This is a genomic window from Flavobacterium sp. AJR, from assembly GCF_002156885.1.
GTDB lineage: Bacteria > Bacteroidota > Bacteroidia > Flavobacteriales > Flavobacteriaceae > Flavobacterium.
This window is the reverse complement of record NZ_NCWQ01000021.1, coordinates 1-57,671: the sequence shown is the minus strand read 5'-3', so window position 1 is coordinate 57,671 and position 57,671 is coordinate 1. Positions and strand designations below refer to the sequence as shown.

56 protein-coding genes (1 of these 56 running past the window's edge) are annotated in these 57,671 nt (G+C 30.2%); 1 reads left to right on the top strand and 55 read right to left on the bottom strand.

All coding sequences use genetic code 11. The features are described from left to right. From B8T70_RS07195 to B8T70_RS06945, 51 genes are all read right to left on the bottom strand, one after another. On the bottom strand, positions 1–432 hold the 5' portion of the coding sequence (locus B8T70_RS07195) for a CDP-glycerol glycerophosphotransferase family protein (protein WP_086894434.1). Its footprint begins 966 nt before the window's first position; the window shows 432 of its 1,398 coding nt (coding positions 1–432); its start codon is at positions 430–432; its stop codon lies beyond the left edge, outside the window. Between the two features lie 16 nt (positions 433–448). Further along, positions 449–1,573, bottom strand: a complete 1,125-nt coding sequence (neuC, locus tag B8T70_RS07190) for a UDP-N-acetylglucosamine 2-epimerase (protein WP_086894433.1) — start codon at positions 1,571–1,573, stop codon at positions 449–451. Positions 1,574–1,583: 10 nt separating this feature from the next. Beyond that, positions 1,584–2,624: an N-acetylneuraminate synthase gene (neuB, locus tag B8T70_RS07185; protein WP_086894432.1), complete on the bottom strand. Its 1,041-nt coding sequence runs from the start codon at positions 2,622–2,624 to the stop codon at positions 1,584–1,586. Positions 2,625–2,639: 15 nt separating this feature from the next. After that, positions 2,640–3,308, bottom strand: coding sequence for a cytidylyltransferase domain-containing protein (locus B8T70_RS07180; RefSeq protein ID WP_086894431.1), 669 nt, complete (start codon positions 3,306–3,308; stop codon positions 2,640–2,642). 9 nt (positions 3,309–3,317) lie between these two features. Further along, positions 3,318–4,235: a glycosyltransferase family 2 protein gene (locus B8T70_RS07175; protein WP_086894430.1), complete on the bottom strand. Its 918-nt coding sequence runs from the start codon at positions 4,233–4,235 to the stop codon at positions 3,318–3,320. Positions 4,236–4,238: 3 nt separating this feature from the next. After that, positions 4,239–5,249: a glycosyltransferase family A protein gene (locus tag B8T70_RS07170; protein WP_086894429.1), complete on the bottom strand. Its 1,011-nt coding sequence runs from the start codon at positions 5,247–5,249 to the stop codon at positions 4,239–4,241. Position 5,250: 1 nt separating this feature from the next. Next, complete coding sequence (locus B8T70_RS07165) at positions 5,251–6,195, bottom strand: glycosyltransferase family 2 protein (protein WP_086894428.1); 945 nt, start codon at positions 6,193–6,195, stop codon at positions 5,251–5,253. Beyond that, entirely contained in the window at positions 6,196–7,329 is a 1,134-nt protein-coding gene (locus tag B8T70_RS07160) for a glycosyltransferase family 4 protein (RefSeq protein WP_086894427.1), read from the bottom strand. Between the two features lie 57 nt (positions 7,330–7,386). Beyond that, positions 7,387–8,289: a glycosyltransferase family A protein gene (locus tag B8T70_RS07155; RefSeq protein ID WP_086894426.1), complete on the bottom strand. Its 903-nt coding sequence runs from the start codon at positions 8,287–8,289 to the stop codon at positions 7,387–7,389. Further along, positions 8,290–9,132, bottom strand: coding sequence for a glycosyltransferase family A protein (locus B8T70_RS07150; RefSeq protein WP_086894425.1), 843 nt, complete (start codon positions 9,130–9,132; stop codon positions 8,290–8,292). Further along, entirely contained in the window at positions 9,129–10,160 is a 1,032-nt protein-coding gene (locus B8T70_RS07145; protein ID WP_086894424.1) for a glycosyltransferase, read from the bottom strand. The genes B8T70_RS07150 and B8T70_RS07145 overlap by 4 nt, the downstream gene beginning before the upstream one ends. Further along, complete coding sequence (locus B8T70_RS07140; RefSeq protein ID WP_086894423.1) at positions 10,160–11,320, bottom strand: glycosyltransferase family 1 protein; 1,161 nt, start codon at positions 11,318–11,320, stop codon at positions 10,160–10,162. The genes B8T70_RS07145 and B8T70_RS07140 overlap by 1 nt, the downstream gene beginning before the upstream one ends. Further along, a complete protein-coding gene (gene rffA / locus B8T70_RS07135) occupies positions 11,313–12,446 on the bottom strand; it encodes a dTDP-4-amino-4,6-dideoxygalactose transaminase (RefSeq protein ID WP_086894422.1) in 1,134 nt (377 codons plus the stop codon). Before rffA ends, B8T70_RS07140 begins: the two co-directional genes overlap by 8 nt. A 16-nt stretch (positions 12,447–12,462) precedes the next feature. Continuing rightward, positions 12,463–13,119 (bottom strand): acetyltransferase, encoded by a 657-nt coding sequence (locus B8T70_RS07130; RefSeq protein WP_086894421.1) that lies wholly within the window; start codon positions 13,117–13,119, stop codon positions 12,463–12,465. Between the two features lie 4 nt (positions 13,120–13,123). Continuing rightward, complete coding sequence (locus B8T70_RS07125) at positions 13,124–13,819, bottom strand: WbqC family protein (RefSeq protein WP_086894420.1); 696 nt, start codon at positions 13,817–13,819, stop codon at positions 13,124–13,126. Next, on the bottom strand, positions 13,816–15,099 hold the full coding sequence (locus tag B8T70_RS07120) for an ABC transporter ATP-binding protein (RefSeq protein WP_086894419.1): 1,284 nt from the start codon (positions 15,097–15,099) through the stop codon (positions 13,816–13,818). The genes B8T70_RS07125 and B8T70_RS07120 overlap by 4 nt, the downstream gene beginning before the upstream one ends. A gap of 56 nt (positions 15,100–15,155) precedes the next feature. Then, entirely contained in the window at positions 15,156–16,025 is an 870-nt protein-coding gene (locus B8T70_RS07115; RefSeq protein ID WP_369827384.1) for an ABC transporter permease, read from the bottom strand. 219 nt (positions 16,026–16,244) lie between these two features. Next, a complete protein-coding gene (locus tag B8T70_RS07110; protein ID WP_086894417.1) occupies positions 16,245–18,149 on the bottom strand; it encodes a nucleoside-diphosphate sugar epimerase/dehydratase in 1,905 nt (634 codons plus the stop codon). Between the two features lie 128 nt (positions 18,150–18,277). Then, positions 18,278–19,162 carry a glucose-1-phosphate thymidylyltransferase RfbA gene (gene rfbA, locus B8T70_RS07105; protein WP_086894416.1) on the bottom strand — a complete coding sequence of 295 codons (885 nt, stop codon included), beginning with the start codon at positions 19,160–19,162 and terminating at the stop codon, positions 18,278–18,280. Positions 19,163–19,247: 85 nt separating this feature from the next. Further along, positions 19,248–20,093, bottom strand: coding sequence for a dTDP-4-dehydrorhamnose reductase (gene rfbD, locus B8T70_RS07100; protein WP_086894415.1), 846 nt, complete (start codon positions 20,091–20,093; stop codon positions 19,248–19,250). Continuing rightward, positions 20,093–20,641, bottom strand: a complete 549-nt coding sequence (rfbC, locus tag B8T70_RS07095) for a dTDP-4-dehydrorhamnose 3,5-epimerase (protein ID WP_086894414.1) — start codon at positions 20,639–20,641, stop codon at positions 20,093–20,095. Before rfbC ends, rfbD begins: the two co-directional genes overlap by 1 nt. A 24-nt stretch (positions 20,642–20,665) precedes the next feature. Beyond that, positions 20,666–21,805 (bottom strand): DegT/DnrJ/EryC1/StrS aminotransferase family protein, encoded by a 1,140-nt coding sequence (locus tag B8T70_RS07090; protein WP_086894462.1) that lies wholly within the window; start codon positions 21,803–21,805, stop codon positions 20,666–20,668. Beyond that, a complete protein-coding gene (locus B8T70_RS07085; RefSeq protein ID WP_086894413.1) occupies positions 21,798–22,223 on the bottom strand; it encodes a dTDP-4-dehydrorhamnose 3,5-epimerase family protein in 426 nt (141 codons plus the stop codon). Before B8T70_RS07085 ends, B8T70_RS07090 begins: the two co-directional genes overlap by 8 nt. Then, on the bottom strand, positions 22,220–23,185 hold the full coding sequence (locus B8T70_RS07080) for a glycosyltransferase family 4 protein (RefSeq protein WP_086894412.1): 966 nt from the start codon (positions 23,183–23,185) through the stop codon (positions 22,220–22,222). Before B8T70_RS07080 ends, B8T70_RS07085 begins: the two co-directional genes overlap by 4 nt. Before the next feature lie 146 nt (positions 23,186–23,331). After that, positions 23,332–24,402 carry an EpsG family protein gene (locus tag B8T70_RS24450; RefSeq protein ID WP_086894411.1) on the bottom strand — a complete coding sequence of 357 codons (1,071 nt, stop codon included), beginning with the start codon at positions 24,400–24,402 and terminating at the stop codon, positions 23,332–23,334. 269 nt (positions 24,403–24,671) lie between these two features. Continuing rightward, a complete protein-coding gene (locus B8T70_RS07070) occupies positions 24,672–25,574 on the bottom strand; it encodes an NAD-dependent epimerase/dehydratase family protein (protein WP_086894410.1) in 903 nt (300 codons plus the stop codon). Beyond that, a complete protein-coding gene (locus B8T70_RS07065) occupies positions 25,571–26,392 on the bottom strand; it encodes a glycosyltransferase (RefSeq protein WP_242667435.1) in 822 nt (273 codons plus the stop codon). Before B8T70_RS07065 ends, B8T70_RS07070 begins: the two co-directional genes overlap by 4 nt. A gap of 12 nt (positions 26,393–26,404) precedes the next feature. Continuing rightward, entirely contained in the window at positions 26,405–27,442 is a 1,038-nt protein-coding gene (locus B8T70_RS07060) for a glycosyltransferase family 1 protein (RefSeq protein WP_086894409.1), read from the bottom strand. Continuing rightward, positions 27,439–28,461, bottom strand: a complete 1,023-nt coding sequence (locus B8T70_RS07055; protein ID WP_086894408.1) for a hypothetical protein — start codon at positions 28,459–28,461, stop codon at positions 27,439–27,441. The genes B8T70_RS07060 and B8T70_RS07055 overlap by 4 nt, the downstream gene beginning before the upstream one ends. 7 nt (positions 28,462–28,468) lie before the next feature. Next, positions 28,469–29,611, bottom strand: coding sequence for an EpsG family protein (locus B8T70_RS07050; RefSeq protein ID WP_086894407.1), 1,143 nt, complete (start codon positions 29,609–29,611; stop codon positions 28,469–28,471). Positions 29,612–29,671: 60 nt separating this feature from the next. Beyond that, positions 29,672–30,742, bottom strand: coding sequence for a glycosyltransferase (locus B8T70_RS07045; RefSeq protein ID WP_086894406.1), 1,071 nt, complete (start codon positions 30,740–30,742; stop codon positions 29,672–29,674). A 37-nt stretch (positions 30,743–30,779) separates the two neighbouring features. Continuing rightward, positions 30,780–31,754 (bottom strand): glycosyltransferase family 2 protein, encoded by a 975-nt coding sequence (locus B8T70_RS07040; RefSeq protein WP_086894405.1) that lies wholly within the window; start codon positions 31,752–31,754, stop codon positions 30,780–30,782. A gap of 1 nt (position 31,755) precedes the next feature. Then, positions 31,756–33,237, bottom strand: coding sequence for an O-antigen translocase (locus B8T70_RS07035; protein ID WP_086894404.1), 1,482 nt, complete (start codon positions 33,235–33,237; stop codon positions 31,756–31,758). Beyond that, the gene (locus B8T70_RS07030) at positions 33,227–34,249 is read right to left on the bottom strand and encodes a glycosyltransferase (protein WP_086894403.1); all 1,023 of its coding nucleotides are present in this window, start codon (positions 34,247–34,249) and stop codon (positions 33,227–33,229) included. Before B8T70_RS07030 ends, B8T70_RS07035 begins: the two co-directional genes overlap by 11 nt. A gap of 10 nt (positions 34,250–34,259) precedes the next feature. Then, positions 34,260–34,760 carry an acyltransferase gene (locus B8T70_RS24410; RefSeq protein WP_123912081.1) on the bottom strand — a complete coding sequence of 167 codons (501 nt, stop codon included), beginning with the start codon at positions 34,758–34,760 and terminating at the stop codon, positions 34,260–34,262. Positions 34,761–34,839: 79 nt separating this feature from the next. Further along, positions 34,840–35,949 (bottom strand): DegT/DnrJ/EryC1/StrS aminotransferase family protein, encoded by a 1,110-nt coding sequence (locus tag B8T70_RS07020; protein ID WP_086894401.1) that lies wholly within the window; start codon positions 35,947–35,949, stop codon positions 34,840–34,842. After that, the gene (locus B8T70_RS07015; protein ID WP_086894400.1) at positions 35,946–36,500 is read right to left on the bottom strand and encodes an acyltransferase; all 555 of its coding nucleotides are present in this window, start codon (positions 36,498–36,500) and stop codon (positions 35,946–35,948) included. The genes B8T70_RS07020 and B8T70_RS07015 overlap by 4 nt, the downstream gene beginning before the upstream one ends. Continuing rightward, positions 36,493–36,912 (bottom strand): FdtA/QdtA family cupin domain-containing protein, encoded by a 420-nt coding sequence (locus B8T70_RS07010; protein ID WP_086894399.1) that lies wholly within the window; start codon positions 36,910–36,912, stop codon positions 36,493–36,495. Before B8T70_RS07010 ends, B8T70_RS07015 begins: the two co-directional genes overlap by 8 nt. After that, a complete protein-coding gene (locus B8T70_RS07005) occupies positions 36,902–37,309 on the bottom strand; it encodes an FdtA/QdtA family cupin domain-containing protein (protein ID WP_086894398.1) in 408 nt (135 codons plus the stop codon). The genes B8T70_RS07010 and B8T70_RS07005 overlap by 11 nt, the downstream gene beginning before the upstream one ends. A 15-nt stretch (positions 37,310–37,324) precedes the next feature. After that, positions 37,325–38,398, bottom strand: a complete 1,074-nt coding sequence (locus B8T70_RS07000; RefSeq protein ID WP_086894397.1) for a Wzz/FepE/Etk N-terminal domain-containing protein — start codon at positions 38,396–38,398, stop codon at positions 37,325–37,327. A 15-nt stretch (positions 38,399–38,413) separates the two neighbouring features. Then, a complete protein-coding gene (locus tag B8T70_RS06995) occupies positions 38,414–40,858 on the bottom strand; it encodes an SLBB domain-containing protein (protein WP_086894396.1) in 2,445 nt (814 codons plus the stop codon). Positions 40,859–40,928: 70 nt separating this feature from the next. Beyond that, a complete protein-coding gene (gene rfbB / locus B8T70_RS06990) occupies positions 40,929–41,975 on the bottom strand; it encodes a dTDP-glucose 4,6-dehydratase (protein WP_086894395.1) in 1,047 nt (348 codons plus the stop codon). Positions 41,976–41,984: 9 nt separating this feature from the next. Further along, positions 41,985–42,992: a mannose-1-phosphate guanylyltransferase gene (locus tag B8T70_RS06985; RefSeq protein ID WP_086894394.1), complete on the bottom strand. Its 1,008-nt coding sequence runs from the start codon at positions 42,990–42,992 to the stop codon at positions 41,985–41,987. A gap of 29 nt (positions 42,993–43,021) precedes the next feature. Continuing rightward, complete coding sequence (locus B8T70_RS06980; RefSeq protein WP_086894393.1) at positions 43,022–44,305, bottom strand: nucleotide sugar dehydrogenase; 1,284 nt, start codon at positions 44,303–44,305, stop codon at positions 43,022–43,024. A 307-nt stretch (positions 44,306–44,612) separates the two neighbouring features. After that, positions 44,613–45,077, bottom strand: a complete 465-nt coding sequence (locus B8T70_RS06975; RefSeq protein ID WP_039111721.1) for a UpxY family transcription antiterminator — start codon at positions 45,075–45,077, stop codon at positions 44,613–44,615. 72 nt (positions 45,078–45,149) lie between these two features. Continuing rightward, on the bottom strand, positions 45,150–46,541 hold the full coding sequence (locus B8T70_RS06970) for a UDP-glucose 6-dehydrogenase (protein WP_086894392.1): 1,392 nt from the start codon (positions 46,539–46,541) through the stop codon (positions 45,150–45,152). Between the two features lie 58 nt (positions 46,542–46,599). Continuing rightward, positions 46,600–47,577 carry an SDR family oxidoreductase gene (locus tag B8T70_RS06965; RefSeq protein WP_165763197.1) on the bottom strand — a complete coding sequence of 326 codons (978 nt, stop codon included), beginning with the start codon at positions 47,575–47,577 and terminating at the stop codon, positions 46,600–46,602. A gap of 26 nt (positions 47,578–47,603) precedes the next feature. Continuing rightward, positions 47,604–50,039 carry an exopolysaccharide transport family protein gene (locus B8T70_RS06960; RefSeq protein ID WP_039117289.1) on the bottom strand — a complete coding sequence of 812 codons (2,436 nt, stop codon included), beginning with the start codon at positions 50,037–50,039 and terminating at the stop codon, positions 47,604–47,606. Positions 50,040–50,054: 15 nt separating this feature from the next. Then, entirely contained in the window at positions 50,055–50,852 is a 798-nt protein-coding gene (locus B8T70_RS06955; RefSeq protein ID WP_086894390.1) for a polysaccharide biosynthesis/export family protein, read from the bottom strand. A gap of 73 nt (positions 50,853–50,925) precedes the next feature. Beyond that, the gene (recR, locus tag B8T70_RS06950) at positions 50,926–51,546 is read right to left on the bottom strand and encodes a recombination mediator RecR (RefSeq protein ID WP_039111726.1); all 621 of its coding nucleotides are present in this window, start codon (positions 51,544–51,546) and stop codon (positions 50,926–50,928) included. Between the two features lie 225 nt (positions 51,547–51,771). Then, a complete protein-coding gene (locus B8T70_RS06945) occupies positions 51,772–52,137 on the bottom strand; it encodes a CoA-binding protein (RefSeq protein WP_039111727.1) in 366 nt (121 codons plus the stop codon). Between the two features lie 154 nt (positions 52,138–52,291). Here B8T70_RS06945 and B8T70_RS06940 point away from each other — a divergent pair, with 154 nt between their 5' ends. Continuing rightward, complete coding sequence (locus tag B8T70_RS06940) at positions 52,292–52,921, top strand: MarC family NAAT transporter (protein WP_039111728.1); 630 nt, start codon at positions 52,292–52,294, stop codon at positions 52,919–52,921. Positions 52,922–52,995: 74 nt separating this feature from the next. Here B8T70_RS06940 and ctlX read toward each other — a convergent pair whose 3' ends face one another. The 4 genes from ctlX to eno all read right to left on the bottom strand — a co-directional run bounded on the left by ctlX (position 52,996) and on the right by eno (position 57,654). Further along, positions 52,996–53,931, bottom strand: coding sequence for a citrulline utilization hydrolase CtlX (gene ctlX / locus B8T70_RS06935; RefSeq protein WP_086894389.1), 936 nt, complete (start codon positions 53,929–53,931; stop codon positions 52,996–52,998). 15 nt (positions 53,932–53,946) lie between these two features. Then, positions 53,947–54,861: a dimethylarginine dimethylaminohydrolase family protein gene (locus B8T70_RS06930; protein ID WP_086894388.1), complete on the bottom strand. Its 915-nt coding sequence runs from the start codon at positions 54,859–54,861 to the stop codon at positions 53,947–53,949. A gap of 68 nt (positions 54,862–54,929) precedes the next feature. Next, positions 54,930–56,207 (bottom strand): citrate synthase, encoded by a 1,278-nt coding sequence (locus B8T70_RS06925; protein WP_039111731.1) that lies wholly within the window; start codon positions 56,205–56,207, stop codon positions 54,930–54,932. Between the two features lie 154 nt (positions 56,208–56,361). Then, positions 56,362–57,654, bottom strand: coding sequence for a phosphopyruvate hydratase (gene eno / locus B8T70_RS06920; RefSeq protein WP_039111732.1), 1,293 nt, complete (start codon positions 57,652–57,654; stop codon positions 56,362–56,364). Positions 57,655–57,671 lie beyond the last annotated feature (17 nt).

The following is a 57,671-nucleotide window of genomic DNA, read 5'->3' as shown; positions in this document are numbered from 1 at the left end:
TTCGATATATTCTTTTGTGATTTTATCTTTTGAGAAAGATGAAAATTGAATTTTTTCGGCTAATAAAATACTTGAATTTGAGTTTATAAAATTTGTAAAAGAATAAATGGTTTTTACAAATAATGAACGAACTGAATTATTTTTAGGATAACCTGAAACAAGATTATCATTCATCCCGTAAAAGGATTTGTTTTTTTGTAAATGGGCAATTTCTTTCCATTTTCTAAAAGCCCATGTTGCTTTTCCTTCTTTAAAAACAGCAAGCTCTTTTATTTCGAGTTTTGAATTATTAAAATTCTGATAACAACTTTCGGGCAAACCAGAATAGATAATGATTTTATCAAATTGTTTCACTGCTTCACTAATGAAATCACTCATGACAAAATTTCTAAATCCTACTCCGTCGGTTATTACTATTCCTAATTTTTTCATTTAATTTATAATCCGATTACTTAAAATCTCTAAATTGTTTTTGATGATTGAGTTGCCAAATATCAGCTTTTTGAATGCTTTGAAGAAATAATTCATTGCTGTTTCCTTCTCCAAAATCATCTTCAACAATTTGAACTTTGTGAGAATCAATAATTGAAAGTGCTTCTTTTATTCCTTTTTCTGAATAATCAGTGTTGATAATATCAGCATGAACTGCTCTGTTCTGCTGACGGGTTCCGATATTAATAATTGGAATTCCGTAATATGGAGCTTCTCGAATTCCTGCACTACTATTACCGATAATGAACTGACTGTTTTTTAATAAGGTCAGGAAATATTCGAAACGCAATGATGGGAAAATTCTAAATCTTGGATTCTCTTTCAGTTTTTGATAGGCTTCTATAATAAACTGACTTCCTAAATCATTGTTTGGGAAAATGACGACATAATTATGATTGTCTTGTAATAATGAAGTAACAAAGGTTTCTGCATATTTTTGTATTTCCTTAATTTCTGTAGTTACAGGATGAAACATTACAATGGCATATTTTTCAAAATCTATTTTATAATATGCTTTTGCAATTGCTAAATCAGGTAATTGATCTGAAAACATGATGTCAATATCGGGAGAACCAATTGTGAAAATAGATTCTTTAATTTCTCCCATTTGCAACAATCTCTTTTCGGCTTGTTTGTTTGACACAAAATGAATGTGGCTTAATTTACTAACGCTGTGACGAATTAATTCATCAACAGTTCCTGAAACTTCTCCGCCTTCTATATGAGAAACTAAAATATTGTTAAGCGATCCTACGATTGCGCCTGCAAGCGTTTCGACACGATCACCGTGCACGACAATCATATCGGGTTTTATCTCTTTGCAATAATTTGATAATCCTTCAATGGTTTTTGCCAATGTAAGATCCATTGTGGTTTCATGCGTATGGTTTTCGAATGTAAAAACATTTTTAAAATTACAGCGTTCGATCTCTATTAAAGTATAACCATATATTTCTTGTAAATGCATTCCGGTTACAAATACGAAAACTTCAAATTCCGACTGTTTTTCCAGAATCGAAATGAGTGACTTTATCTTGCCAAAATCGGCACGTGTTCCTGTTAGGAAAAGGATTTTTTTCATTTAAAATATTTTACTCAAAATCAGTAAAATCCAATTGTTCGTCGTTTTCAATATCTCTTGATGCAGTTTTTCCAATTAAATCATTAAAATGTTCTGCTAAGATTTTTCCGGTTCCGGGACGTTTTACCCAAATATTTTGTTTAGATAATTTTTCTCCTTTTTTAATTGATGCTATTGTACAAACGGTGGCAAATGCAAAATCTATTGTCACTTGTTCTTCTAATGCCGGTTTTTTTGTTCCGCCACGCATCAAGGCAATTTCTGCACTCGAAACAATTAATTCAGCGCAAGCTTTTTCATCCATACTGCATACAATATCCGGGCCTGTGCGCTGCATGTGATCTGTAAAATGTCTTTCGAGAATACTTGCACCAAGAGCAACAGCTCCTAAGCACGCATTGTTATTTAAGGTATGGTCACTTAAACCAAAAACTTTATCAGGAAAAGCATTGTGCAGTTCTGTCATTGCTCCAAAACGAACTAAATGAATTGGTGTTGGATACAAATTTGTTGTATGCAAGAGTGCAACGGGAATATTATGTTTGTCGAAAATAGCAACAGCTTTCCGGATACTTTCTATGGTATTCATTCCTGTACTTAAAATAACAGGTTTCCCAAATGAAGCAATATGTTCCAGTAATGGATAATTATTACATTCTCCTGAACCAATTTTATAGGCTGGAATATCAAATTCCTTCAGTCTTTCGGCCGCAGCTCTGGAAAATGGCGTCGAAATAAAAATCATGCCTTTGCTTTCTACATAATTTTTAAGTTCAAGTTCGTCAGCTTCATTAAGTGAGCAGCGTTCCATTATTTCATAAATAGAAACATCGGCATTTCCCGGAATTACTTTTTTGGCAGCTCCGCTCATTTCATCTTCAACAATATGAGTTTGGTGTTTTACGACCTCAACTCCTGCTCTTTTTGCAGCATCTACCATTTCTTTGGCAACCTGTAATGAGCCTTCGTGATTAATTCCGATTTCGGCAATAACCAAAGGAGGGAAATCTGGTCCGATTTTTCGTCCTGCAATTTCTATAAATGGGTTCATAAAGTAGGTTATGAATTAGGGTTTTATAAGTTTTGGGTATAGATATTCGGCGTAATCAAAATCTTCTTGGGTATCTATATCTACGTCGGCAAAAATAGAATCTATTTTGAAAGGAAATGCATTTTCGGCAATAATAATATTTTCCATAATCAGGGCGGCTTTTGTAATGTAAAGCAATCCATTTTCGAAAAAAAGCGGCTCTAAATCCTGACTTCGCTGACCTATTTCGTAATTGAACGGAATAAATTTCTGGTTTACTATTTTTCCGAATTTTTGATGATTTCGGGAAACGGTGAATAAACTATTACATTTTTCTTTTTGATAAATCTCAAACGCTTCTTTTAATAAATCGTGTGGTCGAAGCGGATTTGTGGCTTGTAATAAAACAACATTCTCAACGGTATCTGTAATTTGTTCCAACACGTTTTTTAATGCTGAAACAGTTGGTTCTAAATCTCCCGAAATACTTTCGGGCCTGCTGATTACTTTTGCTCCAAATTCTAACGCAATTTTTTTAATATCATCATCATTTGTAGAAACATATACTTCATCGATGATTTCATTATTTTCTTTGGCATATAGAATACTATGGGCAAGTAACGGAATTTCACCAAGTAACTTTATGTTTTTTTGAGGCAATCGTTTAGATCCTCCGCGAGCGGGAATTATAGCAATAGTTTTCATTTAGCTAAATTAGTTATCTTCCGGTTTCCAATAGATTTTTGTTTCTTCTAATTTTTGATAGTTCTGATATTCCTGTATGGATAATCTGTTTGCGTTTTTAATAATTTTTGGCATTGAAAACAACAAATCTAATATGGCTAATAACAATGCTTTTAAAGCTTTAAAATCGCCTTTAAAGACTTTTAATTTTAACTGCATCCAAATTGAATAGGATAATTTTCGTGGGATAATTTTAATCGGATAAAATAAAAAATACAAATACCAGCCAGCGCGTAATGAACGTTGTAATCGCAAAGCATAATCGGGATTTTTTTTACGAGATTTTATATCTACTCTATGATTGACTAAAACTTGGGGTAAATAATAAATCTCCCATTTTTTCTTCAATAACTGGTATGATGCAAAATCTTCTTCTCCATAAAAAATAAACCAAGCCGGATAATCTGGAATATCTCTCCAGGCACTCATTCGCCAAACATGTCCACAGCCAACAAAACTTTTCATACGATGCAAAACCTCATCAGAATTAATTATTTTGGGTTCCTGAAGATTCCAAAAAATTCTAAAACCGAGTAGCCCTATTTTTGGATTTTCATTAAAAGTGTTCTTAATAATTTCTAAAGGATTTTGAGTAATAAAATGCAAATCATCATCTATAGAAATTGCAAATTCGGTAGTAACCAAATCCATTAATCTGTTTCTGCTATAAATTAATCCTTTACTTTCCGTATTCCGGATGAGTTGAATATTTGGGTATTCTTTCTGAATAAATAAGTCTGTGCCGTCTGTTGATCCATCATCACAAATGATGAACACAACATCTTCCCGATCTAATAAATCCTGACTTTTACGCAATGTAAATGCCAAATCATCTTTTCGATTTTTGGTTGTAATTAATATTGTAAATTCTTTAGGAATAAATGTCATTTACTAATATTTTGAAATCATTTCTTTGGGTAGTTTTTTACATTTTAGAAATAACTTTATCAATACTTTTATGGAAATAAACTTTACGAAAAGCTTGTTTTTTATCCAGTATAAAAACGGGCTTATTGTTTTATTTTTCTTAAAACCGTACTTTAATTCTTCGATATCGTCTTTTAAAGTTTGAGGAACAATCATCCAATTTTCTAAAGTGTTTCCCATGTGACAGGCATAATTATCCTGTGTTGTTACACGCCAATAATCTTTTTTAAGTGGAGCTTTATCTAAATATGCTTCGCTTGTACCGCCCATTTTAAATTGAATATAACTTATTATTTCGTTAAAAATATCTTTTTTATAAGTTGCTACAAAATGTCCTGAACCTAAGAGAACATTTTGATTCTCATTAATTTTAAGTCCTAAATTGTATTTCAGATAGTCCTGATTGTAATCTCTTTTCCAACCTAAACTATCATAAAAATGTATTAGGGCTTCTTTATTTTTTACAGGAATAAATTGAAGTTTTGAACTTAGGATTGTATCAAATAATACGTTCCCGCAATTACTTTCGTACATTTTAAACTGAGGCACAATTCCAACAACTCCAGCTTTTGGAACTGATTTAAAAATATTGACTGTTTCTTTTTGCCAATTGTTTAAAAACAAAACATCTGAGTCTGAAATGGTAACCAATTCTATATTATTACCGGCTAATCCTTTTAGTATTGCATTAAGTTTTCCTATATTTTGGGTATGAATAAGTTCTTGAATTTTATTTTCTTTCAGTAGTAAATCTAAATAACTTACAACGCCTATATCACTCCCATTATTAACAATTGTTATAAAGGTTTGATTGTGTGTCGTGGCAAACAAGGAGTCTAAACATAGTTTTAAAATAGTAAGACTATCTTTAAAGTATCCTTCGTGATTAGGTATATATACGGGAATTATGATCTGGTGTAAATATCCGGAATCTTCTTGTTGTTTGTCTTTATGTGGATTATATCCTACCCGCATCTTATTTCGTAAATATAATTTTTAGTTTATGAAAAACTCTTTTCTTTAGTTTTTTGATTTTTAGGAAAACTGTGTCATTTTTAATCTGATGCTTAAAGAAAGTCTTATTCTGACAAATAATTTCAGGAAACTCCCTTTTTATTTCAAAGTAAACACTTTGTTTCTTTTTATTTAAGAAGGCTGAATCAGGATCATTGTACTTTGTATAATATAATGATTCTATTATTTTCCAGCTATTAATGAGACTTAAAGCTTTATCTGCTGTTTTTAGCAAACTTAAGTTCTCATTAGAAATATTATTTCTATATAAAACGTAAGTAGTATTGGCAAAAATTATTTTACTACAATTTAATAATATTCTGAAAAAAAACTCACCATCATCATTCATTGTTAAATTTTCATTCCAATAACCTGAAAACCTTATTAATTCTTTATTAATCAAAAAACTATGTGAAGGGAAGAAACCTCCATATAGTCCTGTTAAATCAAAATATTCCTTTATAGCATCGAAATTTCTGTAATCAAGACTGCTCTCATTTAAACTTAAAGGCTCATTAATTTGATCAAATCTTCCCCATTTGCATGTTGAAATAACAAAATCTTCCTCATTTAGCAATAATTGAATTTGCTCCTCAAGTTTATTGCTGGCCAGTATATCATCTGAATCAAGAAACTGGATATAATCGCCTTTCGCTATTTTCAATCCAATATTTCTGGAGGCACTTGCTCCTTTCTTATCTTCTTTTGACTTTACAACCAGTTTAAACCTTCCATCATTGTCCTGATACGATTTTATTTTTTCTTCTATTTGATCTGATGAATTATCATCGACTATAATACATTCCCAATTAGAATAAGTCTGTGCAATTAAACTGTCCAGTGTTTCACCAATTAAATGTGCCCTATTGTAAACAGGAACAATTATAGAGACCAGAGGTTTATTCATTTATGATAAATTATATACATTACAAATAGAATTTTTTATTTTTTCGTAATCATAATCCTCAATTGCAGTAAGATGGTTTTTTTTGGCAAATTGAATATTATTATCTTTATTATCTATCAGATTTACTATTTTTTGAGCTATTTCATCTGGGTTTTCAGGGTCATCAATCAGATCTCCAAAATATTTTTCTCCAATAAGCTCTTTTGTAGCATTACCCGGATTTGATTGTAAAGGAATAGCTCCAAATAATAAAGCCTCTAATAAAGAATTTGGCATTCCGTCTGAAAAATTATTGCCTATATACAAAAATGCTTTTCCAAAATAACTAAAAAGTTCACTTTGGTTTACCCTTTCTAGTATTTTAATTTTCATCTCTAGTTTTGAATCTGATTTAATGAATTCTCTGGTTTTTTCTCCTGCAGAAAAAACATAAATTTGAAAATCATCTAACAAATGAATTATTTTCTGAATAGCTTTTAAAGTATAGATTGCTCTGCCGGTTTCATTATGATTTCCTTTTATCAAAATTAACTTTCTGGACTCAACATCCTGAAAATTAACTTTAACATCATTTATCTTATATCCGCCACCTCCCGGTATAACTCCAAGAAAAGTTCCTTTAAAATTATATTTTTTTGCTAAATTATGATCTCTTTTACAATCTGTTATTAAATAATCGACCCTGCTTAAGACCGATTTAATTTTTTGAATATCATTTTTAAAGACCTGATGTCTGAAAATATCACTTCCCCAGCAAGAATAAATCCATTTAATATTGGGGTTTTTATTCATTGCTTTCAATATTGGATAAGAACCATAATGCAGTTCAAAACTATGAATGATGTCCGGTTGTATTTCTTGTATAATGGCCTCTAAAGCTTCGTTGGCAGAAATTTCTAGAAAAGGAATTACTTTATGATATAATGAAGGTATTTTCTTTTTTAAAAAATATTCTCCTTTTATGTATGGGTATTTTCTTTTTTTCCAGTCGGTAAATTGACGAATATCACCTGAATTCTCTAATTTTCCTCTGTGTAAAACATCAAACCAATAAAGCTCATAATCTTTTCCGTTTAAATTTTCGATCCAGCGAATAGCATGAATAGAAGGTATAGATACAAAAAGTATTTTCATTTCTTTTCTGTTTTTAACTTATTCTGTACACTCATCTATTACAAAAATTACAGCTTTTTAATGCTTAAAGCTTAAATAAAATCTTCTTAAACATTTAGAGAAACCGTTAATATCCATTACAGAAATATAAAAAAGAAGTAAATAACGCCATTCGTCCAGTCTTAATTTTCTATTTTTTTTTATTGAAATTTCATATTGTAATACAAGATCTATTTGTTGGGATCGACTAAATAAATCCATTTTTTTAATGATACATTCTTTATAAAAATTTTCGCTGGCGATATCTTTTAAGCCTTGGTTGTTTTGTGTTCCTGATATCGATATGGCAGAATATCTGATTAACAAATTATTATCGTTTATAGAATAAACAGGTTTATTGTCAGAAAAAAAAATCCAGGCCGCATCATCACTGTGCCATGCCAAAGGAAAATCGAAAAATCCGTATTTTTGAAAAATCTTTTTTGAAAACACATATTCGGATAAAGAGCTTCTTGTCAAACCTTTAAATCTTCTAAAGTAAGAATCAGATGCTTTCTCCCATACCGGATTTGTAAATGAATCACTTACTCTTCCGTTTAAATTCATATTTAAAGATTTTGATGCAAATCTTATCAGGTTCGATTTTGTATTAAAAATGTCGTAATGATTATACCAGGATGCTACAACTGTATTTTCCAAAATATCATCATCTCCTAAAATCATTATCCAGTCTTCATCATTAATAAGCGCAATACAACGTTCCCAATGTTTTACCAGTGATATACTTCCTAAATTATTATCAAACGATTGATAAACAAAATCGAAATTATCTTTATATTGTTCCAATAACAGAGATGGATCTTCAGGGCTGGCGTCATTTCCTATATAAACTTTGAATCTTTTATCTGTTTGGCCTGATAACGATTTTAAAGTTTCTTCAAAGAAAACTAGTTTGTAATAAGGGATAACTATAGCCAGCATTTATTTCTTATTTATTTTTCCGAATATTGTAAATCCAAAAAAAGTTTTACAAAACAAATCAAGTACAAATTTTTCGCTTTTTAGTTTTATAGAAAATGCTTCTCTTTCTTTTAGCAAATTATTATTTAATGCTCCAAAAGATCCTAAATGCTGTACAAAAAAATCGGCATGTTTTATGCTTAAATAATTAAAGAGTTTATCTTTTATAACAGTATCTAGTTTTTTTTGCCTTGACACTAATTTTATTCTATAGTAAAATCCTGTTATATCTAAACACAATACGTTGCCGCCATTTTTTAGAAAGGCTATCCAAAATTCCCAATCTTCTAGCCCTTCCTGCATATTATCATCGTAACCTCTAACTAATTCCCAATCTCTTTTTCGATACACAGCAGAGCAAAAAATCATATTGTCTAATGCTAATGCTTTAAGAGAGAATGGTGCTAAATTCCAGTTGCCGGTTTCATCTCCAAATTTCTCTGCTTTGCAATAAACGAGTTTTAGCGATTCGTCATTTTCAAATGCTTTTATAGCTTGTTGTATGTAATTTTGAGCAATTTTATCATCTCCGTCAAGCGGCAGAATATATTCGCCAATGCTATTTCTAATCCCTAAATTTCTTGCACTGCTAACTCCTGCATTTTGCTGATAATAGTACCTAAATCTTTTATCCTTTTTAACCCAATTTTCTGCTATTTCTTGTGTGTTGTCCAGACTACCATCACTGATGATAATACATTCCCAATTTTCATAGGTTTGATCCAATACAGATTGTAAAGCTTCGTTTAAATATTGAGCCTGATTATAGCACGGAACTATTATAGACACTATTGGATCTCTCATTTTTTGCTGTAAAAAATCATTGATTTTACAAATAATTTAATTTCATGCAATGCCTTTAATTTAATTTGCCAATTGTATTTAATTTTCAAATATTGAAAATAAATTATCGGTGAATATCTTTCTCTTTTTAAAAAGTAATCTTTAAATAGATTGTTCTGAATCTCAAACAGATATTTTTCAAAACCTTGTTGCTCAAAAAATGACTTTTGATTGGCTAAAAGTAATTTGCTTTTTAAATCTTCAAACTGATTCATTTCTATAAAAGAAAAGGATTCTCTTCGTGCTATTATTTTCTTTAAAAAATCGTATGTCTGATCGTTCTTTTCAAAACCGAGATTATTCAATAAATTAATTTTTATTTCTAATGCGATATTTCTTTGTTGTTCATTCCTTTTATGAGATACCTGCGAACTATGAACGCGATAATGAAGCAAAACTTCTTGTAAATTATGTAATTTTCCTACTGCTAATAATCTTGTCCAAAGATCATAATCTTCGGCTGGTTCTTTTTTTTCGTCATAAATTAAAGAGAATTTATCTAAACAACTTTTCCTAATTATTACCGTTGGGTGTGCTATGCAGCAATCCTTAAGCATTGCTAATTTTATAGCGTCATGATATTCCGGAACGGTAATAATTTTATCCCTGCCAATAATTTTAATGAATGTACCAATAAGCACTGTTTCAGGATTTGTGTCTAAAAAAGCAACTTGTTTTGCAAAACGTTCCGGCAAGCTTATATCATCACCATCCATTCTTGCAATATATTCTCCTTTTGCAATACTTAATCCGTGATTTAAACTATTAGTATAACCCGTATTTAATGGTTTTTTAATTAATTTAATTCTATTATCATCATAGCTTCTTATAATTGATAATGTTTCATCTGTAGAAGCGTCATCAATTATTATAAATTCAAAATCTGAAAAAGTTTGATTTAAAATACTATCAATTGATTCTTTTATATAAAGTTCGCAATTGTAGACAGGCATTAATACTGTAATTCTTGGATGATTAGAAATATTCATTATTCTAAAAGTATTTTTTCAATATTTCCAACATTTTTAAAAACATTTCTATTATTAAAAATATCTTGAAATTGTTTATCCGAAAGTGATTCTGCAATTTTATAATTATACAAAACTGCTTTGCTAGCCTCAACAAATGCTAATAAATCTTTATAATGTGGATAAATAAAGTCTAATTTATTTATATGTTCATTATCCCCAATAAAAAAATCCCAAAAAATTTGTGGGGTTCCTGTTAAACATACTTCTAATGCTGCGAAACCTGCTGGTAGATTATTATATCCTTGAAACCATACTAAATCTAATTTTTCTTCCAGAATAGTTTTTTTCATGTCTGACTGATGCCCTCTAAAATAAACCTTCCCGTTCAAATCTAAATTATTAACGTAACGATCATATTCGGCATGCTTATAATCCCCAACTCCAAAAACATGCAGCTCAATATTATAACCTTGACTTAACAAAACCTGATAGGCGTATAAAAATGGATCTAAAGGTTTGTCTTTATGCAATCTTGTAAATATTCCTATCTTTTTAGTTTTACATGTCTCATTAAATTGCCATTTATTATACTCATTTGTCACGGCTAAACAAAAAGGCATAAATTCAAATCTGTAATTACTAAAACCTTCAAATTCATGTTCAATTTGTTTTGCACTATCAAATCCCCCAATAAAGACAAATTGTTTTTTTTTATCAAAATCCCTATAACTTTCCGATTGGAATCTTGAACACATAATGAAGATAAAAATTTCTTTAAAATAATCTGATGGAATGTTATTTGATAAAGATTGATAAACATATTCTCCCATAAATATAACCTTGTCGAAATTATCGAATAAAGTAACAAGATTTTTAATGTTATTCTTTTTAAGTTTATTATTCGTTACGTTCCTCAATATTCTATTTAATATTCTAGATTCCAATCTATTTTTTGATTTTCTAATAAAATCTTTTAAAAAAAGAATCTCTGTACCTAAAGAAAGATGTCTTTCGTAAAAATAATCTGGCAAATCCAATCTAAGATTTAAGTCTGCTAAGCTAAGTATAGTCACCTTAAATTTATCTTTATCTAATGCATTATCAAATTCATACATCTCTCTTTGTGCTCCGTTATGATAAAAATCAGAGACAACAAATAATATCTTTTTCTTACTCATTCTTTATTGCAAATATGATTGAATCAATATCCTCTTTTGATAATTCATAATAAAATGGTAGTCGTAATAATCTATCTGAATACAAATCACTAAAGATCAATTCTCCTCCCGAATGTTGATTTGAATAAAATGGACTTTTATGTAAACTCAAATAATGAAATACAGCATGAATTTCATTATTTTTCAGTCGAGTAATACATCCATTTCTTTTTTCTAATGATTCAAAAACCAAATAAAACATATGTGCATTATTTGTTGCGTAATCTGGTATATGTGGTAATTTAAAATCACCTTTTTCTTCATTTTGTTTTAAGCTTTCATAATACTGATTCCAAATTTGTTTTCTTCTTTTTTGAATTTCATCTAAATGTTCAATTTGTGCCCAAAGAAAAGCAGCAATAACTTCGGATGGCAAAAAAGAAGAACCAATATCAACCCAATTATATTTGTCGACTTCACCTCTAAAAAAAGCTGACCGGTTGGTTCCTTTTTCCCAAATAATTTCCGCGCGATTTGCAAACTGCTTATCATTAATTGCCAACATCCCTCCTTCACCGGAAATGATATTTTTAGTTTCATGAAAAGAAAAAGCAGCTAAATGCCCTATCGATCCTAGCGCTCTTTTTACACCATCTTTTCCGATATAGAAACTATCTATTGCTTGTGCAGCATCTTCAATTACAAACAAATTATAGCGATTAGCAATTTCCATTATTACATCCATATCACAGGAAATTCCTGCATAATGTACAGGAACTATTGCCTTAGTTTTAGATGTAATTAAAGATTCTAATGTAGTAACATCTATATTAGGATTGAATGAATTAGAATCTGCAAAAATAATCTTTGCTCCACGTAATACAAACGCATTTGCAGTAGATACAAAAGTATAAGAAGGTATTATAACCTCATCTCCCGGCTGAATGTCAATAAGTATAGCAGCCATTTCTAATGCATCGGTACAAGATGTAGTCAATAAACACTTTTCGAACCCATACTTTTGTTCAAAAAACTTTTGACATAATTGAGTATATTTACCATTACCTGATATTTTTCCTGAAGCTACCGCATCGGTAATGTATAAAGTTTCTTTTCCTGTAAGGTAAGGTTTATTGAAATTTATCATCAAAATATAAATAGTTTTACAATTTTATCTCACTAGAATCAATTTCTAAAGCTTTAGCTGGATTCCCCATCATAACTTTATAATCATCTACATCCTTAACAACATTAGCAGCTGTACCTATTATTGCTCCTTGACCTATAACAATGTTGTTTCTTAAGGAAGCATTTAGTCCTATAAATGCTTTTTCTTCAATAATAACATTACCTCCTATTGCACAATGTGAAGTGATTGTAACATGATCTTTGATAACCATATGGTGTGCTATTATATTATTCACAAAGACTAAAATGTTATTTCCAATAACACAAAACGGCATTATCGTGTTATCTTCCATTATAAAAGTATTCTCTCCAACTACTAATCCTGGCCAAGAGGTTGATTTGGACGAAACATAACTAGCCAAAACGTAACCTTTGGTTTTAGCTTGATTATATTTATCAATCCTATTCTGGTTCAATTTAGAATAACCAATAGCAATAAACATTTTGTATTCATCTGGAGGATATATGTTTTCAATTTCTTCAAAAGGAATTAGAGGTAAACCTAAATAGTTTGGGGAATCAATATATGTAGAATCAAGTGTAAAGCCAAGAACATCATATTCACTATCATGACTAAAATAAAAATACGCCAATTGCGCTAACTCTCCTGTGCCAAAAATTATTAATTTCATTTAATTAATTAAAATCACTCTTAAAAAAAGTTTTCGCATTTTTTCCTTCATTAAAAATCAAATCTAAAATAGAAACTCCATGATCAAATCCTAAGTGTAATTGTTCATATTCAGTATAACCGGAATAATCCATCCATTCGAGTTTTATATTATTATCTGCAAATAAATTTTCATCAATATAACTTTTTGCTGAAGGTCCAGAAATATAGTGGGATGCATTAGTTTGTAAACATAAAGCAACTAATCTTTCTGTTTTTCCAACAACTAGCTCATAATCACTAGACAAGGTTATTTTAGTGTCTATTTGTAGATAATTACATAATGCTTTTATAAAAGTATAATTTATTTCAGATAACAATTCCGATTTAGAAATTTGGTCGTATAAATTAAAAATAAAATCCTTTGTTTCATCAAAACACTTTGCTTTACCATAATTAGTTTGTAAAGTTGCTTTGTGTTTTTTACTCCAGTTTTTATCAAAAACTGGAGTTTCATTTATTTTTTGATGTAAACTGTCAACTCTTACTGGAATTGTAAGCCATTGAATTCCATTATTAGTTTTAATTTTATTTCTATTCCTCCAATCATTTTTGGTGTACTGCATCTCATCATAAATAATAAATTCATCTACTTGATTTATCAAATCAAAATAACCTTTCCAAGGAATATAATTAGATTGTAAAATAGCTACTTTTTTCATACCGTGGAAACATCATTAATAGCCCAAACTAATGAAGGTCTAATCATTCCGTTTACTTTACCTAAATAACCCGATTCTCTCTTAACGTCTTTTATCTCAAAAGTTAATAGTTCTTCGTCATTAAACAAAACTCTCATATCGTTTGTGTGGAAATAAACATGTATTTGATACACATCATCATTTAAAAAATTAGCGGGAATTTGACAAGTAATTTCACTAACTTCATTCAGTTTGCAATCAAATTTACTACCAGATCCAAAAACAACATCTCCCTTAATGGTTCTTAAATCAAACCCTACAGAAATTAATTCACTATCTGTTTGGTTAATGATTTTAAGTTTAAAATCAACCGATGAGGTCACATCAATTACATCATTTTTATTTGTCGACGAAGTATTTTCAATAGCGGCATACATAATCAGAATATTTTCGTTCCCCTTAGCATTAGCAATAGAATCAAAATTAATCATTCGCTCAGAAAAAGTACTACTTTGCAAATAATCCGAGATAACTTTAGTTGGATTTCCATCCCTACAAATTCGTCCATACTCCATACATATAACACGTGTACAAAGTGTCTCTACTGCTGCCATATTATGGCTCACAAACAAAACAGTTCTACCCTCTCCTTTAGAAATATCCTGCATTTTACCAATAGCTTTTCTCTGAAACTCGGCATCCCCTACGGCTAAAACCTCATCAATAACTAAAATTTCAGGTTCTAGAAATGCTGCAACTGCAAAAGCTAAACGAACGGTCATTCCGCTACTATATCTTTTTACTGGTGTATCTATATAGCGCTCACAACCCGAAAAATCAATAATTTCATCAAGTTTAGAAGTAATCTCTTTTTTTGTCATTCCCAAAATAGCACCATTTAAGTAGATATTTTCCCGACCCGTTAGTTCTGGATTGAAACCCGTTCCAACTTCTAACAAAGATGCAATACGCCCGCGAGATTTAATGCTTCCTCTAGTGGGTGCCGTAACCTTTGATAATATTTTTAATAAAGTAGATTTTCCTGCTCCGTTTTTACCTATGATTCCTAAAACCTCACCACGTTCCACTTCAAAGTTAATATCTTGCAAAGCCCAAACATAATCACTAGTTCCTTTAGTACTGCGGTCATTAGAATCTCCAATTTTTAAATATGGATTTTCTTTTCCACGTATGCGATGCCACCATCGATTTAAATCATGGCTTAAAGTACCTGTTCCTACTTGTCCCAAACGATATTGTTTCGAGATATTTTCAGCTTTTAATATAATGTCTTGTTCCAATTAAAAATTATAAGTTGTAAATGATGAATTATAAAAAATATTCAAATCATTTTGAATTAAACCGTATCAATAAAACTCTTTTCCGTTTTATTAAAAACTAAAAGTCCAATCAAAAATATTGAAATAGTAACAACCAAAGTATATACTAATCCTGCAACTGAAACATCTCCAACATTTAAAAGCATATATCTAGATGTTTCAATAATATAAGCCAATGGGTTATATTGCACCAACCAGCCATAGTTAGGGATTTTATCTTTAATCAATGCCATAGGATATACAACAGCAGAAAGATACATAAGCAACTGAACCCCAAAACCAATTAAATGGCTAAAATCGCGATATTTAGTTACCAAAGAAGATATCATCATTCCTAATCCCAATCCCAAAATCCCCATGAGAATAATTAATAAAGGAAAAAATAATGATATAATATTTAGGCTAATAATTGCACCTTGACTATAATAATAAATATAAAAAACGATAAAAATTAAGAGTTGTATTCCAAACTTGATCAAGTTGGAAATTACGATGGAGAGAGGAGTAATAATTCTAGGAAAATAGACCTTTCCAAATATACTTGCATTGGCTCTAAAAGTATCTGAAGTTCCCGTAAGGCAAGCTGTAAAGTAATTCCAAACAGTAATTCCTGCTAAGTTAAATAAAAAGGGAGGCACAGAACCAGTATCGATTCCAGCTACATTATTAAATATTATAGTAAATGTTATCGAAGTAAACAAGGGTTGAATTAAGTACCAAAGCGGCCCTAAAACAGTTTGTTTATAAACTGTTACGATATCTCTCTTTACAAAAAGAAATAACAAATCTCGATATTGCCAAATTTCTTTTAAATTCAGCGAAAAAAAATTATTCTTAGGTGTTATTTCAAACAACCAAGGAGTTGAAGCATTTTCAGGTTTATTCATCGACATTTTAAAAATTCTACTTCTGAAATAAGTTACTATTACTTCATTTTACAGACTAAAAAAGTATGGTATTAATTAAGGCAAATGTAACAATTAAAATAAATTATCAACATTATGAATACATTTCTATTCTAAATAATAGAAACAAAAAAGGTGCTTTTATTAAAAAACACCTTATTGTAAGAAATTAAAGCTTGAATATCTTCACGCTCATTACATCTATTTATCAAGAATCTCAAAACTAGAATTCATGCTCTTAAATTCTGGCACAATTTTTTTCATTTTTGCAACAATATCGTCATTATCAAAAAATTTAGATATTCCTATCAACTCATCAATTTCTATATGTAAGCTTTCATATTCATCTTGAATTTCTTCAGCAATCATAATTTTATTATGATAAGTAGGCAATGTTTTCGAAGTATCGTTTAGTAATTCTTCAAATAGCTTTTCACCTGGTCTAAGTCCAACTATCTGAATTTTAATTTCCTTTTCTGGAATAAATCCTGCTAATTTTATCATTTTTCTGGCCAAATCAATAATTCGAACAGGTTTTCCCATGTCAAAAATATAGATTTCACCTCCATTACCCATTGCACCAGCTTCAAGAACCAATTGACATGCCTCTGGAATGGTCATAAAGTACCTAATAATATCAGGATGGGTTATAGTTAGTGGTCCTCCTTCTGCAATTTGTTTAGTAAATAAAGGAACGACTGATCCATTAGAGCCTAATACATTTCCAAAACGAGTTGTGATGAACTTTGTTGTATCATTCCCTTTTTCTTTTTGATTTTTTAAATGTAAAGACTGCACATATTTTTCAGCAATACGTTTACTAGCCCCCATAACATTACTAGGATTTACAGCTTTATCTGTAGATACCATTACAAATTTCTTTACTTTATATTTACAGGCTAAATCAGCTAGATTTTTAGTTCCCTCAATATTTGTTAAAATAGCTTGAGATGGATTTCCTTCCATCAAGGGTACATGCTTGTATGCGGCAGCATGGAAAACCACTTGTGGTCCATAAACTTTAAAAACTCTTTCCATTGCCTCTTTACTCTTCACATCTGCAATTACAGCATGAATTTTTGAATCAGAAACCATATTTTGAGTTTCTAAACAAAGACTATGTAATGGTGTTTCTGCCTGATCTAATAAAATTACATTTTTAGGATTAAATCCTATTACCTGTCTTACTATTTCACTACCAATTGACCCAGCAGCTCCAGTAATTAAAATCGTTTTATCTTTTAATTGCTTAGATATCGATTTACTATCTAATACTATTGGTTTTCTTTCCAGTAAATCTTCAATTTGAATATTTTTTACTTTTTGAGATATCTCTTTTTGATTTTCCCAATCTGAAATTAGTGGAACTGTATATACTCTATAATTAAACTCTAAACATTGATCAACAATAATTAATTGTTCATCTTTTGATAAACTTTTATCTGCAATAATAACTCCTTCGGCCGCAACGGAACGCATTAATGCAGGCAATCTTTTCTTTTGAATCAATATTGGTAAATCCAACATCCTCTTTGAAGCATTTTGATTATTTTTATCTACAAAGCCTACAATTTTAAAACGAGAAGGTGTTTCAAACTTTAATGCATTAGCAACAGAAATTGCATTAGCATCAGTTCCATAGATAATAGTTCTAATTAATTTAGTATTGTTTTTTTCAGCAAAATAAAGCTCAAATGTTTGCTTTACAACTACTCGATATAGAAACAATCCACAGAATGAAAGCACAATATTTATAAAAAGAGCAGTATTCAAAAATGCCTTATCGCCATGATATAATTCAAATACAAAATTGAAGAACAAGAAAACGACCAACACTGACATTTGCGAAAACAGTAATTTGATTGCGTCAATATACGATGAGTGCCTAATTATGCCTGAATATGTCCTAAACAACCAAAAGAAAAAAATATTAACTCCCAAAAGGGACCCAACAAAATAAAACTCATGGTGCGTTATAATATATCCTAAACCAGTACCCTTAAATAATAAATAAGTAAAAGTAAAAGAGAAAATCAATACCATAACATCCATTAAAACTATAATCCACCTAGGTAAATAACTTAGGTTATGAATATTAAGTCTCATGTTAGCTATCGAAAAATACTTAGCAAATAAAATTGCAAAAGTGATTGGTTTATTATTCAAATTAATTAGTCTTAGAATTATAGAGTCCGATAATAATTACAAAAATACGAAATAATGGATTCAAAAAATTAAATTTTAACGCCTGTCTTTTTTTGTTTCAAAAAATCTAGCAAATATGCCCCATAACCAGATTTAACTAATGGTAGAGCTAATTCTTCAAGTTGATTATCACTTATAAATCCTTGCCTCCAAGCAATTTCTTCTATACAACCTACTTTTAGTCCTTGACGTTCCTCTAATACCTGTACAAATTGACCCGCCTGCATCAAACTATTAAAAGTTCCAGTATCAAGCCAAGCTGTGCCTCTACTTAATATTCCTACTTTTAAAGCTTCTTTTGAAAGATATACTTTATTTACATCTGTGATTTCGTATTCTCCACGTGCACTAGGCTCTATATTTTTTGCTATTTCAACAACCGAATTATCATAAAAATATAACCCAGGAACAGCATAATGAGATTTAGGATTCTTTGGTTTTTCTTCTATCGAAATCGCTTTTAAATCCTGATCAAACTCTACTACTCCATAACGTTCTGGATCCGAAACATGATAAGCAAAAACCACTCCTCCATCTGGTTTTGTATTCGAACGCAAGAGTTCTTGCATATTGGCCCCAAAAAATATATTATCTCCTAAAATCAAAGCAACATCATCATCTCCTATGAACTCTTCTCCGATTACAAATGCTTGTGCCAATCCATTTGGAATAGCTTGTTCTGCATAACTAAACTTACAACCTAAATTTGCTCCATCTCCAAGTAATTTTTTAAAATTTGGCAAATCATGTGGAGTAGAAATAATTAATATTTCATTTATTCCTGCCATCATCAAAGTAGATAATGGATAATAAATCATTGGTTTATCATACACTGGCATCATTTGCTTGCTCATTGCAAGAGTTAATGGGTGCAATCTGGTACCTGAACCTCCTGCTAAAATAATTCCTTTCATAGATCTTAATTTTAGATTTTAGATTTTAAATTTTAGATTCCATATAACTGAAATAATAAAAGTCAAATCTACAAATCATGCTTATTTATGTAAATATATTTTTTAAACTCTCTTTATAATATGGTATATCCAGATTATAAGTATCCTTAATCTTTTTCTTATCTAACAATGAAAATTCTGGACGTTTTGCAGGAGTTGGGTAAGATGCAGATGGTATTCCTGTAACATCACAATTATATCCACCAAGTTCTTTTATCGCCAACGCAAATTCATACCAACTTATTTCACCTTCATTTGAATAATTGTAAATTCCAGGAATCCATTTTTCTGATGAAATAATCTTAATCATCGCTTGCGCTAAATCAGCAGCATAAGTTGGAGATCCAATTTGGTCATTTACCACATTAACAGCATCTCTTTCCTGCATCAAACGTTGCATGGTTTTCACAAAATTATTTCCGAATTTACTATATACCCAAGAAGTTCTTAAGATAATTGAATTTAGATTTTCTTTCAAACAAGCAATTTCTCCAGCTCTTTTACTAGCTCCATATACATTTATAGGCTTTGTAGGAGCTTCTTCGTTCAAAGCCGATGATGATGTTCCATCAAAAACATAATCTGTAGATACATGGATTAATTTTACTTTATTTTTAGCTGAATATTTTGCGATTACTTCTACTGCCAAATCATTAATTCTATTGGCCAAATCCTTTTCAGTTTCAGCTTTATCTACTGCTGTATAAGCACCACAATTTAAAATAATTGTTGGTTTTATATCGTTTAATTGAGTTTTAAGTAAATCTAGATTATCTAAAGTAATTTTAGTTCTATCAGCAAAAAACCATTCAAATTGAGGATAATTTGAAGATAAAGCCAATAATTCTGACCCCAGTTGTCCATTTGCTCCTGTTACAAGTATCTTATCCATTAAAATAAACTATTACAATTTTCTATGAAAGGAAGAATTTGATCTTTTTCAGAAACTATAGCGTCTTTTAAGTTCATTCCCCAATCGATATTTAATGATGGGGCATCAAATTTTATTCCGCCTTCAGAAGCTTTATTGTAAAATTGATCACATTTGTACATAACTGAGGCCGTTTTGCTAATAACCGAAAAGCCATGTGCAAAACCTTGTGGTACCAACAATTGTTTCTTGTTCTCTGCAGATAATAAGATGCTAAATGATTTCCCATAGGTAGGAGAATCTTTTCTTAAATCTACTGCTACATCAATTATTTCTCCTTCTAAAACACGTACTAGTTTTGTTTGTGCAAAAGGTGGGTTTTGATAATGTAGACCTCTCAGAGTTCCTCTTTTAGAAAAAGACTGATTGTCTTGTACAAAATCTATGTTAATTCCTAAATCTTCAAATTTAGTTTTACTATATGATTCAAAAAAATAACCTCTCTCATCACCAAAAACTGTTGGCACAACAATGATTAAATCTTTAATAAATGTTTCTTCAATCTTCATATTAAAATATAATTCATATTTTTCTTAATTAAAAAAAGTCTTGATTACTTCTTCAATTCTATTTTTATCTTCACTTGTTAAATTTGCCCCTGACGGCAAGCACAATCCTTTTTCAAATAAACCTTCACTAACTTTTTCTCCATAGTACAGATAGTTAGCAAACAATGGTTGCAAATGCATTGGTTTCCATAAAGGACGAGATTCAATATTTGCTTGTTCCAAAGCTAATCGTAAAGTTTCTCTATTAATCTTCTTGTCGCTATCATTTTTAAATAAAATGGTAGTTAACCAAAAATTTGAAAAATAATCCTCATTAGGCTCTTCAAAAACTGTCACGGCATTTATATTTTGAAATATATTTACATAAAAATCATGTATGGACCTGCGTGAAGTAATATTTTTATCCAATATTTTCATTTGTCCACATCCAATTCCTGCGCAAATATTACTCATTCTATAATTATAACCTATCTCACTGTGCTCATAATGCTGAGCATTATCTCTTGATTGAGTAGCGTAAAAAATAGCTTTTTCTTTTAATCCATTTGAATAGCTAATCAGAGCGCCTCCTGCTGAAGTTGTAATTATTTTATTTCCATTAAATGACAAGATTCCAAAATCACCAAACATCCCACACTTCTTCCCTTTATAGCTACTACCCAATGCTTCTGCACTATCTTCAATTATTGGAATCTCATAATGATTAGCAATAGTATGGATTTCATCTATTTTATAAGGCATTCCATATAAGTGAACAGTGATTATTGCTTTAGGTTTCTTTCCGTTTGCAATTCTATCCTTAATTGCTATTTCTAGAAATTCTGGAGAAATATTCCATGTATCTATTTCACTATCGACAAAAATAGGAGTAGCACCTTGATACATAATTGGATTTGCAGATGCAGAAAATGTCATACTCTGACAAATTACCTCATCACCCAATTTTACTCCTAATAAAATTAATGCTAAATGAATTGCAGCTGTTCCAGAATTTAAAGCTGCTATAGAAACTTTGTTACCAAAATAATCTTCTAACTTATTCTCAAAATCATCAACATTAGGTCCTCCAGATGTAATCCAAGAATTCTTAAATGCATCTTGAACATACTTTTCTTCAAATCCACTTTGTTGCGATAATGATAAAAAAATCCTTTTATTATCCATTAACTTTCCAATAATCAGAATCATAACGAACATCATCATCGCTTACTTTTGCTAATGGCAATGTAGAAAATGATATCAGTTTTGAGCCTTTTTCTAAAGATTGGATTGCGTTAGCATAGCCAGCAGGAATATAAACAATTTTACCATCTTCTGCTGATACAGATATCGTCTCCACAGGTAAATACTTTGAAGGATTCTCCCAATTATCAATTTTTACAAAATGAATTTTAAAAGCCCCACTCAGACAATAAAAATTTTTAAAATCTAATTTATGCCCCTGCCAAGCACGAATAGGGTTTTCTTCAGAATTACTAATAATGTAAAACCTTTCGATAGCCGCAAAACTAAAATCATTTACATACGAAATAGTCCCACGATGGTCTGAAAAATTGTCTCCTTGAATTATTTTTGGAATCATGTATTTAATTTTAAATTACTTTTCTTCATCAAATAAAACTTCAAAGTATAAATCAAAAGTAATGGTACAATAATTACTATGAATAATAATGAATCTTGAATTTTTTGATATAAAAATATAACTAGGACAGAAACTACTATCTGAGCAATTGCATAATACAAAGCAACCAATCTGTGCTGTATTTTATATTCATTACTTAAAATTTGATAAAAATGTAAGCGATGTGCTTCAAAAATATTTTGTTTTAAGTATAATCGATGTATAATAGTAAGTATTGCATCAACACCATAAACTGCCAAAAAAAGAAGCCAAATTACAGAACTAGTCACTAAAATAAGTTTCAAAATAAAATAAATTATCCAAAAAGCAATAGCTATACTACCAATATCTCCTGCAAAACATTTTGCTCTTTTTCTATAATTGAAAAATAAAAAGACAAAACAAGCTATCATCGCATACTTTATAAAAACTGCGTCGATAAATAATTGAATCTTAGTATTTACATATAACAACGAACCCATCACTACTAAAGTATACAAACCCGTTATCCCATTAATACCATCCATGAAATTATAAGCGTTAATTAATCCTATGGCTAAAATATAGGTAATAATGACTCCATATAATGGCATCAAATTAAAAACGTTTAGATTATAAAAAATTAATGTAATTGCTAAAAAATGAACTGAGATTCTTATTTTATTTGATAAACTTTGAATGTCATCCCAAAAACTAACCAAACTAACTAGAGTAATTCCAGTAAAGAAAAAGTAATTATCTTTAATATTTTGTACAAAATATAGCAAAGCAGAGAACCAAAAAATAATCCCACCACCTCTTAAAGTAATTTCAGTATGTGAACTTCTTTCATTCGGTTTGTCAATAATATTAAATCGATTAGCCACTTTAAAATAGAGTAACATTATAATCATCAAAAGAATTCCTAGGATTGTGTATTGCATTATTTATTTTTATATAGCTTTTATTTTTTTTATCTTTTAAGTTCTAATTGTTGTTATTACTTATTTTATATTAGTCTTCTCGCCAATTTCTAAATAGATGATTTAATTCATTATCTATAATAATCTAAATTATAATTATGACTGAATTATATCTTATCTGTTTTCAACAATAATGATTTATAAGGAATAAATTTAAATTCATCTTTTAGTACACTTTCACTGTTAATCTTAATAGCTCTATAATAAGGAAGCAAATAAAAACAGCATATAAAAATAATAAGCCAAAATCGCTTATTCAGCAAGCCATAACGTATGATATCTGCAACAAGAATAATTTCGAAAATTCTGAAATAGATATAAACCCTAGTTAATTCTATAGATTCAGAAAAAACATTTAAAAAAAAGATAGAACATACATAAAGTAACAATAAGTACTTTTGATGATTGTTTTGAAAACCTTTTTTTCTATAATAATTTATAACTAAAACCCCCATTGTATTAATAACCAATAACTTTAATAAAGGGACAGGAACTGCAAATTTACTGGAGACATAAAATAGATAATGAGAATTTTTAAAAAGTAAACTTAACCAATAAATAATTCCAATTTGTGATATGATAAATGAAACTCCCATTAGAATATACAAATGCTTATTTTTTACAGAGTCTCCCCATACATAGACTATAAAAAAAAACACAAATGGTATCAAACAACTGTAATGAAATGAAATACCCAATAGCATCAATAAAAAGTAAATAAAATATTTTTTATCTAGTAAGAAAGTAAAAGCATAAAAAGCTATTGTAACAGATAAGTATTGTCTGATATAAGTAAATGAATGCAAAAACAAAACTGGAATTAAAAAATAAAGAACTAAAGGAAGAGTACTTTTTTTAGTATATCTCCTGACTCCAAGATATGCAAAAAAATACGTAAAAAAAGAAAAAAAGAAAAAAAGAAATCTATAATCTAGATTAAAATACCGAAAGACTTTCATAATCGTTAAAAAACCAAACTCAAAATTTTCATCCCTAGTTCCTTTAACATACCAATTAATATAGTTACTATAATCCCAACCAATCCTATCTCTAAACCCTCCTATTAAAACCAAAATACCCAAAAGAATTAAACTAACAATCTTTTCTTTATTTGAATATCTATAACTAATAAAGAACAAGAATAATATTACTATCAGTAACAAAACATAAAACCCCATACTACTTATCTTTTATTATAGTAACATTAGTATATAATTACTTTCAAACAATTTTTTTATAATTAATCTAGTCTATTTACAATGGCAATCTTAATCATTTTTTTAATTAATATATAACAATACATTTTTATCTTATATTTCTGAATATATTTTATTTTTTTATACTAATCATCACTAAGAAACTAATATCCCATCAAGAACATTCGAGTTTCTTACTCTATTTATAGTGATTATTCCAAAAAACTAAAATTAAAAACGTATCATATATTCTAACGTTTACTGATGAAACTTTTTATAGTTTTTTCTAATCCTTGTTGTGTAGTATTAGGAAGTTTATCAACTCCTATTGCTAATTTAATTTTTTGATTTGAAACTCTGTAATTTTCCGTTAACTTTTGTAATACTTCAGAATTCAAAGGAAGTTTAATTGTATCTCCAATTTTAGCAATTCCATTAATTATACTCTTGGGAATTGCAACAGATAAATTTTTCTTATCTAAAACAGAAGATATTATTTGGACTAAATCGCTTGTAGACAAAACCTCATCATCTGCAAAATTATAAACTCCAGAAGCTACATTCTTATTCTCAAGAATTTCTTTAATCATGAAATTAAGATTATCAATTCCCAAAAATGACCTTTGATTCTTAAAAGCACTCAAAGGATAAGGTATTCTTTTTTTTACCAAATTGTAAAGTAAGTTTAGATTTCCTTTATTTCCTGGGCCATGAATCATGCAAGGCCTAATAATAAAAACTCTTTTGTTTTCTGAAATTTCTTTTGACAAAATATATCTTTCTGCCTGCAATTTAGATTGTCCGTAAGGAGATTTAGGCTCGGGATTAACATCTTCAAGCAAAATATCTTTAACATTATCAGCAACTGATTTAACGCTGCTAAAATAAATAAAATCAACACTTTCACTTTCTAAAAAAGCATCAAATAACTGTTTTGTCAATTCATAATTGGCATCAAAATAATCCTTAGGCACAGATATCTTTTTCAAATCATGGGCTTTACCTGCCAAATGAATTAAAGCATCTGTATTAATCTCAAATTTCTGATTAAATTCATATCGGACACTCATCGGTATTATTTCGTGCGAAGTTTTCAAGTAATCTTGCACATTTTTACCAACAAACCCTGTTATTCCTGTTATTGCGATTTTCATTTGTTGAATTGAGATAGTGCTTCCTTATTTATTTTTTTTCTTTCAGAATCAAAAAACCATCCCCATTTATTAAAATATATTATAGCTGAATTTACAAATATCTTGAAAAGTTTTTTACTCTTATTTGCTCCAGATTCATATTCATGGACAACCGAAACTTTTGGAAAGTAAATAGTTTTATAATATTGATGCACTCTTCTCGACAAATCCCAATCTTCAAAATACATAAAAAAAGCATCATCATACATTCCTACTTTTTCAATAGCTTCTAGATTTAACAAAGTAAAACATCCCGAAAGCACTGGTGCATTGTAGATAACATCTTTAGGAACTTGCCTTAATTCATATTTCTTAATAAATTCCTCATAAGCAAATGCTGGCTTTTTAATTTTTCTTTTTAATATACTAAAAGGACTAGGCAAAAGCTTAGGTAAATTTTGAATACTTCCATCTCTATTCAGAATCTGAGGCATCATCATACCTACGCTTTTATCATTTTCCATATAATCTACCATCTGGGCAATTACATCCCCCTTAAAAAAAATATCAGGATTAACAATAAAATGATATTTTGCATTTTTAATGATGGCTTTTTTAATAGCTATATTATGTGAAGCACCAAATCCAGGATTAGCAGGATTGTGGAAATATTCAATTCTTGCATCGTTAAGTAATATTTTCAATTCATCTGTTGGAGAATTATCAATCAGATATAATTTTATAAGCAAATTGTTTTCTAAAATTGAATTTACTGCCTCTTGTAACATTTCTAAATCGTTTTTATACAAAACGATAGATGAAGTTATTTGGATATTCAAAATATAAAAGTATTAATTATTATTTAGCAAATTATCAACTAAGTTATCATTTAGAAGATGGATTTTTTTTTTATCATAATGAGTTAAAAATAATTCATCAATTATAAATTCTTGAGATAAAGTCTTTTTTATTGATTCTGAAAATTCATCTTTATTATCTAACTCAAAGAAGAAAATATTATTTGTTTTAAATTCTAAAAATGCAGAAATTTTAGAACTAATGACAAAAGTTTCTAGGCGTATTGACTCTAAAACTGGTAAACCAAAACCTTCATATCTTGATGGGAATATAAATGCAATAGCTGATTTGTATAAAGCTTTTAGTTCTTCTTCTGAGACAATTCCTGTTGCAATAACATTTTTATTATTCTGATGTCCTTTTCCCGATAATACCAAGGGAGGTAAATCAGGATTATTAGCAAATATGTCAATAATAAAATTGATATTTTTATGAGGTCTATTATTTCCACAATAAAAAAAAAATCCTTTTCTAGTCAAATTATATCTATTCAAAATTTCAAAATCCATTTCACCTTTTATTTCCGAATCTTCAGGAATATGAATTGAAGAAAATCCAAAAATATCAAAAACATCTTTTCTTGTTGTTTCTGAAACTGAAACTATTGTATCAGAATTCTTCAATGATCTTTTTACAATGAAGTCAAAATATTTAATTTTTAAATAATTTAAAAACTTATTTTTCCCGAAAAAACCATGAACAAATCTATACATTAAATCATGAACAGTTACAATAGTTTTGGTCTTACTATTTTTTATAAAAAAACCAGAATAAAAAGGAACATGAAATAAATCAAAGTTCGAGTTTGAAATAAATCCCGAAAATTTAAAAAAATGGAAAATATTAAATGGCTTTAGTTTAGTATAAATAATATTACAGCGATCATACTTAAATTCAGGATCATTACTTATAAGAATAATATTATCGAGATCAAATTTGTGAATATAATATTCAATCAAAAATTCTGTATATCTCGAAATACCTGTGTTTTGAGTTAGATTTATTAATCGGCAGTCAATACCTATTCTCATGAGTTATTTATTAAATTCTTATAAAGACATAAGTGTTCATCAACAATTTTCTTCCATGAAAATTCATATTTAATGTCTGCAAGTTCTTTGGGAAAAATTTTCTGCGACAATAAGTTTTCGATAATTAAGGTAGCTTCTTCATTTGATTCAACAAGATAGCAGTATTTATCAAAAAAAGTGTTAAATTCTTCAATTTGAGATCTTGTAGATAGTATAGTACATCCATTTTCAATAGCTGCTAGTAATGTACCCCTTCTATTTGATATTCCATCTGGGAATGGGAGAAAGATTATCTTAACATTAGACAAAATAGAAGCTACCTCACTTTCATCCTTATTAAGAAGTAATTCTATATCTAATTTTTGGCATTGAGAGTTAACAGATTCAAAAAAAGTAAGATATTTTTCTAAAACTTGTCCAATAATTTTTATTTTAAATTTATAATTAAGTTTAGAAACGACTTCTAAAAAGGATTCAATTCCTTTAATAGGCCTTATGTGACCAAAATAAGCTAAATCTATGTTTCTATCTTGAAAATGTATATTTAGATCTGATTTGGAAATATTACTGCCAATGGGAATTATGACAATCTTTTTTTTATTTAAAACAAACCGGCAAGCATGTCTATATTCTAAAATATTTGCCACTGCGACCTTGCTTGCAAAAAAAATCAAAACCTGTGTATAAATGTAAGCTAAACGATTCCTGCTTGAAATTTCATGCACGGTAATTACCGTTTTTTTAAAAAATAACCCTGCAACTAATAGTAATGGCAAAAAACTATATCCATACCCTTCAGTGGGATATTGGAGGTGATAAACATTTGCCTTTGCCGCATATAACTCTTTTATGTATTTAAAAAAAATATTTAATTTCCAATTAGACTTATGAAACAACTGAACTTCAAATTCTTTAGATTTTTGAAGATGACTCAATATTTTAGCTGTGTAATCTCCTACACCACAATGCTCAGGAGGAAAAGATCCAGTAATTAGTAAAATTTTAAACTTATTTTCCAATTTATAATTATGTTAAAAATGTTTTATAGGGTATATATAATTCTGAATATGCATTGAGGGAGCTTAATAATTGGAAAAAACCATAAAAAAGCAACACTATTAGAAAAATAAATTTAGCATTTAGACGAGTATAACTCCAAACACGTCCTATTAAAACGATTTCAATGAAAGTATAGTATGTTGAAATCATCTGAAAAATTGGCGAACCATTAAATAACAAATACATGGCAAATCCAATAATATATATATTAAAGAAATAATCTGTCAAATAATCTAACTGTCCTCTATTTTGTCTAATTATGTAAAAATAAAAGGAAATAAAAATGCTTCTTTTTACTACAGATAAAGTCATTAATACTACAGGGTTGGTACTTTCTGAAACTCCCGCTTCTTTATTTTCAGAATAATACATTAGCTTTTCTACAAATGAATTACCACTGAAAGCTGATAGCAAATCTCCGAGCGCGCCTACTAATTTGAACGGGAGCTGAGGTATACCCAATATAAGGCACAACAACAAAATCGCTATAACCTTATTAGTTGAAAATCTTTTTTTAGGAACTAACCAACCCAAGGCAATCATAATTGATGTTCTATGAAATAAGAAAGCAAAAAGTTCCCAAATAATAAACTTTTTGTAATTTTTATGACAAATATGATAGAAAATAAAGAGTCCTGCACCTAATGAAATTATCCTTCTATTACTGCCCATAAATTGCGCTACAAAAAAAGCATTGTAAAAAACAAACAAAGACATATTTGGATTGGGAGAGTACTTTTTTAAAAATAAAAAAACTATTCCTACTGCTAAAAAACTATCAATTAATAAAAATAGTACATAACTATCCGTAAAGAATCTAACAATAGCATTAAAAACAACATATCCTAAGTCAAATGCATAGACATTTAACAGGAAAGTCCAGTTTAATTCTAAGGTATCAAATAGTTCTTTATATGAAATCCAATCAGTACCTGTGTCCCATCTTAATCCAGTAAAAAAACTAAGCATTAAACACGAAAAGCCTAATAAAATATTTCTATAAGGTTTTATATCCTTACTAATTTCAAGAACTGCCAGAAGAAAAAACCATAGATAAAAGAATAAATAAATTTTACCTTCTGAAAAAAGACTAAATACTAAATTACCCATTACTACTTAATCATGAAACTGTATGATTATCCACTTTATTTTTCAAATTATTATTGACTTCTAATTTAGTAATTGATCCCATTTAAGGAGGATAGAGTCAGATTTAAATTTCTTTCTGTGCTCTAAACAATTGCCTTTAAGACTGTATAAGAGTTGTTCATCTTCTACAATATGAATAATTTTTTCAGCAAATCCATTTAAATCATTATCCTTAACTAAGTAACCTGTCTTGTTTTGTTCTATAATTTCTGCTGGACCTGTTAAAATATCAAAAGCTATAGCTGGAACCGCAAACTGCAGTGCTTCTATTAAAACCATGGGATAGCCTTCAAACAGTGAGGTCATAAAGATTGCTGATGCTTTGTTATATACTAAATTAATATCTTTAGTAAATGGGTTTATTGAAATTTTTTTTAACTTTTTTTCTATAATCTTATTTTGAAGCATAGATTCTTGTTCTCCCTCTCCAAATAAAGCTAAATGATAATCTTTAAGATCAATAGATTTCTCAACAATTTCCCATATATCGATTAGTCTATCAAAAGCTTTTTCATAAGAAAATCTGCCTACTGCGATAAATAATTTCTGTTTGTTATCAATATTCACATCTGGCATATTAAAAGCTGGAAAATTCGCAATTGTAATAGCTTTTTCTGTATTCCAAAACACTCTATCTCTTTCTGTCAGTACAATAATTTTATCCGAAAAAAATTTTGCCAAAAAAATACTGATATTATGAAGAAAAAACTTGTGTGATGTAAAATTAGAATGCTCCCAACATATCGTGCGAACTTTTATTCCTAAAAGTGCCGGTAATGTCCATAACATGTTTGTAGCTTGCACATTTATTAAATTATCAATCGAATTAGATAAAATAAATTGACGAAGTGAATAGATGATTTTTATATAATTTTTACGTATTGAAGACTTTTGTGCCCAATTTTTTATGTCTAGTGTTTTTAATTGAACATCGGGATGAATATCAAAAATCAAGTCTTCATTTTTAAATTCTGCAATACTTAAAATAGTTACTTTATTTTTAATTACTAATTTACTTGCAACAGATAAAGTTATTCTTTCAGCTCCACCACGATAGGAAATATCTCCAATTAAAAAACATATACTTTTCATACTCAATTTTAAAGTTTTTCTATACTAAATAATAATTCTAAAGACGTTGTGCTTTTTTTAAATAGATCGCGAATAGACGACTAAGAATTATATTACTGCACATTACCTTTGCAACATACTGCTTAAAAGTTTTTTCAGAATTTTTTTTTGCAAAGTTATATGCTTCTTTATAAGATCCTTTTAAAATTGCTTTAAATGTCATACTACGATAATGAAAATTATTTAAATACTCTTCATTGATTCCGTCAATAGGATATTTTCTTATAAAGTACTTTCTTATAAGATTGCAATTTTCTTCAAATTCTTCTAGCTTCTGTAATCCTTCATGGTTACTTAATGATCCATTTGAAATTGTATAGGTAGAAGTAGGAATAGGTAGATATTTAAATTTTGTGTGATTAGCAAATTCCAGCCACATTGGATAATCTTCCATGCAAAAATTCATCGATTTATAACTCAATAAATCCACATTTTGCATAAACAATTCTCTTTTAAACACGACTGTACATGCAGCTATGCGATTACCTAATAATAATTCTTTGTAGATGTTCCCGCTAGGATAATAAGATAAATTTTCTGGATCATTCACAAATTCAACAAATTGTCCGTTATCAATATTTATACTGGAAAAATTAGTATAAACAACACCATATTCAATGTTATTTTCCAAAAAATCTACCTGAACTTGCAATTTTTCAGAATTATTCCACCAATCGTCTCCTGCACAGGTAGCAATATATTTTCCTTTCGCTTGGTTTACACAATCCAAGTAATTTTTTAAAATTCCTTTATTTGCTTCTCTAGGCAGTAAACGAATAAGGTTGGAAAATTTAGCCGCATAGCTTTCACAAACTTCTCGTGTCTTGTCACTAGGTGACGCGTCTTCTCCAATGACTATTTCAAAAGTATAATTAGTTTGCTGGCCAATAATACTGTCAAGTGTACGCCCAATAGTTTTCTCTTGATTATAGCAAATTACTATGACAGAAACTAGAGGTAATTTTTCCACCATCTTACTTTTTTAAAACTTTATTAATTATACTTTTAATATCAAGTACAGAATTTAAATGATATATTGAATAGGCAGAGGCAAGCAACAAAATTGCTACAGATGAAATTATTCTAATGTAGTTCGTAAGATATTCTTCTGAGCAAAAAGCCATTATTAATAATAAACTAAATACCGCTATAACTTTTAAATTAGAGCGTGTAATGACTATCTTATATTTAACATTACTGTAGAAATATGTAAATATCATTGACAAAAATTGGGCAATAAAAAAAGATAATCCAATTCCAAGAAAGCCAAGATAGTCCCATCCAAAATAAACAATAGCCATATAAATTACTGTGTAAGAAATACTAATAAAAACATACAGCCTGCCTAATCCTTTTGCCAAGAAAACGAAACCGCAAGGCCATGCAATTATTTTAAAGAAGTCTCCAATGACCTGCCATTTTAAAACTGATACAGCGCCCATGAACTTACTAGAATACAAAACATTAATAGCTAATTCGGCAAAGCCCACCATACCAATAATAATTGGAGATGCTAATAAAAGAACTATGTATAACTGTGCATTTACTGACTGTGCTAACTTATTATTATCCTCATGAATAGCGGAGAGTTTTGGGTAATAATCGCTTGCCATAGAACTTAAAACGATTGATAAATACATCGTTGCAATTGTATTTGCAGCCGTAAATAATCCGACACCATCAATTCCAGATTTATCTGCAATAAAAGCTCTCATTCCTAATCCAACAATTTGATCAAATATACTGACTACGATTGTAAATAAGCCTATTCGAATCATTCCCTTAGCACTGCTCCATGATTCGGAAAACTTGATTTTTTTATAATCTAATATTAATAACCTTTTATAAAAATAACGAGAAACTATAAAATTAATTAATCCCATTACAATTAAAGAAGGAACAATTCCCTTCTCCTTGAAAATAAGATAAAGAAGAACTGAAATTATTGTGCCAAATAAATTCGCGACTATAGTCACTTTTGACATCATCAAGATAGCTCTTTTACCTTGCATAATAGCCTGATAACCTGCACTTAAAGTAGAAAAAAAAATTAAAACTGATAAAAATGCAATTTCAATAGTATAGGCATTATTATTAAATAAAAATAAACTTAAAGGAAAGCAAAACAATAGCGTAATCACACTACCTACTATAGCGGAGATTAAAATCCATTTATTAAATATTTTTACAATGCGAGAAACTTCGATTTCATCATCATTTCCATTTGCAATCGAAATATCCCTTACTCCACTAAAAGGCAAACCAAAACTTGAAAAATTTCTAATCACGTCGGTCGCTGTTGTTAAAATACCAATAACACCAACTCCAGCTGTTCCAAGTATTATAGCAACAACCTTAGTTCTTACTAAAGAAATCAGAATATTTATTACTTGTCCTCCACCAACCGTTCCTGTTGCCTTTAAGGCATCTTTCGATTCTGTCTTTTTATTCATCATCGAACTTAAATCCTATTTCTCTATATTGATTTTGAAAACGGTTTACCCACTTTTCCCATTCTAGAACTGATGCTAATTTTTCATTATTATCCTGCAATATAGATACTATATCTCTACTATTAAAGTCTTTTGGATATCCAGACATTGCATCTAATTTTCCATTAAACCAAGCCTCGTTTAAAATGTTATTGTAGATAAAAGGATTAAAATTGATATCTGGAAACATATTGGTTGCTGATGAACTGAAACTGGTACTTACAACATCCTTATTCATCACTCCATATTTCACTTTTTTATTTTTATTAAAAAAATGCAACGCTTTTATTAACTGTTCATCTTCATTGACTACGCCACTAAAATCTTTCCAAAGTTCCACATAATATTCCTTTGAAAATATTGCACCAGCAACATGATAGATCGTATAGTACTTTACCACACTTTTATTATGAATATTCAATCTACTTAAAACAGACCAAATCTTTAAGGAATTCCCTAATACAAAATTTTTAAATATAAATTCATTATTTACAGGCAACTGCGGTATTATTTCATTGATTTGATCTGATAATTTCAACAATTTGCCTGATACTAATTTTGGATTTCCGAAACAAAATAGCTTTAAAAGGCATAAATTGTTTGAGTCCATTAATCTAATAGTCTTATTTAAATCTATTTTTTCAGTTAACCAGAAGTCATCTTCAAGCAAAAGAAAATATTTATCCTGACTTTCCATAATATTGGATAACCAAAATTGAGTTGGAATCTCCATCTCCTTTATCTTAATACCTTCTAAAATAAATTTTTCTATTTTACTGGCTTTCTCACTATAAAATGGAGACAGTTTAATTATGACATTTGGATATTTATCTTGTATTTTATCTAAATATTTGGGACTTGTTCCGTCATCTAAAACTATTATAGATAATTTGTCATCAACTACATTTTGCAATACGCTTTGTATACATCTTTCTAAATAATAGGGTCTATTAAAAGATTTGATAAAAATATTCATTAAAATCTGTTTAAATATTTCTAATTATTTTTGCTGGTACTCCGCCTATAATAACATTAGATGGAAATTTACCAGAAACTACAGCTCCAGTTCCAACAATAGTATTTTCACCAATTTCCGTGTTTTTTAAAATAACAACATTATTCCCAATCCACACATTTTTACCGACAATTATTTTTCCTTTCTCCCCAATCTCACGTCTTTTAAATGGATCGATATTGTGAGCTTCATGATCCATAATTGTAACATTTTGTCCAATTAATGAATTATCTCCAATCTCAATATAATTAGCCGACAATAGAAAAACATTATTGTTTGTCGCAACATTGTCTCCAATACTTATAAAGGAATTTTCATATCTCGCCTGCAGTTCAATACCTCCTCTTTTATGAAAACCTCCTAATTTATATCCAAAAGAACAATTTTTTCCAATTTTCACAATGCCTTGACCACTACAAATAAAATCTTGATTAAAAGTTGGACGCCTTTCGTAACTAATTCTATCTTTCATTACTGCCCAAAAATTTGGCAATAAAAATAAATATAGGAATTTGATATACAAAAAGAGAAACTGAACAAAAAATTTAAATTTAAGATACACTATAATTATTTATTTTCTCAATAATAGTTGTCACTTCTTCATTTGATAGAACCGGACTTAGTGGTAAGCTTAAAACTTCATTATGTATAGTTTCTGAAAGTGGAAAACTTAATGAATTCCATTCTTTATATGCTTGCTGCTTGTGTGGAGGAATTGGATAGTGAATAACCGTTTGTATTCCACTAGTGGTCAAATATTCTTGAAAATGTTGTCTATCAGCTATTCTAATCACAAATAAATGCCAAACATGAGCATTTCTCGAAATTACCGTAGGCAGAATTATTTTTGGGTTTTTAATTTCTTCAAGATATCTTTCAGCAATTTTACGTTTAAATTCAGTTTCATCATCAAGCTTTGTCAGTTTTGCCCCAAGCAAAGCTGCTTGCAATTCATCTAATCTACTATTAATTCCCTTATATTTATTTTCATATTTAATAAGAGAACCATAATTAAGTAAAGCTCTTAAAGTTTCACACAATTTGTCATCTGATGTAGTAATTGCCCCTGCATCTCCTAAGGCGCCCAAGTTCTTTCCTGGATAAAAACTAAAACCTGCCGCATCACCGAAACATCCAGCTTTTATACTTGATTGATCACAAGCACCGTGAGATTGTGCACAATCTTCAATTACTTTTAAATTATATTTCCTAGCAATCTCCAAAATTGACTTCATATCACATAATTGTCCATATAAATGCACAGGTAATATAGCGACAGTTTTACTCGTCATTGATTTCTCAATCTCTTTTGGATTAATATTGTACGTTAATATGTCAGGTTCAACTAATATTGGTATTAAGCTGTTTGCTGAAATTGCTAAAATACTAGCAATATAAGTATTGGAAGGAACGAGGATTTCATCTCCATCTTTAAAAACGCCCATCTCTTTATAAGCTCTAATAATAAGTATTAATGCATCTAAACCGTTTGCAACTCCAATACAATGTTTGACTCCACAGTATTCAGCAAAATCGTGCTCAAATTTTTTTAATTCTTTACCCATTATGTACCATCCTGAGTCTATAACGCGTTCAAAAGCTTCTACTAAATCTTTTTTATAATTTTGATTAATCTTGTATAAATCTAAAAATTTTATCATTTTTCTTTTGGTTTAAATCCTTCTAAATAATATTGAACACCTGTTTTTTTATCTTTTAAATATAAATCCAGTAAATTTAATTGCTCTGTAATATAACCCATATGTTTTGCAGGATTACCATACCAAACAGTAAAGGGATCAATAGATTTAGTTAAAACACTACCAGCCCCAACAAAAGCATTTTCTCCAATTTCGATACCAGCTACTATTGTAGAATTAGCTCCAATTGAACTTCCTTTTCTTAATATAGTTCTTTTAAATTCTGTTGGATACAACTTCGATCTGGGTACAAGATCATTTGTAAATGTAACATTTGGACCTACAAAAACGTTATCTTCAATTTCTACACCATCCCATATTTGTACACCTGATTTTATTGTAACATTATTACCTATAATAACATCATTTTCAATAAAGCAATTACAATTAATATTACAATTGTTTCCAATAATTGCTCTTTCTAAAATAACGCTAAATTGCCATACAAACGTATCTCTTCCAATTTTAGAAGATTGAACATCGGATAATCGATGAATGTTGTTATTATTCATTTATAAAATTAAGATAGTCAATATATTCACGTATGTAATCTACTTCCGTATAAGTATGAGATGCTAAAACTAAACATATAGAGCCAGATGAAAAATTTATTTCTGATGCCCAAATACCTGGCGGTATATGTAAACCTATATCTGGACGATTTAGTAAAACTTGTCTTTTGGTTTTACCATCATCAAGTAAAACCTCAAAGCTCCCACTGACGGCAACTAGAAATTGATGACATTCTTTATGTGCATGCGCACCTCTTGACTCTCCACCTGGAACATCATATAGATAAAAAATTCTTTTAATGTCAAAGGGTAATTCAATATTGTTATTTATAGCTGTAATATGACCATTCCGATCACCTATTTGATTTAGATATAAAAGATTACAATCAAAAACTGTTAATTTATTTTTCATTTAGTAAATTTTCCTTCAATTTTTCAAAATTTCGTATATAATCTTCATTAGAAAATGATTCGCTAGATATATGCAATGCAAGTGAATTTGTTGAAAAATTCTCTATATGTCGCCATGTCTTAGCCGGTAAATACAATCCGTAATAACTTCTGTTTAAAGAAAAACGTTCCGTTGTTCCATCAACATTAGTAATAACAACATCAAAACTACCACTCAGCGCAATAATAATCTCTTTCTGCTTAAAATAGGCATGCCCTCCTCTTATTTCGCCACCTGGAACATCATAAGTCCAGAATGTTCTTTTGATTTCGAAAGGGATTTGATCACTAAATTGCAAGAAGGTCAAATTGCCTCTAGGATCTTGAATTTTTGGGAAATTTAAAATAACTGGCTTCATAGTAAAAACGCTATATTAATTAATTGCAAATAGTTTAATTAATCTTTTAATCGCTAAAAACAAAACAATTAAAAAGCCTCCTAAAAAACCTCCGATAATAATTCCTTTTGCTTTACCAAAACGTTCTTTTGGCAACGGCAGAATTGGCTTATCAATAACCTGAATCAAAGGAGTCTCTTTACGCAAAGTTACTTTTGCCAATTCAGATTGCTTTACAAGTTCAGTAAGTATTGCGGTATTAGCCTGCACATCTACCTGTCTACGAGCAGAAGGTGCACGACGAACATTTAATGCCGGATTTAAATTAAATGTATTATCATTTGCAACTGCTACACCAGTAATAGCTCCATTTAGTTCTCTACGGATAGAATCCGTTTGTTTTTCTAAAATTGCCATATTCATTCTTGCCTTTTTACTCTTAGTATCTACATAAAAATCAGATACCTCTTTAGCTAATGCCTCACAAAAAAATTTAGAAAACAATTCGTTGCTCGACGGCATATCAATAGAAATAATTGCAACTTTTTTATCCCTTTGTGATACATTTAAACCGCCATTTAGTAAACTTGAATAAATCCCACCTAAAATACTATCATGAACTCGTGTAAAATATTTACGTTCAACACCAGGCAAAAATTGAATTTTAGCAAGTTCAGACTTATCCTTCCAATTGTTACGTAATTTATTAATCTCAATATACATTTCTACCAAAGAAATTTTTTTTCCCCTATAATTGACAGGAGTCAATAATGTTTGCTCAACCATTCTACGCGATTTAAATAGCTCTGTTAAATTAGAACCTGCGAAAATACTTCCACCACCACCTCCTAAGTCAAGTCCCAAGGAACCTGCTAAACCTAATGCACTTCCTAAACCACCTCCAGATTTTTCATCTTCTAAAGCAAATGATAAAGTTGCCGTATAAACTGGTTTTTTCATAAAAGAATATGTCAATCCCAAAACTGCACCTATTATTCCAGCTAATACGACAACTTTCCATTGAGATAGAAAATAAGTATACCATCCCTTTGCTTTTACTAATAATTCTTTTAACGAAATTTCATCGTTTTCAATAGGTCTATTGTCCATTCTTAAAACTTATTTTTATTTAAAAGCAGTTAGTATCAATAACGCTAAACTCGAGACAACACTACCTATTCCGACCCATTCCCCAGCAGTCATTTTTTTAACTACAGGCTTTTCAGGAACTACAATTTGAGAGTCAGGCGTAACTTTAGGATATGATCTAAAAAACAAAAATGAACTAGCTACAGCAGCTTTACCATTTGGATATATTATATAAGCCTTTTTCTTCCAACCCATATTGTCAACTCCCCCTACAGCATTTAGGTAATACTTAAAACTCTTTCCGCTTCTATATGGAATTTCGGAAGTCAACAATACATTTCCTGTTACTTTTACCCCCTCATTATAAGTTGCTACTTCTATTTCATCACCAGGAAACAAAGTAACATTCGAATAATGATTTTTATCATTTACAATTCTCTCCCAATCCACAGGAATTGTTGCGTATTTTAATTCTTCTTTTAATTTTTTAGTTAATTTTTTTTCCTTTAAAGAATCTTCTTTAGTTAAATTCAAATCTATACTTTTTAATTTTTCAATTTGCTCCTCTTTAATTGGTCTTTTTATTTTCATACCATCCAAATTAGCAATAGAGGTTAATCCTCCAGCACGCATCACAACATTATAAACTGTTTCTTTTTTATTCGCCAAAACATACTTACCCGGATATGATACTGCACCACTAATTTTAACCATTTCTGGCTTTTCATAAACAGCCATTCTCCGTACATTAATAACATCAAAAGGCATTAAAGCAAAATTTTTAATTTGCTCATTATTATCCGCAGTAATTTCAAGTTCAAATACATTAACCCGTTTAGGATCTGTGTCGTTTATTGCATCCGATTTTATCATCCTCGCAATTTCAACCCGTTTTGATGCAGAACCAGTTAATCCACCAACCTGAACAACCAGATCATTTAGAGTTAAGTTTTCGTAATATTCATATTCACCAGGATTTTTAACTTCTCCATCAATCGTGATTTTATATTCTTCTCTAAAATCTAAAATGGAATATACTGTTACAATATCTTCTCTTTTCAAAAATATATCTGCATTCAAATCTCCAGACAAAGCACTTGCTAAATCAATATTAACAATTTCTGTTGTTAAATCAGATTTTAAACGAATGATTCTTGCTCTCTTTGTATATGCATCTTCTTTTAAACCTTCTGCTCTGGTTATTAATTCAGATATACGCATACCTTCTGTAAAAGAATAGAAATCTGGTCTAAAAACGGCTCCCTCAATTTGAATACGATTTGCGAATCTATTTAAAATTTTTGCAACTTTAACAACATCTCCAGACTGTGGTTGATATACACTAAATTCACTTTCGTTCACATCATGTACCTTAAATTCTTTCCCTGTTTTTTGTAATATATTTACAGATGCTGTATAAGCAAACTCATTAAATCCTGAAGCAAATGCTAATAAGTCACTAAACGTTTCTCCTTTTTTCATTTCAAAAATTCCTGGACGCTTTACTTCACCCTCTAACGTAACTCTCTGGCTATAAGCAGGAATTCTAATCACGTCATTTTCTTTCAAACTTACATTATCAGATTGATCTCCTTTTACTAGAAATTTATAAATATCTATATTTTTATAAATTTTGCTATTACGAATCAATTCAATGTTTCTATAACTTCCATTCTTCCCAGGTCCTCCTGCTAAATGCAAAGCATTATAAACGGTTGCTAAAGATGAAACAGAATAATTCCCTGGTTGTTTTCCTCCGACAATGGTAAGTTTAATAGTACGTATTTGCCCCAAACTAACACTAACTTGAGATTGTCCAGAACGTACTGTGCTATAAACTCTTGCTATTGCAGCTTTTATTTTTTGAGTTGCAACTTCAATTGACATACCTGAAACAGCAATTTGACCGACATAATCAATTGTAATTTTACCTTCAACACTCACAGGAACGTTTGAGTTATATTCCTGAACTCCATAAACACTTACCTGCAATTCATCACCAGGACCTAAAATATAATTCAGAGGAGTTGCTAATTTTAGATCTGGCTCAAAATTTAAAGTTGGATTATCAAACAATTCAGAACCAAAAATTAGAGCATTTACAGAATCTTTAACTTTGTTATTAATAACTTCTATTTGTTTCCTCCCTAACTCACTCTTTTTATTTTTTTCATTATCCTTAGAGTCTTTATCTTTTGAATCTTTACCTTTTGAATCTTTTTTAGAAATTGCATCTAATCTCCCTTTTAATTTAGAAAATTCGGATTTACTCATCCCTTTTGATAGAATTGCTTCTTCCGCATCATCTATAGTAAGGTCTTTAGCATCTAATTGATTTTTAATTTTATTAATATCACTATCTGATAAATAATCAACCTTAACAGTACTTAGGTCTTTGGACTGAATTATATCTTGAGCAGACATATTTAATGACATAAAAAAAGTAAATAATAATACTAGTACTGCCGTTATCTTTTTCATAGTTAATTTTAAATAAAATTCTTTTAAATAGTCTCTAATCTAATAATTTGGATTAAAAATCACCAATATTTTAAGAATATTGTTTTTTATAATAATCTTTATAAGTACCAGAAGTTACATTCTGTAACCATTCCTCATTGCTCAAATACCAATTTATAGTTCTTTCTAAACCTTGTTCAAAAGTAACAGATGGCTTCCATCCTAATTCAGTATTAATTTTTGAGGCATCAATTGCATAACGTAAATCATGACCAGGCCTATCTTTTACATATGTAATTAATTTTCGGGAAGTCCCTGTTTCTCTTCCTAATTTCTCATCCATGATTTGGCATAATAATTTTACTAAATCAATATTTTTCCATTCATTAAAGCCTCCAATATTATATGTTTCATGGTTTTTCCCATTATGAAAAACTAAATCAATAGCAATAGCATGATCTTCGACAAATAGCCAATCACGTGTATAATTTCCATCTCCATAAACAGGTAATGGTTTATTATTTATAATATTATTTATAAAAAGTGGAATCAATTTTTCAGGAAAATGATATGACCCATAATTATTTGAGCAATTTGTCAAGACATATGGCAAGCCATAAGTTTCTCCATAAGCTCTCACAAAATGATCTGAACTTGCTTTAGATGCAGAATATGGCGAATTTGGATCATAAGACGTCGTTTCGGTAAAAAGCCCTTCTGCGCCAAGAGAACCATAAACTTCATCTGTACTAATATGATAAAAGCGTTTTCCTTCAAAATTACCTTTCCATTGATTCTTAGCTGCATTTAATAAATTCATCGTTCCAATTACATTTGTTTTTACAAATGCCAATGGATCTTCGATTGAACGATCAACATGAGATTCTGCAGCTAAATGCAGTACTCCAACAAAATCATTTTCAAAAAAAAGATTATTTATGAAAGGCTCATCAACTATATCACCTTTTACAAAGGTGTAATTTGGTTTATCTTCAATATCTTTTATATTTTCTAAATTACCAGCATAAGTCAATGCATCTAAATTGAAAATATGATATTCTGGATATTTAGTAACAAAGCGTCTTACTACATGCGACCCAATAAATCCTGCACCTCCAGTTATAAGTATTTTTTTCATTTTATTTTATTAATTCAATAAATCTGATTTTTGACTTTCTAAATCACAATATAAATCTTTTACATCTTGTGAATTATCTTTATGTAATATCAAATTAGCTGTATCTGTATATACAAAAATAGTATTTTTTAATCCTAAAAAAGTAGTATGCTTATCCGAACCTATAACCATGTTTCCGTATTTATCCACAAAATGTCCTTTCGTAATTAAATAATCATAAACAGACTCAAAAGACCCCAAATCAGACCATGTAAAAGCAGCAGGTACAACTTTTATTTTCTTACTTCGTTCCATAACAGCATAATCAATACTTATAGAAGGAATTTCTAGAGATAATTCTAAATCTAAATTACCCTTTTGATTAAGCTCCCAAGCTTTTTTAGATTTCTCATATACTTCTGGCTGATATGCTTTCAATTCATCTAGTAAAATACCTGCTTTAAAACAGAACATACCACTATTCCACAAAAAATTTCCTTGTGCAATAAAACTTTTTGCAGTTACACTATTAGGTTTCTCTCTGAATGAAACAACATCATCGCCTTTTGATTCTATATAACCATAACCAGTCTCTGGTTTTGTCGGGACAATTCCAAAAGTTACGATGTATCCTTCTTTAGCTTTACTAATAGCTTTTTTTATCGCTAATTCATATTCTTCCATTTCACCAATAATATGATCTGAAGGTGTTATAATTAAGATATCATCAGGTTGTGAAGCTAAAGCAGCAAATGCAATAGCTGCAGCTGTATTTCTTGGAGTTGACTCAACAATGTTTATATAAGGCTTTCCTAATTTATTCATTACTTTTTCACTCAAATGACAGTTATCTATATTTCCAACAACCATTACTTTATCAGCTAAACCAGTATTTCGCTCTACTGTCATTTCAAACAATGATTTTCCTTCGAAAATTTCTAAATATTGCTTAGGCTGACTTTTACGAGAAAGAGGCCATAATCTACTTCCTACTCCTCCTGTTAAAATAACATGTATAATTGAATTCTTTGTATTCATATTTTTATTACTAAACTGAATTATTTCTTTTATAATCTACTATCAGCTATAATTCCCAACACTCCTTTTACATCGTACAACAAGCTATTTGTTTTTTGTAATTCTGCAAAGTTCAAATTTAAAAAATCTGTATGCGCTACTCCTAAGACAACAGCATCAAACTTTTCATTAGGAATTGTGTTTGTTATATCTAATTTATATTCTTTATATACTTCTTCTAAACTTGCTAATGGGTCAAATATTGTAATTGCAATACCATATTCTTTCAAAGCCTGAATTAAATCAACAATTTTAGTATTGCGAACATCAGGACAATTCTCTTTAAATGTAATTCCAAGCATTAAAAGATTAGCTCCATTTACATAAATTCCTTTTTTAAGCATTAGCTTCACTACTTGCGAAGCAATGTATTCTCCCATACTATCGTTTAAACGTCGTCCAGCTAAAATAATTTCCGGATGATATCCAAACTCCTGAGCTCTTTGCGCCAAATAATAGGGATCTACACCTATGCAATGACCTCCAACTAATCCTGGCTTAAATGGCAAAAAATTCCATTTTGTTCCTGCGGCTTTTAAAACAGCTTGAGTATCAATTTGCATCAAATTGAATATTTTAGCTAATTCATTTACAAATGCGATATTAATATCTCTTTGTGAATTTTCAATAACCTTTGCCGCTTCAGCAACTTTTATTGTTGGTGCTAAATGTGTTCCAGCTGTAATGACAGTTTTATACAAGTCATCAACTTTTTTTCCTATTTCTGGAGTCGAGCCTGATGTTACTTTTAATATTTTTTCGACAGTATGCTCTTTATCTCCTGGATTAATTCTTTCTGGCGAATATCCTGCATAAAAATCAACATTATAGATTAATCCCGATATTCTTTCTAAAACTGGAACGCATTCCTCTTCTGTTACTCCTGGATAAACAGTAGATTCGTAAATAACGATATCTCCTTTTTTTAGGACAGAACCAACTGTTTCACTTGATTTGTATAAAGGTGTTAAATCTGGTCTATTATTTTTATCAACTGGAGTAGGAACTGTTACTATATAATAATTACAGTCCTTTATATCTTCAATTTCAGAAGTACAATACAAGCCAATAGTATCCCCAACTTTATCAAGCAATACTTTCTGTAATGTCTCATCATCAACTTCTAATGTTGTGTCAGTACCAGATTGTAAAGAAGCAATTCTGGACTGATTAATATCGAAGCCAACAACTGGATATTTTGTAGCAAATAACCTAGCCAATGGCAAACCAACATAACCTAAGCCTATAACTGCTATTTTTATGTTTTTCTCCATTATTACTAGTTTTTTTTAGTTGTTTTAATCATTTATTTACACAGCTTCGCTTATCCAAGTCACATTTTTGACTTAGATAAGCGAACATACAATTTCGGCAAATATACCATAATAAGGCTATTAATTCAATATCAAAAACCATGGAAAAATCAAAAAATATATCATTCAACATAAAAAAAACACAACCAACTAAAAATCAACACTAAAAAAACAGCTAATAAAAGTATTAAACATAAAAAAATCACTAAAATTAGTGATTCTTTTTTATCATAAACTCTTACAAGTAACCTTAGTTCATCTTGTTAATTTATTTATATTTTATCTTTAACACACAACCTAATGATTCCAAAACCAAAATATAATGAGTATTCGATATTTCTTGAACAATTGCATCCTGATTACTAAAAACTCCAGAATCTAACTTTATTTTATCTCCTATTTTAAATGGAACTAATGAAACTTCACTAATGATTGGAGAACTCAAACTATTTTTAATAACATTTATTTCTTCATCTCTTACAATTGCTGGCTTTCCTAACCAAAACAAATAACGAATTACCCCAGGTGTTTGAAACACTAAATTTCTATCCAAATCTTTTAATTGAACAAAAACATAAGAATTAAATAAAGGTACTTCTATCTTTTTTTTCCTATCTGACCATTGTCGAATTTGAGTAATTAATGGACAATAACACGTTATTCCAATTTTATTTAATTGGTCCGCTACTTTTTTTTCCCATTTGGGCTTCGTATAAACTACGTACCAATTCATTATTATCTACTTATTATGAAATTCACTTATAAACATTAATGCAGTAATTTTCAATTAATCCCTATCAAGATTTCAAGAACCAATTCCTAAATATACGAATCCTATTTTCTCTAATTCTTCTCTATTTAATATATTTCTTCCATCAAAAACGAAAGCTGGTTTTTGCATAGAGTCATATATTTTTTTCCAATCATAACCCACAAACTCATCCCATTCTGTTAGCACCGCAATTGCATGCGCTCCATTGCAGGCATCATAAGCATTTTCAAAGGTTGCAACCATTTTAGCATTTTCATCTAAACTTCTAGTCTCTAAATAATTTAAATCATTCAGCATTTTTACTCTAGAAACCTTAGGATCGTATACCGCAATCATTGCTTGTTCATTTATTAAATCATCTGCTACATAAATTGCAGCTGACTCACGAGTATCGTTTGTGTCTTTCTTAAATGCCCAGCCTAAAAATGCTATTTTTTTTCCTGAAACAGTATTATATAGTGTCTGAACTATTTTATTAGAAAACCTTCTTTTCTGGTGGTCATTCATAATAATTACCTGTTCCCAATAATCAGCTACTTCATGTAATCCATATGTCTTAGCAATATAAACTAAATTTAGGATATCTTTTTGAAAACATGATCCTCCGAATCCAACTGAAGCTTTAAGAAATTTAGAACCAATTCTGGTATCCATACCAATTGCTCTAGCTACTTCATTTACATCTGCTCCAGTTTTCTCACACAATTCAGACATTGCATTAATTGATGATATTCTTTGAGCTAAAAATGCATTTGCTGTCAACTTTGATAATTCTGATGACCATACATTTGTAGTAAGTATTTTATCTGATGCTACCCAATTAGAATACACCTCTACCAAAGCATCTATTGCAACTTTACCATCTGATGTAGTATCACCACCAATTAAGATTCTATCTGGATTTAATAAATCTGTTACTGCTGTTCCTTCTGCTAAAAATTCTGGATTTGATAGTATTTGAAACTGAACTCCATTTCCTGTATTATCCAAAATACTCTTGATAGCCTCAGCAGTTCGCACTGGCAATGTCGATTTTTCGACTACAATCTTATTATCTTTTGCAATTTTCGCAATTTGTCTTGCACATAATTCAATATACTTTAAATCTGCTGCCATCCCTTTTCCTTTTCCATAGGTTTTGGTCGGTGTATTTACAGATATGAAAATAATTTGAGCTTCATCAATAGCCTTTTCAACATTGGTAGAAAAGAATAAGTTTCGCCCTCTAGCTTCCGCTACAATTTTATCAAGACCTGGTTCATAAATTGGGATATTATTAGTATCCTCATCATTCCATGCATTGATTCTTTCTTCATTTAAATCAACTACTGTAACTTGTATATGCGGACATTTTTGCGCTATAACTGCCATTGTTGGCCCTCCAACATAACCCGCACCAATACAACAAATCTTTGTGATTTTCATCTAATTAAATTTATAAATGTTTTATTTTATATTTTTCATTCTATATTAAAGAATGTTATTATTTCAAATTATTCCAATACCAACTTACAGCTTCTTTCAAGCCTTCTTGCAATGAATATTCAGGATTATAATCCAGTAGTCTTTTCGCCTTTTCAATACTTGCCAAAGAATGTGGAATGTCCCCTGCTCTATTAGGTCCATATGTTATTTCTACTGAAGCAATTTTAGGATCATATTCAGACAAATATTTTTTCAAATAGCCTACTAGGTCATTTAATGTATTTCTATCACCATATGCCGTATTATAAACTGTATTTATAGCCTCTGGATTCTTTGTTGCAATTGCCAAAGCATTCATCTGAATCACATTATCAATATAAGTGAAATCTCTTGAGAAATTTCCATCTCCATTAATCAAAGGACTTTCTAAAGCCATTAATTGCTTGACAAATTTAGGAATCACAGCAGCATATGCACCTTTCGGATCTTGCTTTCTCCCAAAAACATTAAAGTAACGCAATCCAATAGTTTCTAAGCCATACGTTCGACTGAAAATTTCAGCATACAATTCATTTACATATTTTGTAATTGCATAAGGCGATAATGGTTTCCCTATAACATCTTCTACCTTTGGCAATCCTTCAGAATCTCCATAAGTAGATGAACTTGCAGCATATACAAACCTTTTCACTTTAGCATCACGTGAAGCCACTAGCATATTTAAAAATCCAGAAACATTAACATCATTGGTTGTTATTGGATCATTTATAGACCTCGGAACCGAACCTAAAGCAGCTTCATGCAAAACATAATCAACTCCTTGCACTGCTGCCACACAATCAGCGATGTTACGAATATCTCCTTCTATCAATTTAAAATTAAGATTAGAAATAAAATCTTTTAAATTATGTCGATGTCCTGTCGAAAAATTATCTAAACAAACAACTCTATGTCCTTGCCCTAAAAAATACTCGCAAAGATTTGAACCAATAAACCCAGCTCCTCCTGTAATTAATATCGTGTTTTGTGATTCCATAATTAATACTTTAAAGTTACTCGATATTATTTTTTATTCAATTTATTGAAAATAGCTCGCAAAAAACTTGGCTTTTCAGACTCTTCATGATATCCGTTAGAATAATTACCATACCCATAAGTTGTTCCGTATTTAGCTTTATTCTCAAAACCATTCAAAACTATACTCGCATTTGTTAGCTCACCTCTTTTAACTCTGTTATTCAACAACGTAATCATATCCTTTTTGGTATAATTTTGCCTTACAATATATAAGGTTACATCACTATATTGTGCCAATTCCAAAGAATCGGAAACAAGACCAACTGGAGGTGTATCTAAGATTATATAATCATATTTTTTCTTCAACTCATCAATAAACTCTTTCATTGTTTCTCCCAAAATCAATTCTGAAGGATTTGGAGGAATTGGTCCTGAAAGGATAACATCTAAATATGGGATTTTAGTCGCATTCGTGATTTCAGCTAAGCTTTTTTTCTTAATCAAATAATTCACAACTCCAACTTCATTAGTCAAATTAAATTCTTCTGCCAATCTTGGCTTTCTTAAATCTAAACCAACAATAACTGTTCTTTTTTCGCTCAAGGCAAAAACTGTAGCAATATTAATAGAACAAAATGTTTTTCCTTCACCACTTACTGATGAAGTTATCATTAATGTTTTCGCCCCATCAACTTGTTGTTTTTTATATAAAAATTGTAAGGAAGAGCGTATTGCCCTAAACGATTCCGACAATGCCGATTTAGGCCTGTCGAATACTGCTAAACTGGAAGATTCGCCACTTACACCGATTACTCCTATTAACGGAATCTGTGTTTGTTTACTAACATCTTCTATATTCTGGATTGAATTATTAATAAAGAAAAGTGCCAAAATCACTACTAGCGGAATTAATAACCCTAAGAATAATGCCAAGACATAATTAACAGATGTTTTAGGCCCTATCAATCCTCCTCCAACATCTTTGGCAGGATCTATAAAATGAATATCTGATAGATTAGCCGCTTTTACAATATCCGCTTCGCTCCTTTTTTGAAGAAATGTGCTATAAATATTATCGCTTAAATCATACTTTCTTTTAATCTTCAACAACTCTTGCTGCTCTTCTGGTAATTTTTTAATTGTACTTTCAGTCTGTCCAATTTTACTATTTACCATTGCCAAATCATACTGTAATGAAGCTTTTGCTGAAGCAATATTTTCTAACAAAACATTTTTAACAGCCATCATTTGATTGTCAAAATCCTTAAAAATCTTATCACTTTTTACTGCATAAGCCATTTCTGATCTTTGCGTAGAAAGCGAAATTAATTTAGAAACATTTACAACAATATTTGGATCTTCAATTCCTGCAACAGATGGCGCCGGCAATTTAGAATAATCAACACTATTTTTTAAATATGCTTTTAATGAATTATAATAAGCTACTTTACGGGTAATTTCATCTCTTTCGATATCAAAATCCATAATTTTGTCCGAAAACTTAGCTCCTCCTTCTTCTATATTATAAACATTTTTGCCCTTTCTAAATGACTTTAACTCATCTCCTGTTTCCTTTAACTGAGTTTCCATTGCCACAAGTGTACTGTCAATAAAACTAATCGTATTTGTAGCAAACTGATTCTTACTGTCAAGTTGGATTTTCATTAACATTTTTACGGTAGAATTTAAATACTCTACCATTCTTGCTTTATTGGTACCTTGCATTCCTAAAGTAAGTATAGAACCACCTCTTTCGTCTGATTGCACATTAACTCCTCTATATCTCGCTACAGTTCCATCAAAATCGTTAAATCTTATAAAATATTCTTTTCCTTTATAAAAACCTGGATTATCATTAATTTGCAATTTCCAATTCAGAAAAGGCAACGAGACTTGCTCACCAACTTTATACTTCTTTACAAATTCTCCAATTTCTACTGCTGTATTACTACGTGAATTATTGGTATAAGTAATTAATGAAACTGAATTACCCTCAAAAGGAATTCTGATTTCGTATTCATTGTCACTTAAAAACTTAACACTAATTAATGAACCAGCAAGTTGTCCTTTAGATTTATCGATAGCTATATAAAAAGGAACTGCTCCGTAAGCATCTACCAAATTATATTCTCCTTGTTCTAAATAGTCTATATAATATTGTAGTTTATCTACAACTAGCTCGTTGTGGGATCTTGATTGCAACACTGTAGTTGTGCTACTCATTTGATCTGAAGTTCCACCCCAATTAAAAACTAAACTTGTGTTTGAGGTAAAAAAAGGATTATTTTCTTCTTTTATGGAAATCAAAGTTTCCATTCCATAAATTTTTTCTTTACGAATATTTACTTGATAGGCAATTGCAAAGGCAATAATCAAACTCACTAAAAACCATTTCCAATACCCTCCGATTTTTAATAAAAATCCTTTCAAATCAAAACTTGATTGATTATCAAAAATCGAAAAATCTTTTATATCTAACATTTTATTAGTAGGTTTTTAAAGTTTTAAAAGTAAAAATGTAGTTGTTGCCAAAGATATTATCGTAATTATTGTTCCTATAGACTCAATTCCTGTTTTACCTGTTCCCCAAGTTTTTTGCTTGAGTGGTTTTACATATATATAGTCATTTGGCTGTAAATAGTAGTAAGGAGATTTCATTACGTTAAGATCCGTAAGATCTATATCATGCATTTCTACTCCTGTAGGAGATTGACGAATTATAGTAACTGCCTTTCTGTTTCCTGTAATTGTAATATCGCCAGAGTTAGCAATAGCTTGCATTACATTAACATTTTGCTGAAAAAGTGTTTTGGTACCAGGAGCCCCTACTTCTCCATTTATTGTATACCTAAAACCAGCAAGTTTCACTGTAACAAAAATATTAGCCTCTGCTTTAAAATGTTCATCTAATAATTGCTTCTCAATTTTAATACGCACTTCTTCAAGTGTATACCCCATAACATTTATTTCTCCCAGAATTGGCATTCTAATATTCCCATGATCATCTACAGTAAAACCATCAAAATATAGCCCTGCCTCTGAATTCACAGAACCTTGCCCGCTTGCTTTTTCTGTAGTATTAAAAATCGCTACTAATTTGGGATCAATAGCTTTTATATTTATGCTTAAAACATCATTTGTTTGCAAACGATATGGTTTTGATTCTACAGCGGCAATATTACTTTCTGTTCCAGTTGCTCCTTTATCTTGTAAATAAACTAAATCATTTAATGGTATACAAGAAGTGAAAAGTGCTCCAATAAGCAGCAACAGATAAAAAGAGTTTTTGTTCATTTGTAGAATTTTAACAGCAAATATAGCTTTTCATTTACTATTTAGAAAATAACGATTTTGATTAAATAATCAGTTAATGATTTTTAAAGGTTTTTTCGAATGGAACTCTTTGCAATATACTTCGTCCAAGGGTAACTTCGTCTGCATATTCTAGTTCATCACCCACTGCAATACCTCTTGCGATTGTGGAAATTATAATATCTACATCGGCTATTTGTTTGTAGATATAAAAATTGGTAGTATCTCCCTCCATAGTCGAGCTTAAAGCAAATATAATTTCGGCTACTCCGCCAAGTTTTACTTTTTCGACTAAACTCGTTATATTCAACTGACTTGGCCCAACTCCCTCTATAGGCGAAATTTTCCCTCCTAAAACATGATAAATCCCTTTATATTGTCCCGTATTTTCTATTGCCATTACATCGCGAATATCCTCGACTATACAAATAGTTTGATGATTCCTGGATGTATTGGCACAAATTTCGCAAACTGCAACATCGGAAATATTATGACAGCTTTCGCAAAATTTAATATCGGCACGCATTGTTGTAAGTGCTTCGGCCAAAAATCCAGTTTGCTCTTTTGGTTGTTTTAATAAATGTAAAACCAATCGCAAAGCCGTACGCTTACCAATACCTGGTAATTGCGACATTTCGTTGACTGCTTTTTCTATTAATTTTGAAGAAAATTCCATGAGGGCAAAAATAGTAAATTTGCGGGTTTACCCGACTTGTGTTTATAAAAATCAGAAGTTTTAAATGCTTTAAATATTCCTTTTTAAAACTAATTATTACTATTGCTTATTTTGGGTCTAGCCCAGATAAAAGCGACATCCTTTTTCTGGCTTTTTCTGCCAGAAAAAGATATAGCGGATAGCTGGAAATAGCTCCTAGAAACAATAATTATTTATTTTATAGAACTAATATTGATTTGTAGTAAGTAAAACCAATGTACATGCAACTTCGGCTTTGATATTATTAAGTTCTAACAATTGATATAATTCTGGATTTTCGGTTCCTGGATTAAAAATCACTCGTTTAGGCTTAGCTTCTACAATGTAATTGTAATAATCACGCTGGCGCGCAGGATTTAAATATAAAGTAATTGTATCTATATTTTTAAGCGGAATCGCTTTTGTATAAATTTTCACTCCAGCAACTTCTCCAGTATTTTGACCAATAGCCAATACTGTGTGTCCTTTCTCTACTAATTTATTTATGGCCAAAAAAGCGTATCTATCAGGTTTTGTAGTTGCTCCAAGCACTACTGTTTTTTTATTTTTCATTGTCTTTATTGTATTCTACAAAAGTAATCAAAAAGGTTAAGCTCTTGAATGATTTAAAAAGTTTAGTTATTTTTCAATAAAAACAAGAATCTACTGATTAATCTATAATCATATCTTTTAAAAAGACTATTTTTACAATACTAAACAAGACTTTATGGATCTATTTATTTACTTATTTGCCGCTCTTTTCTCGGTACTAAACCCAATTGGAACTGTTCCAATCTTTGTAGGATTAACACAACATGACTCCAAAAAAGAGCGTTCCAGAATTTCTTTATGGACTGCGATAAACGTTTTCCTAATTTTAATTGTTTCTTTTTTTGTAGGTCAATATATGCTAACATTCTTCGGAATTAGCATTGATGCTCTTCGTATTGCCGGAGGAATTATAATTGTAAGTTCTGGTTTCTCACTACTTTCAGGCAAATTCAATAAGAAAAGAGGTATAAATAAAAAAATAGAAACCGATGCTCAACAAAGAAATGACATTGCTCTTACTCCATTGGCAATCCCAATGCTTGCAGGTCCTGGGTCGATTTCTTTATTAATTGCTTTTTATCAGGAACATCATCAAACGATGGAAATTATAATAGGATCACTCGCAATCTTAGCTATTGCTATTGTAATTTTTATTATTCTTAGAAGCGCACATTACCTGGCTAAAATTCTTGGAGCTTCTGGGATTGTTGCTATTTCTAGAATTGTTGGTTTTATTGTAATTGCTATCGGAATACAATATATAGTAAGTGCTATTATCAATATAATAAAAGGAAATTTGATGTAAAATTAAATTGCTTAAAAATAAGAAAGGGGATAAATACTGAATTTATCCCCTTTTTTGTATAATCATATTTTAGCTTATGCTCTTGGCAAAAACACTTCTGCCATCATACATCTTGCACTTCCTCCACCACAAGCTTCGATAGTATCTAAACTTGAGCTTAAAATTTCTGCATGATTTTCTAGTTGCAAAATTTGTTTTGGCGTTAAGCTTTGATGCGCTGAAGCACTCATTACAATATATTTCTTATCATTTGCTCCACGAACTTCAAGCATATTTCCTGCGAAATTATTCACTTGAGCCTCTGTGATTAAGATAACTTCTTTTTTATCGGCTTTTAGATTTTCAAGAACCATTTTTCGTTCTTTTTTATCATCGATACAATCAGCACAGATCACTGCAAATGTTTCTCCTAAGCACATCATAACATTGGTATGATAAATTAGCTTTCGTTCTCCATTAACAGTTTGAAATGCTTCAAAAATTACTGGTGCATAATCGAAATCTTCGCAGAATTCTATAAACAGTTCTTCATCTGCTCTTGGTGACAAGGCGCAATATGCTTTTCCATTTGCTCTATCTAAAAGCAAACTTCCTGTTCCCTCTAGGAAGAAACCATCTTCCTCTGCCGATGTATAATCAACTATATTATTTATTTCGAATCCTTTTTCTTCTAGAGTATCTAAGATATCTTCACGACGTTCCTGACGACGATTCTCTGCAAACATAGGATACAATGCTACATCTCCATTTTCATGAAAAGAAACCCAGTTGTTTGGGAATATACTATCTGGCGTATCTGGATTTAGAGTATCTTCTACGACGGTTACATCTACTCCAACTGCTCTTAACTTCTCAACAAAAGCATCAAACTCTTGTTGCGCTTTGGCATTTACTGTAGCTGGCAAAAGTCCGTCTAACACTTTTTGATAATAATTATTTACTGCCGTTTGTTCATTCATACGGAATGCCACTGGGCGAATCATTACTATTGCGTTTGTAGTTTGTTTCATTTTTTTGATATTAAATTAATCTCGAATTAAAGGCAATGTCGAACATCTCAATAATCCTTCTTGTTTGGCTATTTCGGCATATGGAATTTCTTCTACAACAAACCCATTACTTCTTAACCAATTATTTAATCTGGTAAAGTTCTTCTCTGACACAACAACATTTGTATCTATCGAAAAAACATTCGAGTTCATATAATACATTTCTTCTCTCTCGATATGAAATAAATTTTCTTTCCCGAAAAGATTCACTAAATATCTATAATCTGCTTCTTCACGAAATCCTCTTCTATAAATAATCCCTTTATCTTTTCCTACTGGCTGAAAACAGCAATCTAGGTGCAAAGCATTATCACGAGCTTCGATTTTAGATTTAACCAAATCAAACTCTTTAACTATTTTATTAGGAAACAAATTTCTGATAAACTCAACTCCTTGCATATTTGTTCTTGCAGTAATATAATCTTTATAGTCACTTCCTTTATAAGTCCCTATAAATATATGATCATTCCAGAGCATAACATCTCCTCCTTCTATATGTACTTCTTCTGGCGGGCGAACTACTTTGTTAGGATTCATCTGATCTATTACATACTGAATCGCATCTAACTCACGTTCTCTATCAGGTAAAATATTTGATTTTACAAAAATATCATCTATTACGAAACCAATATCTCTAGTGAAAATCTGGTTGTAATTTTCAATCATTTCTGGACGAAAAACTGTCACATTGTATTTTTGAAGTACTGCATTAAAAGCATCCATTTCAGCAACCATATCAGACTCTACTGGATATGTTCCTGCCTTAATATGCTCCAATGATTTCGGGTCATACGCTTCCTCAATAGTTGGCGTAGGTCCGTTATGAACTGCAGATCCCAAAACTACTGCCCGTAATCTTGATGTTTCGTTCTTTACATTTAATTGTAACATATTCTATTATTTGATTTCGACAAAGATAAAAAAAAGCTTCACAGTTAAGTGAAGCTTTAAATTGAATTTTATTTATTCGATTTGAATTCTCTTAAAGGATGACCTGTATATATTTGTCTAGGTCGACCGATTGGTTCTTTATTTTCACGCATTTCTTTCCATTGCGCGATCCAACCTGGTAATCTTCCGATAGCAAACATAACAGTAAACATATCTGTAGGAATTCCTAATGCTCTGTAAATGATTCCTGAGTAAAAATCTACGTTAGGATATAAGCTTCTTGATTTAAAGTATTCATCTTCAAGAGCAGCTGCTTCAAGTTTTTTAGCTATAGATAAAATTGGATCATCAACACCCAATGTATTTAAAACTTCATCTGCTGCTTTCTTAATAATTCTAGCTCTTGGATCAAAGTTTTTATAAACTCTATGACCAAATCCCATTAAACGGAAAGGATCATTTTTATCTTTGGCTTTCGCCATGAATTTATCTGTATCTCCACCATCTTTATTAATTTCTTCCAGCATCTCAAGAACAGCTTGATTTGCACCTCCGTGAAGTGGTCCCCAAAGTGCAGAAACTCCTGCAGAGATTGAAGCAAATAAACCAGCGTGAGAAGAACCTACCATTCTTACTGTAGATGTAGAACAGTTTTGCTCATGATCTCCGTGTAAGATGAATAATTTATCTAATGCGTTAACAACAATTGGATTTGCTGCATAAGGTCCTGTAGGCAATTTAAACATTAATTGCATAAAGTTCTCTACATACCCTATTGTATTATCATAGTAGTTTAATGGGTAACCCATTGTTTTTCTATAAGTCCATGTAGCAATAACAAGAAACTTAGCTATCGTTTTACAAATAGCCTCATACATTTCTTTTTCATTTTCTACATTCACAGCTTTTGGATTAAAAGCTGTTAAAGCACTTGTCAAAGCAGACAAAACACCCATAGGATGAGCAGTTTTTGGAAAACCGTCAATGATGTTTTTCATTTCTTCGTTTACCAAAGTATGCTTTTTAATATCAGCATCAAATTGTGCTAATTGTTGAGTTGTTGGTAACTCACCAAAAATCAAAAGATAAGATACTTCAGGAAAACTTGCTTGCTCAGCTAAATCTTCAATTGAGTATCCTCTGTAACGCAAAATTCCTAATTCTCCATCTAAGAAAGTAATCTCACTTGTACAAGAACCTGAATTTTTATATCCTGGATCAAGTGTAATGAAACCAGTTAAATCACGTAATTTGTTAATATCGACAGCAGATTCATTTTCGCTTCCAGTTATAACAGGAAGTTCTATCTTCTTACCATCTACTTCTAGGGTAGCTATTTTTGACATAATATAATCGGAAATAAATCTTTTAAATAATAATTTATCAAATCTAAGGAATTTAAGACTAACTAAAAAAGGAATCTTGCTATGAATTTGTTAAAACTCAAAAAAAAAGCCATTCGTTTTCACGAATGGCTCAAAGTAATATATAATCTTACAATTATTTTATTTTGAAAGCTTTTAATCCAGGGAAATAAGCAGTAGTACCTAATTCTTCTTCAATTCTTAACAACTGATTGTATTTAGCCATACGATCAGAACGAGAAGCAGAACCTGTTTTAATTTGACCACAGTTTAATGCAACTGCTAAATCTGCAATTGTGTTATCTTCAGTTTCTCCAGAACGGTGAGACATTACTGAAGTATAACCTGCATTTTTAGCCATATTAACAGCAGCAATAGTTTCTGTTAAAGTACCAATTTGGTTTACTTTAATAAGAATAGAATTTGCAATTCCTTTTTCGATTCCTGTAGATAAACGCTCAACATTAGTTACAAACAAATCATCACCTACTAATTGTACTTTATGTCCAATTTTTTCAGTAAGCAATTTCCATCCGTCCCAGTCATTTTCATCCATACCATCTTCGATAGATATAATTGGGTATTTAGCTACTAATTCAGCTAAATAATCAACTTGCTCAGCAGAAGTTCTTACTTTACCTGTTTCTCCTTCAAATTTAGAGTAATCGTATTTACCGTTTACATAAAATTCCGCAGCAGCACAGTCTAGAGCAATCATAATTTCGTCACCGAAAGTATATCCTGCATTTTCAACCGCTTTTTTGATAGTATCCAAAGCATCTTCTGTTCCACCTGGTAAATTTGGAGCAAAACCTCCTTCGTCACCAACAGCAGTACTTAATCCTCTGTCATGTAATACTTTTTTCAAGCTATGGAAAATTTCAGTCCCCATTTGCATAGAGTGTGAAAATGAAGTTGCTTTTACAGGAAAAATCATAAATTCTTGAAAAGCAATCGGAGCATCAGAGTGCGAACCTCCGTTGATGATATTCATCATTGGAACTGGCAACGTATTTGCAGAAACTCCTCCTACATATCTATACAAAGGCAATCCTAATTCATTAGCGGCAGCTTTTGCTGCTGCAAGAGAAACACCTAAAATAGCATTTGCTCCTAATTTAGATTTATTTGGAGTTCCATCTAAATCAATCATTGTTTGATCAATTACATTTTGTTCAAAGACAGAAATACCAATTAACTCTTCAGCAATAATAGTATTTACATTTTTCACTGCATTCAAAACTCCTTTACCTAGAAAAGCTTTTCCACCATCACGTAACTCAACCGCTTCATGCTCTCCAGTAGAAGCTCCAGATGGAACTGCCGCTCTTCCTAAAACTCCGTTTTCTGTAACTACATCAACTTCAATAGTAGGATTACCTCTAGAATCAAAAATTTGTCTTGCGTGAATTTTTATTATAATACTCATTATTTCTATTTTTTATT

Coding starts and splice junctions, on each gene's coding strand:
- neuC (WP_086894433.1), bottom strand. CDS start 1,573: ATGAAAAAAATCCTTTTCCTAACAGGAACACGTGCCGATTTTGGCAAG.
- neuB (WP_086894432.1), bottom strand. CDS start 2,624: ATGAACCCATTTATAGAAATTGCAGGACGAAAAATCGGACCAGATTTC.
- B8T70_RS07180 (WP_086894431.1), bottom strand. CDS start 3,308: ATGAAAACTATTGCTATAATTCCCGCTCGCGGAGGATCTAAACGATTG.
- B8T70_RS07175 (WP_086894430.1), bottom strand. CDS start 4,235: ATGACATTTATTCCTAAAGAATTTACAATATTAATTACAACCAAAAAT.
- B8T70_RS07170 (WP_086894429.1), bottom strand. CDS start 5,249: ATGCGGGTAGGATATAATCCACATAAAGACAAACAACAAGAAGATTCC.
- B8T70_RS07165 (WP_086894428.1), bottom strand. CDS start 6,195: ATGAATAAACCTCTGGTCTCTATAATTGTTCCTGTTTACAATAGGGCA.
- B8T70_RS07160 (WP_086894427.1), bottom strand. CDS start 7,329: ATGAAAATACTTTTTGTATCTATACCTTCTATTCATGCTATTCGCTGG.
- B8T70_RS07155 (WP_086894426.1), bottom strand. CDS start 8,289: ATGCTGGCTATAGTTATCCCTTATTACAAACTAGTTTTCTTTGAAGAA.
- B8T70_RS07150 (WP_086894425.1), bottom strand. CDS start 9,132: ATGAGAGATCCAATAGTGTCTATAATAGTTCCGTGCTATAATCAGGCT.
- B8T70_RS07145 (WP_086894424.1), bottom strand. CDS start 10,160: ATGAATATTTCTAATCATCCAAGAATTACAGTATTAATGCCTGTCTAC.
- B8T70_RS07140 (WP_086894423.1), bottom strand. CDS start 11,320: ATGAGTAAGAAAAAGATATTATTTGTTGTCTCTGATTTTTATCATAAC.
- rffA (WP_086894422.1), bottom strand. CDS start 12,446: ATGATAAATTTCAATAAACCTTACCTTACAGGAAAAGAAACTTTATAC.
- B8T70_RS07130 (WP_086894421.1), bottom strand. CDS start 13,119: ATGAAATTAATAATTTTTGGCACAGGAGAGTTAGCGCAATTGGCGTAT.
- B8T70_RS07125 (WP_086894420.1), bottom strand. CDS start 13,819: ATGAAAAAAGTAGCTATTTTACAATCTAATTATATTCCTTGGAAAGGT.
- B8T70_RS07115 (WP_369827384.1), bottom strand. CDS start 16,025: ATGAATAAACCTGAAAATGCTTCAACTCCTTGGTTGTTTGAAATAACA.
- B8T70_RS07110 (WP_086894417.1), bottom strand. CDS start 18,149: ATGAGACTTAATATTCATAACCTAAGTTATTTACCTAGGTGGATTATA.
- rfbA (WP_086894416.1), bottom strand. CDS start 19,162: ATGAAAGGAATTATTTTAGCAGGAGGTTCAGGTACCAGATTGCACCCA.
- rfbD (WP_086894415.1), bottom strand. CDS start 20,093: ATGGATAAGATACTTGTAACAGGAGCAAATGGACAACTGGGGTCAGAA.
- rfbC (WP_086894414.1), bottom strand. CDS start 20,641: ATGAAGATTGAAGAAACATTTATTAAAGATTTAATCATTGTTGTGCCA.
- B8T70_RS07090 (WP_086894462.1), bottom strand. CDS start 21,805: ATGGATAATAAAAGGATTTTTTTATCATTATCGCAACAAAGTGGATTT.
- B8T70_RS07085 (WP_086894413.1), bottom strand. CDS start 22,223: ATGATTCCAAAAATAATTCAAGGAGACAATTTTTCAGACCATCGTGGG.
- B8T70_RS07080 (WP_086894412.1), bottom strand. CDS start 23,185: ATGCAATACACAATCCTAGGAATTCTTTTGATGATTATAATGTTACTC.
- B8T70_RS24450 (WP_086894411.1), bottom strand. CDS start 24,402: ATGGGGTTTTATGTTTTGTTACTGATAGTAATATTATTCTTGTTCTTT.
- B8T70_RS07070 (WP_086894410.1), bottom strand. CDS start 25,574: ATGAAAATCGCAATAACAGGAATAACAGGGTTTGTTGGTAAAAATGTG.
- B8T70_RS07060 (WP_086894409.1), bottom strand. CDS start 27,442: ATGAGAATAGGTATTGACTGCCGATTAATAAATCTAACTCAAAACACA.
- B8T70_RS07050 (WP_086894407.1), bottom strand. CDS start 29,611: ATGGGTAATTTAGTATTTAGTCTTTTTTCAGAAGGTAAAATTTATTTA.
- B8T70_RS07045 (WP_086894406.1), bottom strand. CDS start 30,742: ATGAAAAGTATATGTTTTTTAATTGGAGATATTTCCTATCGTGGTGGA.
- B8T70_RS07040 (WP_086894405.1), bottom strand. CDS start 31,754: ATGGTGGAAAAATTACCTCTAGTTTCTGTCATAGTAATTTGCTATAAT.
- B8T70_RS07035 (WP_086894404.1), bottom strand. CDS start 33,237: ATGATGAATAAAAAGACAGAATCGAAAGATGCCTTAAAGGCAACAGGA.
- B8T70_RS07030 (WP_086894403.1), bottom strand. CDS start 34,249: ATGAATATTTTTATCAAATCTTTTAATAGACCCTATTATTTAGAAAGA.
- B8T70_RS24410 (WP_123912081.1), bottom strand. CDS start 34,760: ATGAAAGATAGAATTAGTTACGAAAGGCGTCCAACTTTTAATCAAGAT.
- B8T70_RS07020 (WP_086894401.1), bottom strand. CDS start 35,949: ATGATAAAATTTTTAGATTTATACAAGATTAATCAAAATTATAAAAAA.
- B8T70_RS07015 (WP_086894400.1), bottom strand. CDS start 36,500: ATGAATAATAACAACATTCATCGATTATCCGATGTTCAATCTTCTAAA.
- B8T70_RS07010 (WP_086894399.1), bottom strand. CDS start 36,912: ATGAAAAATAAATTAACAGTTTTTGATTGTAATCTTTTATATCTAAAT.
- B8T70_RS07005 (WP_086894398.1), bottom strand. CDS start 37,309: ATGAAGCCAGTTATTTTAAATTTCCCAAAAATTCAAGATCCTAGAGGC.
- B8T70_RS07000 (WP_086894397.1), bottom strand. CDS start 38,398: ATGGACAATAGACCTATTGAAAACGATGAAATTTCGTTAAAAGAATTA.
- B8T70_RS06995 (WP_086894396.1), bottom strand. CDS start 40,858: ATGAAAAAGATAACGGCAGTACTAGTATTATTATTTACTTTTTTTATG.
- rfbB (WP_086894395.1), bottom strand. CDS start 41,975: ATGAAAAAAATACTTATAACTGGAGGTGCAGGATTTATTGGGTCGCAT.
- B8T70_RS06985 (WP_086894394.1), bottom strand. CDS start 42,992: ATGAATACAAAGAATTCAATTATACATGTTATTTTAACAGGAGGAGTA.
- B8T70_RS06980 (WP_086894393.1), bottom strand. CDS start 44,305: ATGGAGAAAAACATAAAAATAGCAGTTATAGGCTTAGGTTATGTTGGT.
- B8T70_RS06975 (WP_039111721.1), bottom strand. CDS start 45,077: ATGAATTGGTACGTAGTTTATACGAAGCCCAAATGGGAAAAAAAAGTA.
- B8T70_RS06970 (WP_086894392.1), bottom strand. CDS start 46,541: ATGAAAATCACAAAGATTTGTTGTATTGGTGCGGGTTATGTTGGAGGG.
- B8T70_RS06965 (WP_165763197.1), bottom strand. CDS start 47,577: ATGGAATCACAAAACACGATATTAATTACAGGAGGAGCTGGGTTTATT.
- B8T70_RS06960 (WP_039117289.1), bottom strand. CDS start 50,039: ATGTTAGATATAAAAGATTTTTCGATTTTTGATAATCAATCAAGTTTT.
- B8T70_RS06955 (WP_086894390.1), bottom strand. CDS start 50,852: ATGAACAAAAACTCTTTTTATCTGTTGCTGCTTATTGGAGCACTTTTC.
- recR (WP_039111726.1), bottom strand. CDS start 51,546: ATGGAATTTTCTTCAAAATTAATAGAAAAAGCAGTCAACGAAATGTCG.
- B8T70_RS06945 (WP_039111727.1), bottom strand. CDS start 52,137: ATGAAAAATAAAAAAACAGTAGTGCTTGGAGCAACTACAAAACCTGAT.
- B8T70_RS06940 (WP_039111728.1), top strand. CDS start 52,292: ATGGATCTATTTATTTACTTATTTGCCGCTCTTTTCTCGGTACTAAAC.
- ctlX (WP_086894389.1), bottom strand. CDS start 53,931: ATGAAACAAACTACAAACGCAATAGTAATGATTCGCCCAGTGGCATTC.
- B8T70_RS06930 (WP_086894388.1), bottom strand. CDS start 54,861: ATGTTACAATTAAATGTAAAGAACGAAACATCAAGATTACGGGCAGTA.
- B8T70_RS06925 (WP_039111731.1), bottom strand. CDS start 56,207: ATGTCAAAAATAGCTACCCTAGAAGTAGATGGTAAGAAGATAGAACTT.
- eno (WP_039111732.1), bottom strand. CDS start 57,654: ATGAGTATTATAATAAAAATTCACGCAAGACAAATTTTTGATTCTAGA.